Origin of the sequence: Pseudomonas sp. IPO3749, from assembly GCF_013386605.1 — a bacterium.
Taxonomy (GTDB): domain Bacteria; phylum Pseudomonadota; class Gammaproteobacteria; order Pseudomonadales; family Pseudomonadaceae; genus Aquipseudomonas; species Aquipseudomonas azotoformans_A.
On sequence record NZ_JACARN010000060.1, the window covers coordinates 1 to 55,420 of the forward strand.

The window sequence follows — 55,420 nt, forward strand, 5'->3', positions numbered from 1 at the left end:
GGTTTAGCCGCACCGCGCCATGGATGGCGCGTGGCGGCGGCCCCCCAAATCACTGTCGGATTACGGGCACACCGAGCCTAGGCGAGGTGCCGAGTGTTGGGGCAAGAGCCCTTTGGTTACTTTGGGCTGGGCCGGCATTCCGGCTTTTCCAAAGTGACCCGCCGTAAGGGCGGAACCAATAGCCGCCGTTACCTAAACAACGGATATACACACCACCAAGAATTGCCCCCCACCCAATCCAAAATGAAGCTTTCATGACAAAAGTTCGGTAGCCCCCGACCACTCCCGTCTCCTCTGTGTAACGCGCTTGAGCCCACCAGAACGTTGGGCTTTTCAGCCGCAAGCAGGATGCCAGGAGTGGGGCGATGGGAACTATGGAACGTTACTCGAAAGTCGGCATGCAGGAGCTCGACCAGCGCCTGTCAAAGATCGTCGAAGCCGCGCGCAAGAAGCCGGTGTCGGTCTATCGCTACGGCGCACCCTGGGTCTGGATCGTCTCCCAGGAAGACTGGCAAGGCGCTCGCAAGGAAGTCTCCAGCTACATCCCGGCAGGCCATTCCCTGGTGCTGCTGCGCCCACAGATCGACGAAGTGCTCGACCAGCACCGTGACTGGCTCACCGCCGAACCCGCGATGTCGATCGCCCCGCACACCGTGCTGCAGATCCTGCTGCTGCAACTGCTGTACTCGGTGCCCAGCGAACAACAGCTGCATGAACAGCTGAACTACAACCTGCTGTTCCGCTGGTTCGTCGGCCTGGACCTCAACCAAAAGGTCTGGAGCATTCACGTACTGACCCGCGACATCGCCACGCTGCTGAACAACCCGCGTGCAGTGCAACTCATCCAGAAAATCATTGGTGACGTGTTTTGTGGCGCCTTGCTGCACATGCCGGAGTTCTCGTTGAACTTCGCCCTGTTGCACACCTGGCTGGCACGCCACGGCAGCACTTCGATCACCAGCAATTGAGCCGGCCGCACGCCGGGCTTGCGGCGACGGCGCAAAAAATCAGACAGTCAGGGGGCGGTGTGGAGCATCTGTTCAAATTAACGTTGGCGCTGTGTTGCGTGACGCTGGGGAGCCTGGCGCAACCGGTGTTGGCCGAGGAGGAAGAGGGTGCGCGTAAGGTCGACGTCAACGAGTACTTCGTGCGCGGCAATACGGTGCTGGATGCGGCGACGATCGAGGAGGCGGTGTATCCGTTCCTGGGGCCGCAAAAGACCTTGGGCGATATCGAAGGCGCGCGCGATGCGTTGCAGAAGATCTACCAGTCGCGTGGCTATCAGTCGGTGTTTGTCGAGTTGCCGGAGCAGAAGGTCGATGACGGTATCGTCTACCTGCAGGTCAGCGAGACCAAGGTCGGCCGTGTGCGCGTGGTCGGTGCCAAGCACTATTCGCCGGTGGAAATCCGCGAGCAGGTGCCGGCCCTGGAGGAGGGCGCGGTGCCGGACTTTGCCACGGTGCAAACCCAGTTGGCGGGCCTCAATCGCGGCGCTGGGCGCCAGGTCACGCCGCTGGTGCGCGAGGGCCAACGCCCCGGCACCATGGATGTGGATTTGCAGGTGGAAGACCAGAACCCCTGGCACGCCAGTATCGGCCTGAACAACGACTACAGCGCCGACACCGAAAAGCTGCGCTCGGTGGCGACCCTGGGGTACGACAACCTCTGGCAACTGGGTCACAGCATTTCCCTGACCTACTTCACCGCGCCCCAGGACACCGAGAATGCCAAGGTCTGGTCGGGCTCCTACAGCGCGCCATTGGATGAGCGCTGGACCTTGCAGTTCTCCGGTTACCAGTCCGACAGCAACATCGCCACCATCGGCGGCAGCAACGTGTTGGGCAAGGGCCATTCCTATGGCGTGTCGGCCATCTATAACCTGCCGGCGGCGGGCAACTGGGCCAACTCGTTCTCGTTTGGTGTGGACTTCAAGGATTTCGACGAACAGATGAAGTTCGGTTCCAGCAGCGACCAGGTGCCCCTCAAATACGCGCCATTCACCTTCGGCTACAACGGCTTTCGCTACACCGAACAAGCGCAGTTGGGCCTGGGCTTGAACCTGGTGGTGGGTACTCGCGCGTTTTTCGGCTACGGCAGCGATGCCGAAGAGTTCGAGTACAAACGCTACAAGGCCAGCGCCAGTTTTGCCGTGCTCAAGGGCGACCTGAATTACACCTACACCTTCGCCAACGACTGGCAGTCGGCAACCAAGGGCGGCTTCCAGCTGGCGTCGGGGCCGCTGGTGTCCAACGAGCAGTATTCCGCCGGCGGCGCCACATCGGTGCGCGGTTACCTCGCGGCGGAGCGCACCGGGGATGAGGGGTACTTGCTCTCCCAGGAACTGCGCACGCCGTCGCTGGCCAAGTTCCTTGGCAGTTACGTGCAGGAGTGGCGCTTCTACGCGTTCGCCGAAGGGGCACGCATGCGCCTGCACGACCCGCTGCCCGAGCAAGAAGACGAATACAGCCTGGCCAGTGTCGGCCTGGGCACCCGCGCCAGTTTGAGCAAATGGTTGTCCGGCAGCCTGGATTGGGGCTACCCGCTGCTCAATGGACCGAACACCCAGAAACAGGACTCGCGACTGCACTTCAGTGTGCAGGCGACTTTCTGACTTTTTCTTCCGGAGACTTCACCCATGCAACGCCTATTCCTGAGCCTGTTGATCTGCCTGGGCTTCACGCTCCCGGCCACCGCCCATGCCTGGTGGCAGGACGACTGGCACTACCGCAAACAGATTTCGGTGGACACCACCGCCCAAGGCGCCGCGATCAACCAGGCCCTGGGCCGTACCGCGCTGCTGGTGCGCCTGCACACGGGCAACTTCACCTTTGATGGGGTCAAGGATGACGGCGCCGACCTGCGTTTTGTGAGTGCCGACGACAAGACCGTGTTCAACCACCAGATCGAAAGCTTCGACCCGTTGATGGGCATGGCGCTGATCTGGGTCGATGTGCCCAAGGTCGAAGGCGGTCAGCGTCAGGACCTGTGGATGTACTACGGCAACCAGAAGGCCCCGGCCACCGCCAACGGCCAGCTGACGTTCGACCCGAACTACACCGCGCTCTACCATTTTGACGGGGCCAACGGCACACCGGCCCGCGACACCACGGCCTATGCCAACACCGCGTTGAACGCCACCGGTGCCAGCATCGACGGTGTGATCGGCCGTGCCTTGCAGTTCGCCGGTCAACCGCTGATGCTGCCGGCCAGCCCTTCGCTGCAACACGCTGCGGGTGGCGCGTTCACCTTCAGCGCCTGGTTGCGCCTGGACCAGGCCAGTGGCGAACAAGTCGTGCTTGCCCGCCGCGATGGCCCCCATAGCCTGTTGCTGGGCTTGAACCAAGGCATGCCGTTCGTGGAAATCGACGGCCAGCGCGCCGTGTCGAGCCAGCCGCTGAACCCCGGCCAATGGCAGCACCTGGCGTTCACCGCCGAGGGTGACAAGGTCTCGCTGTATGTGAATGGCCGCGAAACCGCCATCCTGGCCGTTGCCTTGCCGGCGTTTAATTCCCAGCTGGCCATTGGTGCCGATTTGCCGGAAGCGGGCAGCACGCACCTGCCGTTTGCCGGGGCCATCGATGAACTGCGTCTGTCCAAGGTAGCGCGTCCGGCGGCACTGTTGCTGGCCGATGCCAGCGCCCAGGGCGCCGAGTCGAAACTGGTGGCCTATGGTGTCGATGAAGAACAGTCCGGCTTCGGTTTCGGCAGCTTGGGCTTCTTGCTCAACGCGGTGCCGGTGGATGCCTGGGTGATCATCCTGGTGCTGGTGGCGATGATGTTCCAATCGTGGGTCATCATGCTGCGCAAGAACCGTCAGGTCAGCCGCGTGAGCAGCGCCAACGAGGTGTTCCGCGAGCATTTTGCGCAGATCGGCACGCGCCTGGAGATGTACGCCGACGACGCCCAGTTGGGTGAACGCCTGGCCCATTCTTCGCTGTGGCGCCTGTACCTGGTGGCGGTCAAGGAGATCCGCACCCGGCGTGCCCAGGGCGCCGACACCTCGTCGGTCTCGGCCGCGACCATCGAAGCCATCCGCTGCTCCATGGACGGCGTGCGCACCCGCGAAAACCAGGCGCTCAGCTCCAAACTCTCGACCCTGTCCAACGCCATTGCCGGCGGCCCGTACATCGGCCTGCTCGGCACCGTGCTGGGGATTATGGTGGTGTTCCTCGGCACGGCCATGGCCGGCGATGTGAACATCAACGCGATTGCCCCCGGTATGGCGGCGGCGTTGCTGGCCACGGCCATGGGCCTGTTTGTCGCGATCCCGGCGTTGTTTGGCTACAACCGCCTGATCACGCGCAACAAGGAAGTCAGCGCGGACATGCGTGTGTTTGTCGACGAGTTCATCACTCGCCTGGCGGAGATGCACGGCGAGAGCCAGCACAGTGAAGCCGCGCACCGTCGTGACCATCACGCCGCTGTTCCGGCCTGAGGAGATCTGCCATGGCTTCCGTAAATACCTCCCACGACGATGACGATGATGCCGCCGTCGACAGCATCAACATCACGCCCCTGGTGGACGTGCTGATGGTGGTGCTGGTGATGTTTATCCTCACCGCCACCGCCCAGGTCTCGGGCATCCAGATTCACTTGCCCAAGGCCAGCGCCTCGGTGTCGTTGTCGGAGGCCAAGACCAAGGCCATCTCCGTGAACGACGGTGGCCAGGTGTTCCTCGACGCCTACCCGGTGACCCTCGGTGAGCTGGAAGAACGCCTGCGCATCGAGAAAGCATTGAACCCGGATTTCCCGGTGATCGTGCGTGGCGATGCGATGGTGCAGTACCAGAAGGTGATCGAAGTGCTTGACCTGCTGCGTCGGCTGGAACTGTCCCAGGTCGGGTTGGTTACCGGCAAACCGAGTCAGGGCTGAGACATGACCGCACAGATCCCGATCGCGCCCTTGCCCGTCAAGAAGAAGCCGCCGCTGCGCCCGTTGAAGTGGGGCGCGGGCCTGTTGCTGGGCGCCGTGGCGGCCTGGTGCTTGTGGCAATGGGCCAATGACATGAGCGGCGTACGCCGCGAAGCGCCGAAGGTGCCGACGATCATCCCGTTGCCGCCGCCACCGCCACCACCGCCGGAAAAGCCCAAGGAGCCTGAGCCCCAGGTCGAAGAAAAAATCCCGGAACCGGTGCCGAGCCCCGAACCCGAGGAGGTCAAGCCCGCCGAGGAAGCGCCGCCTTCGCCTAGCGAAGACCTGGCCAACCCGATGCAGATCGACGGCGACGCGCAGTCCGGCAACGACGGTTTCAACATCGGCGCGGGTAAGGGCGGCGGCATGGCCGGCAGTGGCGGCGGCGGGTTGGGGACGGGCACCTACAAGCAGTACCTGGCCGGCACCTATCAGCGGCTGATGCGCGAAGACCCTGAGCTGCGCAAGAAGGCCTTCTCGATCCAGATAGACCTGTGGTTGGGCGCCGAAGGCCAGGTCACCAAAGCCTTGGTGGCCAAGTCCAGCGGTGATGCCGAGACCGACGCGCAGATGCTCGCCTTGATCCAGGCACCGCGCGCCACACAAAAGCCGCCGGCGTCGTTGACGCTGCCCATGCGCCTGTCGCTCAAGGGCCGGCGCCCGGATTGAACAAACCCTATTTCAACGGTTTTTTACAGGAGTTGCGCACACATGATTTCCCCCGTGAATCGACTGACCCTGGCGGTCGGCATGGTCATCGCGACCCTGGTCGGCCAGGCGGCTGCAGCCCCGGTCGCGCCCTCGGAAAACGTCACCATCAACCTGATCCGCCTGTTGGTGCAGCAAGGCGTGCTGACCCAGGACACCGCCAACGGGCTGATCGCCCAGGCCGAAAAAGAGGCCCAGCAGGCACGCCAGGCCAATACCGCGCCGGTGGTGGCCGCAGGCCCCGCCGCTGCGCCGGGTGACGTGCGTGTGCAGTACGTGCCGCAGGCGGTGAAAGATCAGATTCGTGATCAGGTCAAGGCCGAGGTCATGGCCACTGCCAAGCAGGAAAACTGGGCCCAGCCCAATACCTTCCCGGATTGGGTCTCGCGTATCAGCTTTGATGGCGATATCCGCCTGCGGGACGAGTCGCGCTATTTTTCGGGCAATAACAGCAACGAGATCGTCGACTACGCCAAGCTCAATGAAAGCGGCCCGTACGACACCAACAAGGATACCAATACAAAGCTGCCGCCGCTGCTCAACACCACCAAGGACCGCGAAAACCTGTTCCGCCTGCGCGCGCGCCTGGGCATGAAAGCGGTGCTGTCACCCGACTGGACGGCCGGCATCCGTGTGGGCACCGGCTCCGACAACAACCCGGTGTCCACCACCCAGACCCTGGGCGGCGGCTTTGGCAAGAAAGACATCTGGCTCGACCAGGGCTACCTGAGCTGGAAGGCCACCCCGGATGTGACCCTCACCGCCGGGCGTTTCGCCAACCCGTTCTACTCCACGGACATGATGTATTCGGGCGACCTGAACTTCGACGGTATCGCCGCCAATTTCAACCACGCCCTGAACAGCCAGTGGGGCTTGTTTGGCACCTTGGGTGCGTTCCCGGTGGAGTACACCTCCGACTCGGCCAGCAGCAACGGCTTCGACAAGGAAGACAGCGAGACCAAGTGGCTGTTTGGCGGGCAGATCGGCGCCAACTGGAAGATCAACCGCGAAAACAGCCTCAAGGGCGCAGTGGCCTACTACCACTTTGACGATATCGAAGGTAAGCGCTCCGGCGCCTGCCAGCCGTGGTCCGGCCAGCCGGCGTGTGACAGCGACGGCTCGCGCCTGGCCTTCATGCAGAAGGGCAATAGCGTGTTCCTGCTGCGCGACATCACGCCGAATCCGGCCACTCCGGGCCTGACCCCGCAACCGCAGTTCGTCGGCCTGGCATCCAAGTTCGACGTGCTCGACCTGAACCTGGCCTGGGATGCCGAGCTGCCCAGCGATTTCAAGCTGCGCACCCAAGGCAACTTCATCCACAACCTGGCCTACGACAAGGGCGAGATGCTCAAGCGCAGCGAAGGCGAGATCGTCAATAACATCAACAGCAAGGGCCAGTTTGAAAGTGGCGGCAATGCACTGATGGTCTCGTTCACCCTCGGCAGCGCGCTGGAAATGCGCAAGCGCGGTGATTGGAACGTGTTGGCCGGCTACAAATACATCCAGCCTGACGCATTGCCTGATGGCTTCAACGATTCGTCGTTTCACCTGGGCGGCACCAACGCCAAGGGTTATTTCATTGGCGCCAACTACGGCATCGAAAAGAACATCTACGCCAGTGCGCGTTGGTTGAGCGCGTCCGAAGTGTACGGCGCGCCGTTCGAAGTCGATGTGATGCAACTGGAACTCAACACGCGCTTTTGATGCGCACGGAGATGCCACATGAACACGCGAATCTGCGGGCTGCTCCTGGTGTTTGTTGCCACGGCAGCGTCGGCTGAAGGCATGGAGGAACGCTTGCGCACGCAACTGCGCAGCACCACCCAGCAATTGCAGGCCCTGCAAAGCGAACAGGCCCAGGCCAGCGCTGCGCGCATTGCCGCCGAAAACCAGGCCAAGCAGGCCCAGGTGCAAATAAAACAACTGACGGCCGAGCTGGACAAGGCCCGTGGCGTGGCCGAGCAAATGGCCGGCCAGCAACAAAGCCTGCACAACCAGGCGCAAGCCCAGGTGACGGCGAGCAACGAGCAGATCGGCAAGTTCAAGAAGGCCTATGACGAACTGCTGGTGCTGGCCAAGGGCAAAGAGGCTGAGCGTGCGCGCTTGCAGGCACAACTGAGCGACCGTGACACACAAGTGCAGCAATGTTCAGTCAAGAATCAACAGATGTACGGCGTGGCCCAGCAGTTGCTCGCGGCCTACGAAAAAATCGACGTGGCCGAGGTGATGAGTATCCGCCAGCCCTTCGCCAGCAGCGCGCGGGTCAAGTTCGAGGAACTGGCCCAGGGCTTTGGTGACGATTTGTACAAGAGCCGTTTCGATGCGCCCCAGGCAACCGCCAATCATTGATCGACAGGGAAGAAATCACCATGAGCGAATTGATCACCAGCGTCACCACTCAGAGCCTCACCGAGCTGTTGCAGGAAGCCGGTTACCGGGTCAATCAGACTGAACAAAATGGCATCGTGCAATTGCTCAGTGCCAGCCAAGGCATCGGTTTTGCGGTGCGCTTCGGCAACCCGGCGGCGGAGCAGGGTACGTATGTGGATTTCACCTACAGCTGCGCGCTGCGCATCCAGGGCGAATTGCCCGAAGGCCTGGCCCAAGTGTGGAACGCGTCGCGACGTTTTGCGCGGTTGTCGGTGCAGGGCGAGTTTCTGTTGATGGAGATGGACGTGGTGGTAGCCGGCGTTGGCGCCACGCACCTGCGCAGCCAGTTGGAGCTGTGGGACCGTCTGTTGCAGGAATTCATCGTCTACCTGCGTGAATACAGCCAGCAGGCCGCGCAGTTGCAGGCTGAAGCCGAGGCGCCGGTATTGTGAAGAAACCAACCCTGATGGTCGGCGCGGGTGCGCTGGCCTTGCTGGTGGTGGGCTTGAGCCTGCGGCCGGGCAGCGACCCGGTGGCGGCGCAGCAACCGACGCCGGTGATCAACCCGGTATCGGTCGGCCCGGCGGTGGCGCGCCTGGGCAATCAGCAGATCGACCTGACGGAACTGAAAACCGTCCTGGCCAGCCTGCCTGCCGAGTCCCGCGAGCAATTGCGCGGCAACCGTGGCGCGTTGGAAACCTGGATCCGTTCACGCCTGGCCCAAAAGGCCGTGCTTGAACAGGCCGACGCCCAGGGTTGGCGACAGCGCCCGGACGTGGAACAGCAGACCCGCGCCGCCGCCGAGCAGATCGTGTTTCGCGACTACATGCTCTCGGTCAGCCAGGTGCCGGCCGACTACCCGAGTGCGGCTGAGTTGCAGCAGGCCTACGACAGTGGCAAGGCGCAATGGGTGACACCGCAGTTGTACCGGGTGAGCCAGATTTTCCTGGCGACCAATGACCCGCAAACCGTCGACAACGTGCGCCGCCAGGCCCAGGAACTGAGCCGTCGTGCCCAGGCTGCGCCGGGTGATTTCGCCGCCCTGGCCACGCAGTTTTCCCAGGACACCGACTCCGCCGCACGCGGTGGCGACTCGGGCATGCAGCCTTTGCAACAGCTGGTGCCGGAAGTCCGCAGTGTCGTGTCGCGCCTCAAGGTCGGCGCCGTGTCGGACGTGGTGCAGAGCGCGGCGGGGTTTCATGTACTCAAGCTCACGGGCCAGCAACCGGCGCGTAGCGCAACCCTCGACGAACTGCGCGAGCGCCTGACCCAGGCCCTGCGTGCCCAGCGCCAAGAGCAGATCGCCAAGGCCTACCTCGAAGGCATGCTCAACACCGCAACCCTGAGTATCGACGGCGCCGAGCTGAACAAGGTGCTGGAGTAACCCGCGTCAACCCGCATTGGATGCACAGACAGACAAGACAGGGAGTCTCCCATGGCATTTCTAGAACCGTCCGCCCCCCAGGGGCCGTCCTCTTATCGCGCCCCGACCGAGGGGCGCAGTAGCTGGCTGGCCCTGGCCCAGGAGATCGACCCGGAGGTGGCGCGCTACTTTCTGGTGAGTGCGCGCTGCGGCTGCTTCATGCAGGCGGCGCGCAGCCTGAATATCAAGGCAACGCTGTTACGCAAGCGCCTGGCGCAGCTTGAAGAACATCTGCGGCATTCGCTGTTCAGTTACCAGGGCAGTGGTTTGGTGCTCAGTCGCGATGGCCAGCAGTTGCAGGCCCAATTGATTGCCCTGGCCCATGAACGGCGGTTGCCGGTCACCGAGCAGCCGTTGATTCGGCTGGCAGTGGCCGAACCGATCCTGCATGACATCCTTGGGCGTGACCTGATCGCCTTGTTGCGGCGCAACGCCAGCGTGCGCCTGGAGATCATTTCCATCGACAGCCAGTTGTCGCTGCAAGCGGTGGATGTCGATGTGGTGCTGTGGCTGTCGGACGCCGACGGCCCGGTGCCTGGCCCGAGCTTCGCCACCGAGCCGCCACAGGCCCTGGCACGTTTGCAGTACTTGCCGCATATCGCCAAGCGATATTCGCGGCTGACCACACGGCCGGACAGCGTGGAAGACCTTGACGACTACATGCTGGTGCAGTGGCAACCTGATGCGCAGGTGGGCGCGTTGCAGGCATGGAATCAGGTGGTGCAGCAGCGCCTGGCGGCGGTGGTGCAGGTGCACGCGTATTCGCTGATGTTGGAGATGATCCGCTGTGGCGCATGCATTGGCTTGCTGCCGCATTACATGAGCAGTTTTGACCGGGGCCTGGTGGCGTTGACGGGGTTGCTGGACGAGAGCATGCAGCGGCAGGTGTGGCTGGCGGTGAATGCGCAAGTGGGAGATGTGGAGGCGGTGCGGATGATTGTGGAGTTGATCATTGGCACGTTTGAGGGACGACGCGAGTGGTTTGATTTTCAGGTCTAATGCTCCCACAGAAAAGCAGGCTGGCAAGCCTGATTTCTGTGTTGCGCCCCAGCGCTAACTGCGCCAGTCTTGGAACCTTATCTTCTTGGTCTCAAGCACTCTGCAATGCACACTACTCGTTTGACGCTCATTTGCCATGCCGTCACGCCTCTGCAAAAACAGGGGCGTTTTCCCGATGACGAGGCGTTGGCGATGGATTGGCAGGGCAAGGCGTTGTCGCTGACTGGTCGCTACAAGAAAACCCGGCGCCTGTTATGTGGTCCGGAGGCCAGGGCTCGGCAGACGGCAGGCTTGTTCGGCGCTGACGGGGTGATCGAGGCCGCGTTGCGCGACGCTGATTTCGGGCAGTGGAGGGGCCAGGACATCGGCCAACTGGAGAGTGATCAGCTGAACACCTGGCTCACCGACGCCACGTGCTCGCCCCACGGTGGCGAGTCGGTGGAGCAGATCTGCCTGCGGGTGGCTGAGTGGATGAAAACCCTCGAATCCCAGCCCGGCCATGTCGTGGCCATCACCCATCCCTTTGTGATTCGTGCCGCGATGTGGCACGCCATGCAGTTTCCGCTGTCGATGTTCTACAGGATCGACGTCGAACCGCTGTCCGCCACCGAGCTGCGCTTCAACAATGTCTGGCGCCTGCGCCTGGAAACTCACGCCTAGGCACGTGAACATGGCAAAATCCACGCCCCGCAATGAGAGCAACCCATGAAACGCATCCTGATCATCGGCATTGGCGCCGGCAACCCTGACTACATCACGATGCAGGCCGTGAAGGCGCTCAACCGCACCGACGTGTTTTTCCTGATGGACAAGGGTCAGAGCAAAGACAAGTTGATCGACCTGCGTCGCGAGATCTGCGAGACCTACATCACCGAGCCCGGCTACCGTTTCGTCGAGGCCGATTGCCCCGAGCGTGTGCGCGGCGAGATCGACTACACCACCGCCGTGCAGGACCTCAACCGCGACAAGCAGCAGACCTTCGAACGCATGATCAACGAAGAAATGGCTGAAGGTGAAGTGGGCGCTTTCCTCGCCTGGGGTGATCCAGCGCTGTACGACAGCACCATTCGCATCTTGCAGGCGATTCTTGCCAGCGGTCGCAGTGAGTTCGAGTTCGAAGTGATCCCTGGCATCACCAGCGTGCAGGCCCTGGCGGCCCAGCACAAAGTGCCGCTGAACCGTATCGGCAAGTCCATCGAGATCACTACCGGGCGCCGTTTGGCGGCGGGGCAGGCGAGTGACGCCGACACGTTGGTGGTGATGCTCGACGCCGAAGACTCCTACCGCACAGTGGCGGATCAAGACCTGGACATCTACTGGGGCGCCTACCTGGGCACACCGGACGAGGTCCTGATCAGCGGCAAAGTCAGTGAAGTCGCGGCAGAAATCGAACGGGTGCGCAAGGCCGCTCGCCTGGAAAATGGCTGGATCATGGACACTTATCTGTTACGCAAACCTTGAGGTAACGTCCCATGCTCAAACTGTTTGCCCTGGCACTCACCCTCGTGGCCGGCACCGCCCATGCCGACGACACGCTGCACACCGATTTGCCGTTGTCGTATCTGGAACAAACCCAGGGCGACGCGCGCAACCAGCCGCTGGTGATTTTCCTGCACGGGTTTGGCAGTAACGAGGAGGACTTGTTCGGCATCAAGGACGCGCTGCCCTCTACCTGGACGTACCTGTCGGCCCGTGCACCTATGCCGGTGGACCCGCACGGCTATCGCTGGTTTACCAAGACGCCCGGTGACGGAGATTACGACGGCGAAACCGCCGACCTGCAACGCAGTGCGAAGCTGATCGAAGAGTTTGTCGGCAAAGCCACCGCCAAATATCACACCCAGCCTGACCGAGTGTTCCTGGTGGGGTTTAGCCAGGGCGCAATCATGTCCTATGAGGTGGGCCTGCGCCGGCCGGAGCTGCTGCGTGGCATTGCGGCACTGAGCGGCAGCGTGTTGCCGGTGCTCAAGGCTGAGCTGAAGCCGGATGCGTCATTGGGCAAGCTGGCGATCTTTATCGGCCATGGCACCTTGGACCAGGCGCTGCCCTATGTGTCGGCGACACGGGCGAACGAGGTGTTGACGGGGTTGGGGTTGAAGCCGGAGTTTCATGGGTACCCCGGCATGCCGCATACCATCAGCGAGGCGGAAGTGCAGGACCTGAAAGCCTGGTTGGAAAAGAGCCTGAACTGACCGCCTCAGGGTTATTTGCCGCCGGTAATCTGCTTCACCAACGCCGCATGCCCCTTGGCATCATCCGCCCGCGAAATCGCCTGGATCACCAGCAGGTGATTACCCGAACCACCGAGGAACGTGGAGTTCAGCGTCTTGCCGCCGCCTTGGGTGGCGGTGCTATCCACTTGACGCAGGCCCAAACCCTTGAACGTCAGTTTCTTCTCGCTTTGTTTCTTGAAGTCCGGCAGCGCTGCGCTCTGGTCCTTGACGAACCCGGCCACGGCGCCATCGAGGAATTGTGCGTCGTTATCGCCGATGGTTACCCCATCGTTACGTACGGTTTCGGCGACGATCACCACACTTTTTGTGGTCTGGTTGGCGTACATCGTGCCTTGGGTATCGGCGGTACCATCTTCAGCCTTGCCAGCCGGCAGGGTGTCGGCGGCGTAGGCCTTGGGCAAGTTGAAGGTGAACTTACCATTCAAGGTGGAGATGGTTTGCGTGGTCGGCTTGGAAGCGGCGAATGCGCTGCCAGCGGCCAACGCGAGGGCCAGCAGGACGGCGGTCTTGGTGAAAGTGGCCATGAAACGCTCCAGGGGTGAACGAAATTGCGCCGTATTCTGTCAGAATTTTCGCAAAATCGTTCATCCATAGCCTCACACCTTGTCGGACTCTTCCTCAAGTCGGTCCATCTCAAACAGCCGCGCCAGTTCTGCCCGGGCTTCCTGGGCGGTTTGCATCACTTTGGCGGCGTCGTCGTACACCGCATGTTGCGCGGCCAGCAGTTGCAGGTCGTGGTTCTTGAAGCGGGTGATGCGCGCATCGGCCTGGGCCTGGCTCAAACCCAGGCCGACCAAGGTGCGGCGGCTCATTTCCAGGCTGGAGTAAAAGGTCTCGCGAATCGGTGACGCGTCCAGGTCCACCAGGCGGTGTACGTGCTGGCGGTTACGGGCGCGGGCGATGATTTTCATGTGTGGGTAGAGGTTACGCACCAGCTCGGCGGTCTTGATGTTGATCTCCGGGTCGTCCATGGCAATCACGAAGAATTCCGCTTGGTCGACCTTGGCCGCATGCAGGATCTCAGGGCGTTGCGGGTCACCGTAGAACACCGGCATGCCGCCGAAGCTGCGGGTCAGCTCGATGGTTTCCACCGAGGTGTCCAAGGCGATGAACGAAATGTTCTGCGCACGCAGGATCCGCGCGACGATCTGGCCCATACGGCCCATGCCAGCGATAACCACGCGGGGCGCGTCGCTTTCGATGGTGCGGTATTCCTCGGGGATTTCCACCGGCTTGGCTTTGGGCTTGAACAGCTTCGGGCACACCAGTAACAGCAGCGGTGTTACGGCCATGGAGAGGGTGATGGTCAGGACCAGGATGTCGTACAGATGTGGTTCGAACAGGCCTTGGTCGCGGCCGATCTTGAACACCACGAAGGCGAATTCACCACCCGCCGCCAGCACCACGCCCAGGCGCAGGGCGCTTTCGCGATTGAGGTCGCCCACCAGCCGGCCTACGGCGTAGAGCAAGGGCAGCTTCAAACCGATCAACAGCAGTGTCAGGCCGATCACCACCAGCGGCGAGCTGAGCAATAGGCTGAGGTTGGCGCCCATGCCCACGCTGATGAAGAACAGGCCCAGCAGCAGGCCCTTGAACGGTTCAATCTGGGATTCTAGTTCGTGGCGGTATTCCGAGTCCGCCAGTAGCAGGCCGGCGAGGAAGGCGCCAAGGGCCATGGACACGCCCACCAGCTCCATCAACCAGGCCGTGCCAATCACCACCAACAGTGCGGTGGCGGTGGATACTTCGCGCAGGCCGGTCTTGGCGACGATGCGGAACACCGGTCGCAACAGGTAACGGCCGCCGATGATCACCACGGCAATGCTGCCGAGAATCTGCAACACATGTTGCAGGCCCTGGGCTTCGGTGGTCGGGTGATCGCTGCCGGCCAGCAACGGCACCATGGCGATCAGCGGGATCGCGGCGATGTCCTGAAACAGCAATATCGCAAAGGCCAGGCGGCCATGGGGCTGGTTCAGCTCCTTGCGCTCGGCCAGGCTTTGCAGGCCGAACGCGGTGGACGATAGCGCCAGGCCCAGGCCGAGCACGATTGCGCTGTTCCACGACTGGCCAAACAGCCACAACGCCACCACGCCCATCACCAGTCCCGTCAGCAGCACCTGCGCCAGGCCGACGCCAAACACCGCCTTGCGCATCACCCACAACCGCTTGGGCGACAGTTCCAGTCCGATGATGAACAGCAGCAACACCACGCCCAATTCGGAAAATTGCGCGACGCTTTGCGGGTTGCCGACCAAACCGAGCACCGACGGCCCGATGATCACGCCAGCGAACAGATAGCCCAGCACCGCGCCCAGTTGCAGGCGCTTGGCCAGGGGCACGGTCAGCACGGCGGCGAGCAGGAACACCACGGCTGCTTGTAACAGGTTGCCTTCATGGGGCATTGCGAACTCCAGGATCTTTAAAGCCAATCAACAGGGGTGTATTAGAGCGCTTTTTACATTTCGAAAATTGTGTTTTTGAGCGGGGTGGGTTGAGACTCAGGTAAAACGCTTTTTGACAGGTTGAATTTTTTATTCCTTTGGTGGAATATTTTGGGAGGTCGAATTCTGGTTGGGAGGGCCGTAAACATGGCTAAGAAATTCGCTGAACTGCAAACGCGCATGACGCCGGAGTCCCGTGCCGAAGCCAAGTTGTTGTTTCAGCAGCACCTGCAGGAAATGCCACTGCATGAGTTGCGCAAAGCTCAGCAGCTAAGCCAGGCGAGCCTGGCCAAAGCACTGAACATCAAACAGGCGGCCGTCTCCAAGATGGAGCGGCGCACCGACATGTACATCAGCACATTGCGCGACTATATCCGTGCGATGGGGGGCGAGTTGGAGATTATTGCGACGTTTCCCGATGGCCAGGTCAAGATCGACAACTTTGCTTACTGAAAGCGCTTGTAGCTATCCAGAAGGTCATCCTTGTGAACCAACTTCTCGCCATGCGTGCCTTTGTTCGCGTCGTCGAAACCAGCTCATTCAGCCGTGCATCCGACCAGTTGGCACTGCCGCGCTCCACCGTGAGCAAGCTGATCACCGACCTTGAGAAACACCTGGGCATCAGGCTGATGCACCGCACCACGCGGGCTATGGCGCCCACGTCCGAGGGATTGGAGTATTACCAACATGCCCGGCGCCTGGTCGCAGAGTTGGACGAAGTGGACAGTGCCATTCGCGGGCAAGTCCTCAAACCCCGCGGGCATCTGCGGGTCGATGCCCCGGCGTCGTTTGCCAATTGCCTGCTGATTCCGGCGCTGGTGGATTTTCATCGCGAGTATCCCGATATCACCATCGCCTTGGGTATCAGTGATCGCGCGGTGAACATTGTGGGGGAGGGTGTGGATTGCGTGATCCGTGCCGGGAAGCTGGATGACATGGCGATAATCGGGCGCAAGGTGAGCGACCTGGAATATTTGACCTGCGCGGCCCCTGATTACCTGGAGCGCCGAGGTGTGCCGGTTTCCCCGGAGGATCTGGCGCTCAACCACCTCAAGGCCGGCTATTTTTTTGCCGGATCTGGTAAAGCGGAGCCACTGATTTTCGAACAGGGCGACAGTCGCATCGAAGTGGGCGATTGCGCCTATTCCACGAATGAAGGCAACGGCCTCAAGGAAATGCTGCTCGCCGGCCTGGGCGTCGGGCAGCATTTCAAAGCCATCGTTCAGTACTACGTGGACAACGGTCAATTGGTCAGTGTGCTAGCGCAGTGGTCGCGTCCAGCCACGCCGCTGCACATCCTCTATCCACCCAATCGCCACCAGAGCGCGCGGCTCAAGGTGTTTGTCGAGTGGGTGATTCGCAGGTTCGGTGTCAGGGAATGATCGCGGTCACGCGGATTTCCACGCGCATGGTCGGCAGCCCCAGAGCCTCGACGCCGACTTGCGTCCAGATCGGCGCATGGTGGGGCATGTACTGGCGGTAGTGCTTGACCATCGCCTCGTTGACCTCGGGCGGGAAACCACCGACGTGGTAGGAGTTGACGTGAATCACGTGCTCCCAACTGGCGCCGGCAGTCGCGAGGGTGCGTTCCAGGTTGTGGAACGCCTGGGCGATCTCGTCGGCCAGGTCGGCGGGGATCTGGAGCTCATCGTCCCAGCCCCCTTGGCCTGAGGTTTCCACGCGATTACCGACTTTTACCGCCTGCGAGTAATGCAGGTGCTCGCGCATGTAATCGCCGTAGCCGGGGGTGACAAAAAATTCAGGCGTGCTCATGGTATTTCCTTGGGTTCAGTACAGGACTGGACCCAGGCTAAAGCACTCAATACGCGAACAAAATCCCGAATTTATGCCATGACTATCTATCCATATGGACAATCGTCTGCGGTTCCACGGGGGCTAGATTGACTGGTCTGCGGTACAGCCCCACCGCCAACCCGACGATAATGATCCCGATCGAGATCAGATTCGGCGTAGAAATGCGCTCATCCAGAATCAGCATCGAGCTGGTGATGCCGAACACCGGAATCAGCAACGACAGCGGTGCCACGGTGGACACCGGGTACAGCTTGAGCAACGAGTTCCAGCCCCAGTAGGCAAAGTGCGTGGCCAGGTACACCTGGAACAGGATCGATAAAACCGCCGTCAGATCGAGGCTGGCCTGCAAGCCTTCGAACGCGGCGCTGCCGTGCATCAACCAGGCCGTGAGGAACAGCGGGATCGGCGGGATCAGGCTGGCCCACACCATGAACGAGAAGATCTCCTTGACCCCGGATTTCTTGATGATCACGTTGCCCACGCTCCAGGCCACCGCGCTGAGGACGATCAGCATGACGCCCAGCACCGCATGGTTGCCTTCCTGGGTCGAGATGATCCCCGCCAGGCCGATCAAGGCCAGCACGGCGCCGAGCATTTGCGCGCCACGGATTTTCTCCTTGAACAGCACAAAGCCCCAGCCCATGGTGAAGAACACGCTGAGCTGGATAATCAAAGAGGCGATACCGGGGCTCACGCCCACTTGGATGCCATAGTTGATCACGCCCCACATGCCCAGCCCGAAGATAAAGCCATAGGCCGCCACGTAGCTGAATTTGACGGCGGGGCGCTTGATAAAGAACACCAGGGGCAGGGCGGCAAGAGCGAAGCGGATACCCGTGAGTACAAACGGGTCGATGGCACGCAGGCCGAGCTTGGTGATGGGGAAGTTGACCCCCCATACCAGGGTGACGAGCACGGCAAGAGACAGATGTTTTTTCAGCATGGACCCTCCTTGGGTCAGGCGGCACACCGCAATCGCGAGGTGCCGCCGGGAAGTCAATTCAAGGCGAAGCGTTTTTGCATCAGGCACAGCCCGGCGATTTCCATCAGCAGGTTATCTGCCGAGGCGCGCTGTGCGGTGGACAAGCTTGGCAGGGTTGCCAGCAAGGCGCGTACTTTACGCGGATCGAAGAACGGCACGTTATGCAATGCCGGGCCGCTCAACACATCGTTGATCATTTCATACAGCTTCGATTGCGGGCTTTCGGATGCCGGCGGGGCGCGGAAGTACTGCTTCTTGCGATCCAGCACAGCCTGGGGCACATAAGGGCGCATGGCTTCGCGCAAGGCGTATTTCTCGGTGGCGCCGCGCACTTTCATGTTCACTGGCAGGCGGCACGCGGCCTCAATCACTTGGTGATCGAGCAGCGGCGGGCGGCCTTCCAGGCTGCCGGCCATTTCCATGCGGTCGCCCAGGGAGGTGAGCACCACGTTGGGCAGGCTGGACTTGGCGACCATATACAGCGAACGGTTGACCGGTTCCCAGCCATTGAGCGCCCGTGGGCTCAGGCGGTCGTAGAACTCACGATAGGCATCGGTGTTGCTGAAACGCTCACGGAAGTCATCGCTGTACAGCTGCGCCAGGGGGCCGAACAGCGCCGACTGGGTTTGCAGCCAGGACACGCCGTGGCCCAGTTCGTCCTGCACCCATTTCACATCATTTTTGCCGCCGGGCAGGTAGCGATCTTCGCTGGCATGCAGGCGCCGGGTCAGTTCGGCAATCGCCGTCGGGTCCTGGTTTTCGTGGTTGTAGAACACCATGTCGCGACGATAGTGCGGGTAGCCGCCGAAGACTTCGTCGGCACCTTCGCCAGTGAGTACGGCGCGCATGCCCTGGTTCTGCACGTATTTGCACAGCAGGTACTTGGCCACGCTATGGGCGTTGGCGAAGGGCATTTCGGCGTGCCACAGGGCATTTTCGAAGTTATCCGCCATGTCGGAAGAGTTCACTGACAGCACGTTGAGGTGGGCACGGTTATGTCGGGCGGCCACTTCAGCGAATTGGCGCTCGTCGTAGGCCTGCTCGCCTTCGAAGGACAGGTGGAACGCCTGCAATGGCTGACCCGTCAGCTCGGTGGCAATCCCCAGCATGGCCGAGGAGTCGAGGCCGCCACTGAGGCACACGCCGACCGGTACATCGGCATGCAGGCGCAGGCGTACGGACTCTTCGATGGTGTTGCGCAGGGACTCGATCATCTCGGCTTCACTGCGCTGCTCGGTGGCCTGGGCATCCGGGAAGTCCCAGTCCCAGTACTGTTCGGTTTGCAGGCCGCTTTCATCGGCGATGATCCAGCAACCCGGTTTCACGCTGCGAATGTTGTTGAAGACGGTACGGTCGCGCAGGATAAAACCGCGATTGGCGTAGGCTTCGTGGTCCCAGTGTGCGGGCACACCAGCGGCGAGCAAGGCTTTGATCTCGGAGGCGAAGTACCAGGCGCCCTCATGCTCGGTGTAGTACAGCGGCTTGACGCCCACCCGGTCACGCACGGCAAACAGCTTTTTGCGCAGGCGATCGAAGATCAGGATGGTGAACTCGCCGCGCAGTTGCTTGAGGCCACGTACGCCATGGCGACGGTACAGGTGCATGGCGATTTCGCTGTCGGACGAGGTCTTGAAGCGGCAACCGTAGCTTTCCAGTTCGGCGCGGATGCGTTGATAGTCATAGAACTCGCCGTTGACCATCATCACCAGGTCGCCTTCGTCGGCGACGATAGGCTGGGTGCCGTTACCCAGGCCGACCAGGCCCAGGCGCACATAACCAAAGGCGGCCTGGCCGTTGGGGTCGAACCATTGGCTGGAACTGTCCGGGCCGCGATGGTGGATGGCACGCAGGGCGGCATCGAACATGTTCGGGTTGAACGCACGAGGTTGTTTGGCAAAGACGCCAATGTATCCACACATGACAATTACTCTATTGAATTTGTATTGGTCAGCAGCACGCTGTTTTTAAACGGTGGTGGCCGGTTCGCTCATCACTGCCTGCTCGGGCAGCACCGCTTCGGGGTGTATGCCAATGGAGCTGAGGATCTCGGGCATGGCCGAGTAGTCCGCTTCGCCGGTCTCGGTAAATTGAGTCGGTAGCAGCAGCGATTGATCGCCGAACACTTCGAGCAGTTGCGGCAGGATGATTCGCCACGCCGAAATCTCGCGCATCGGGAAGATCCGGATCGAGTTGGCGATGCCGCGAGTGAACAGGGCGGTTTGCTGCGCGGTGAAGTCACCTACCACCTGTTGTACGAACAGCGGGAAGATGTGCTTGTGCACCAGTTCGTCTTTTTTGTGCAGGGCCACCACGTGGCGGAACACCGGCTGGATGTCTGGCGCGTCGCTGAGGTCGGCCAGGTAGTCGCTGATAAACGTTTCCGAGACCAGCGAAAAGGCCAGGCGGTAGACCTTGAAATCCGCCTCGGACAGGGTGGCCTGGGCCTGGCTCAAGTGGCGGGTCAGTTCCAGTTCCGGCCATTTGATGCGCATGCCGCGCTGAGTGATCGCCAGTTCACACATGTTGATCGAAAACAGCGTGTGATAAGCCTCATCTGCCAGGGTTTCGGAAATCGTCGCGGCGCTGGCGGAGCTCAGGCGTGAGCCGAGCTGCAGCAGGTCGATGCAGGACGGGCAGATGATTTCGGTTTCGATGGCGATCGTTTTCTGGTTGTAGATCACCCAGCCGGCCGACAGGATCAGCAGCTTCAGGGCATGCGGGTAGTTCTGGTAATGCGGATCATGGGCGAAAGGTAACAGGGCCTCGAGAAAGTCCGGCGCCTGCAGGTCTAGCTGGATATCCGGGCGTTGGGAATCGAGCTTGATCTGTGCGCGTTTGTGCCAGCTGCGTTCGATTTTGATCAATCGTTCATCGGTCGCGTCATTGCTGCGATAAAGATCGTCTTGAGTGCTGTGCTGAAACATGGTTTCACCGGGTTGAGAGTGAGTTGTGAAGGCCATCCATGGTTTGCCGAGGTGCGCTCGGCAACGTTCACGACCGGGAATTACACCGCTGGCGCGGTCTGGATCTTGTCCTTCTTGCGATCGAGGAAGTCCGCCAGGCGATCCTGTGTACGGATGTCGGACGACACCACGGCGGCAATCAAGGCTTCCGTCATCAGGCCGTCCTGCTGGCTTTGATCGACAATGCGCGGCAGCACGTGGGTCACTGCGTAGTTGGTCATGGGCAGGTTGCCGGCGATTTTGTGCGCCAACTCGGTGGCCTTGAGCACCGCCTGGCCGACCGGCACCAGGTACTGGGCCACGCCACGTTCATAGCTTTCCTTGGCGTAGAGCGTGCGGCCGGTGAGCATCATGTCGGTCATCAGGGCGATGCCGGCGATGCGTGGGAAGCGCACCGAGGCGCCGACACCCACATACAGGCCGCGCATGGCTTCGGGCAGCGAGAAGAAGGCGCTGTCATCTACCACACGCAGGCTGCAGGCGGTGGCAATTTCCAGGCCGCCGCCGATGGCGGCACCGGTAATGGCGGCCACCACGGGCACCTTGCCGAACTGGATCAGTTCGAAGGTCTTGTGCCATTCGCGGAAGGCCTGGACGTTATCGATCACCGATTGGTCGCGGATTTCCGACAGATCCAGCCCCGTGCAGAAATGCTGGCTGGTGCTGTAGAGCACCGCAGCACCAATGCCTTCAGGCATGTTGGTAAAGGTATCGCGCAGTTCGTGCATGACTTCCAGAGACATGGCGTTTCGCTTCTGCGGGCGGTTGAGACCCACCATCAGAACGGCGCCGTCTACTCGTACGTCCAAGTAGTTTTTGACACTCATTTTCCGAATATCCCTTCGATATGAACCCAACTTGGGGAGCGACGATTCTAGGTGGCAGAGTAGTGGCCCGCTTGCTATGTCAGGTCATACTTTGACAAAATCGGGCCATGCCACCGACCTTCACCTATTCCCCTTACGAACCCGATAGCCCCGAAGCGGTGGTGACGCTGCGCGAGTACCCGTCCGGTACGGTGTTTCCACGGCATACCCATCGTCGTGGGCAGTTCGCGTATGCATCCACGGGCGCGTTGAAAATGTTCACTGACCTGGGTAATTGGGTCGTGCCGCCGCAGCGTGCCATCTGGGTGCCGGGCGGGATTTCCCATGAGATGCACATGCGCGGCGATGTGGTGATGCTTAATACCTACCTGGACGACGATGCGGCCCGGCGCGCAGGGTTGCAGGACTATTGCCAGGTATTTGGCGTCTCGCCACTGTTGCGCCATCTGCTGGAAGCGGCGCTGGCGATTGGGCCATCGGCCTCGCCCAGCGTGCGCGACCGTTGTGTGCTGACCCTGTTGATCGATGAAATCGGCGCCATGCCCGAGTTGCCCCTCAGTGCGCCGTTGCCCTCCGAAGCGCGCTTGGCCCGTTCTTGTCAGCGTTTCCTTGAGGCGCCGACGCAGAAGATCTCCATCTGCGAGATGGCCGATTGGTCGAGCATGAGCCGGCGCACCTTTACCCGTAACTTTCGTGAATGCACCGGCATGACCTTTGTGTCCTGGCGCCAGCAGGTGTGCCTGTTGGAGGCGACGGCGCGGCTCAGTCATGGCTCGTCCATCACCGATGTGGCGTTTGAGTTGGGGTTCAGCAGTTCCAGCGCTTTCACTTCAGTGTTCCGCCGCAACCTGGGCGATTCACCGGCGCGCTACCTGGCCAAGTCCAAGGCGGCCTCTCTGTTTTGAAAGGATGATGAGGCCAATGCGGTGCCTTTTCCCCCAGCGGTACCACGTTGAACCCCGCCCTTTGTTACTATCGCCGTCCCTCGTTACCAGGAGTCATTGCCCCATGCAGCACCAGTGGGATGAAATGCACCGCACCCGCAAGCCCACGTTCTTGATGTGTGGTGAGCCCGAGGGTGATGTGCTTAATCTCTATGTCCACGGTTATTCGGCGTTCTTCAACCGGCAACAGCTGGGCAGCTTCAAGGCGCAGTTGGCGGGCATCGAAGGCTCGACCAACCTGATGCTGTTCTGGCCGGCGGGGCATTTCCTGGAAAACCTGTTCGCGCCGTTCAAGGACGTGATCGGCGCAATGCTCGGCGGCGGCAGCCTGGGTGCAGCCACTGTGGGCGTGGGCAAGGCGATTGCCTACTTTCTCGACCACTATAAAAGCGTCGAGGCGCGGGTAGATGAAGTTGCCAGGAGCCTGCTGCCGGAGCTGGCCGCCTACCTGCAAGGTGAATCCCTTGAAGTGCGGCGCATCAACCTGATCGGCCATTCCCTGGGTGCGCGCATCCTGGTCAAGAGTTTGCTGGCCAGCCCTGATACCGCCCGCGAGCTGCCGTTGGACAACCTGCTGTTGATGGGTGGGGCGATCTGCACGTCCAGCCCGTGGGATGATGTGTCCGCGCCGCTAAAAGGGCGCGTGATCAATTGCCACTCCAGCAAGGACTGGGCCTTGGCCCTGAAACCGGATACCGAGCGTTGCATCGGCCGCTATGCGATTCCGGTAACGCCGGCGCTCAAGGCCAAGGTCACCAATGTGCACCTGGCGACCTTCGATCACGCCGCCTACTGGCCGCAGTTGCAAACGGTGGTGCAGTACACCGACCTGCTGCACGAGCGGCGCGGCATGATCCGCTCCGACCAGCGCAGCGCCGACGTGCGTTTTGCCGAAGAGGACGCGGACCTGTTCCCGGCGTTGGTCCAGGCGCGGCCTGAGGAGTTGAAGTTCCTCGCCGAGTTGATGGCGCAAAAACGTAGTGCATCCATAGACGCCAGCGTGCGCGAGCCGCTCAAGCTGGCCCTTGAGTTGCAGCGCATGGGCGGCGATACCTTTATGAACCTCGCCCGAGGCCATGGCGTGAGTTACCGCCAGATCGCCGAAGATGTGGTGCAGCGGCTGGGTATCAAGTTCGATGAGCCGCTCGATACCGTCGAATTGGCTGACCTTGAAACCCAGGTCGCCGAAAAACTCATCGAACAGTACAAAGACAAACTCAGCCACGCGGACCGGCTGGTGTTCGACGCGGAACTCAAGGCTGCCGCGCAAAAGGAGCAGGGGCTGTTCAGGCGTTTTGACATGCGCCGGTCGGCCACCACTGCGTTGAGCGGTACAGCGCTGGCCGGGTTGACCGGCTTTATCCTGCGACGCGGTGCGGCCACGGCGATTCCGGTGGTGGGGCAGGCGGTAGCAGCGGCGATGCTGGTGGTGAGCGGCGTGCGCGCGTTTTCCGGCCCTGCGTATTCGATCACCACCCTGGCGGTGCTGGTGATCGGCGTGATTCGCCAGCGCATGGAGCGTGAAGCACTGAACCAGGAGATGGACTTGGTGGTGCAAGTGGTCGAGGCGTTCGACCTGCCACGGGACACGGTGATGCGCACGGTTGCGTCCGACTGATAAGCTGCGCCTCTGTCTTGTGTGTTTGCCTGGGATACCGCGTGAAATTCAGCCTGCCAAAAATCGCCACCGCCCCGTTCTGCCCGCCGGAAGTGGCGGGTTCTGTCGCCGTTGATCCCAAGGCTTCGTTCTTCAAGCGCATCCTCATGTTTGCCGGGCCTGGGCTGCTGATCTCTATCGGCTACATGGACCCCGGTAACTGGGCCACGGCCATCGAGGCCGGCTCGCGCTACGGTTACAACCTGTTGTTTGTGGTGCTGCTGGCCAGCTTGGCAGGGATGGCGGTGCAGTGCCTGTGTTCAAGGTTGGGCATCGCCACCGGCAAGGACCTGGCGCAACTCTGCCGTGAGCGCTATAGCCAGCGGTCTGCACGCACCCAGTGGGTGCTGGCGGAAATCTCGATCATCGCCACCGACCTTGCCGAGGTGCTGGGCTGCGCCCTGGCATTCCACCTGCTGCTGGGGGTGTCGCTGACCACCGGCATTGTCATCACCGCCTTCGACACACTGCTGATCCTGGCCCTGCAGAACCGTGGTTTCCGCCGTTTGGAAGCGATCATGCTGGCGCTGGTGGCGACCATCGGCGTGTGTTTCTTTATCGAACTGGTACTGATCAAACCCTACTGGCCGGACGTGTTCAGTGGTTTTACGCCGTCACTGTCGGCCATCAGCGATGCCGCGCCGTTGTACCTGGCCATCGGCATCCTCGGTGCCACGGTAATGCCTCATAACCTCTACCTGCACAGTTCCATCGTGCAAACCCGCCTGATCGGCAAGGACCTGGCCAGCAAACAGGACGCGGTCAAGTTGGCGCGCATCGACACCATCGGCTCCCTGGCCCTGGCGCTGTTGGTCAACGCCGCGATCCTGGTGCTCGCCGCCGCAGCGTTCCACAAGACCGGCCACACTGAGGTGGTCGAGATCCAGGATGCCTACCACCTGCTTGACCCGCTGGTCGGCGGTGCCTTCGCCAGCATCCTGTTCGGCATTGCCTTGCTCGCCTCCGGGCAAAGCTCCACCTTTACCGGCACCATCGCCGGGCAGGTGATCATGGAGGGCTACCTCAACCTGCGTATTCCCTGCTGGCAGCGGCGTTTGATCACACGTGGCCTGGCGCTGATCCCTGCGTTTTTGGGAGTATGGCTGATGGGCGACGATGCTATCGGCAAATTGCTGATCCTCAGCCAGGTGGTGCTCAGCCTGCAGTTGCCGTTCGCGCTGTATCCGCTGATCCGCATGACGGGTGACAAGCAACTGATGGGGCCATTCGTGAATCGGCTGCCGACACGCTTGCTGGCGTGGTTTCTATTTACGGTGATCAGTGGGGCGAATGCGTGGTTGATTGGGCAGTGGGTGTTTGGGTAGGCGCACCGAAGCAATTGGGACGACTCACACCAGGATTGCCAGGGACGTGTATTGGGCAACCTGCGGATCGGCGGTCAATAGCTTCATGGGCTCGCTGATGGCGGTCGCAATGATGAGCCGATCAAACGGATCCTTGTGATGGTGCTCAAGGTCCTTGACCGCGATCGCATGTTCTGGGGTGATGGGCAGTTCGACGAATCCGCTTTCCAGGCAGTACTCACGGATTTCATCCAGATCGACGGTGAGTTTCCCCAGGCCGACCTTGATCGAGATCTCCCAGAATGTTGCAGCGCTGATGTAAATCTCTGCTGCGTTCTCAATCAGCTTCCTGGCTTTGCTGGATAGCTTAGGATCCTCACTCAGCGTCCAAAGCAGAATATGGGTATCCAGCAACATTCTCATAAGCGGTTGCCTTCGAAGGCATCCAGTAGGTCGTCAGGCAAGGGTGCATCGAAGTCTTCAGGAATGACGAGCTTGCCCTTCATTGCACCGATTCTCCGACCCTTGGATTTGCCGACGGGCACAAGCTGAGCCATCGCACGTCCATGCTTGGCAATGGTAATGATCTTGCCGGCGGCAGCTTCATCAACCAGTTTCGACAGATTATTTTTCGCTTCGCCCAGAGGTACGGTCGTCATGTGGTTATCTCCGTATTTTGGCCAAATATAGCCAAAACTACGTGCACTATCAAAGACGGCCAGACCGCTGGCTGAAGCAGCTCGCGCAGCGCGCGATATTTTGGGGTAAGTGAATTCCATGGCAGCTCTCTCAAAAAGATATTGTCAGAGTCTGCCGCAGCCTGCAGAGACCAGAAATACTGGCCCGGAAAATCAGAACGGACCTACCTATTTCTGTAAGGAAATTTCCTTCATAGCGACGTTCTTCTCGACTTGGAAAGGTCACCGATCCCAATACGGCACCGCTCCAAAGCACTCCACAAAATAATCAATCACCGTGCGCACCTTCAGCGACAGGCGCCGGCTCCCCGGCCACAGCGCCGCAATTTGCTGGGGCTCCAATGTCGTCGCTACTTCGTACTCTGTCAGCACCGCCTGCAAAGTGCCCGCCCGCAGACTGTCGCCGATCAACCAGGAGGGAAACACCACCAGCCCCAGCCCTTGTTCGGCGGCGTAGGTGAGCGTGTCGGCGTGGTTGCCGGTGATCGGGCCCTTGACGCTATAAGGAGTCCAGTCGCCCTGGCCCTTGCGGAAGAACCAGCGTTGCTGGCCGGTAATGCCTTTGTAGGCCAGGCACTGGTGGTTGATCAGTTCGTCAGGATGCTGCGGTGTGCCGTGTCGGGCCAGGTAGGCCGGGCTCGCGGCGATGCGAAAGCGTTGGGGCGCGAAGATGCGCGCCTGCATGCTGGAATCGTTGAGCACGCCGATCCTAAAAAGCAGGTCGGTGCCGTCCTGCAACGGGTCGACATAGGTGTCGGTTTGCTGAATATCCAGTTGCAGCTTCGGATAACGCCGGCACAACTCGCCCAGCCAGGGGGAGAGATGGCGCTGGCCGAACACCATCGGCGCATTGATGCGCACTAGGCCGCTAGGCTCGCTTTCCTGTTCCTGCAGCGCCTGGCCGGCGGCTTCCAGTTGTTCCAGCATCAACCGCGCATGTCGCCCGAGCAAGCGCCCGGCCTCGGTGGGGCTGACGGCGCGGGTGTGACGGTAGAGCAATTGCTGGCCTAGGGCCTGTTCCATCAGCTGGATCTGCCGGGAGATGGAAGAGGGGGCCAGGCCCTCACGGCGTGCCACTTCGGAGAAACTGCCCAAGTCCAGCACGGCGACGAACAGGCGCAGCGCCTTGAAGCTCAGTTCATTCAAGCCTTGCATCGTGCCTCCAGGCTGTGCGTTTTGCGCAAAAGTGTTGTTGGTATGCTCCCATTTATCGCACAGAACGGCCACCGGATAATGCGCGCCATCCAATCCTTTGTTGATGTGCAGGTGATGTATGCAAGCAAGTTCCATCGAGGGCGTGGCGCCAGCCAAACCGAAAAAAAACGGCCTGCGGCTACTGCTTTTGCCGCTGGTGATCCTGGCTGGCATGGGCCTGTCAGTTGAAGCCGGCCTGCTCGGGCCATTGGGTGTGCAGGTCGGGCATTTGTGGGCCACCTTGAGCATCTTTGGCGTGGGCTCGGCGATCCTGTTTCTACTGCTGTTGTTCAGTGGTCCGCGAAAAGGCCCGGCGTTGTCCGAGCTCCCGCGCTGGCAGTTGATCGGCGGTTTTCTGGGGCCGATCTACGTGGTGGTACTGACCCTGGCCACGCCGCATATCGGCATCGCGATGACCATGATCGCGATTCTTTCGGGGCAAGTCGGCAAGAGCGTGCTGATCGACCATTTCGGCTGGTTCGGCGCGGCGCGCAAGCGGGTCAATGGCGAACGCTGGATTGCCTTGGCGTTGATTGTGGTGGCACTTGTTCTGATTGCGCGGGGTTAAAGCGATGAACCTGATTTTGTTGCTGGTAGTGGTAGTGGCCGCAGGTGCGGTGTTGAGCGTGCAAGCCGCCATCAATGGTCGCTTGGGCCAGGCGGTGGGCGTGCTGCGCGGCAGCCTGGTGACCTTTGGCGTGGGGGCGATTGTCACCGCATTGTTGATCTTGTTCTTTGAGCCGGCCCAGGCGGTGAGCCTGCTGGACGTGCCGAAGTGGCAACTGACCGGTGCCTTGTTCGGTGTGGTGTACATGATGGTGATGGTCGGCGCGGTGCCTGTCGTCGGTACGGCGGTGGCGACGGTGGCGGTGATCGTCGGGCAATTGGGCATGGGTATGTTGATCGACAACTTTGGTTGGCTGGGCAATCCGGCGATTGAGTTGTCGGGTGCGCGGATCGTGGCGATGGTCTGCCTGGCCCTGGCGCTGCTGTTCATGTACCGCAGCAATACCCGCGCCGATTGACGGTTTGAACCATCGCCGGCGGGTCGCAGTCCCTCATTAAGGTGCCGGCGCCCGCCGCACCGGGACGACCATGAAAAAGGAGTCTGACCATGCCAGATAAAACCTGTGCCTGCCCACACTGCAAGTGTGTGCTGGGAGCTGACGCGGTAATGAAGGACGGCAAGGGTTATTGCTGTCAGGGCTGTGCGGAGCATCATGCCCATGGTGAGCCGTGTGCGGCGGCGACTGGGTGCGAATGCGCCAAGTCCGCCAAAGGCTGACGTGCTTGGGGGAGCCGGCCAGCCGGCTCCTATTGACGTTCGAGTTCGAGCCGCAGGCTATGGTCGGCCAGGTGTCGACGATGCTTGACCACACCACGGGTGCGCCGTCCCTCCAGCGCAAACACCACCGTTTGCGCATCACGTAGATCGTCCGGCAGCGGTTGAAACACTTTCAGTACCGTCCCATCGGCTTGGTGTTGCAAGCTCACTTGGCATTCGACATGCCGGGTAATCGGCCCGAACAGGGTGTCCTGGGTGTAATCGATCCGTGCCTTGCCGTTGACCGACAGTATTGCATCCATGGTCTCTCTCCTTGATCAAGCCTGTAACGCACGCTTCCGAGCTGCGCCGGTATAAGCCAATGATCTCCGTGGTCCGTAAAAATTCACTCGGATTGTCGAACGGTGGTCATTACCATGGCGGCTAACCCTTGATTGATGTGTACATCATGGCCCTGGCTGCGCCTCCCGACCTCAGTGATCACGCCGTCCCCGTGCAGCCCTTGGCGCGTACATATCCGCGTGGGCTGTACGTAGAACCGCATAGCCATGACTGGGGCCAATTGCTCTACGCCATGAGTGGCGTGATGTGGGTCGAGACGCCGCGCGAAGCCCTGGTGGTGCCGCCGCAGCGTGCCGTCTGGCTGCCGCCCGGGGTGGAACACGGAATTCGCGTGGTGTCGGATTTGCAGATGCGCAATATCTACTTGCGTCCGGCACTGGCGGCCACATTGGACAGCCAGGTGCAGGTGATCGAGGTCGGTGGGTTGCTGCGTGAACTGATCGTCACACTGGTGGACCAGGGCGATAACGGCGATGCGGCGTATTACGACGCCGTGGTCAGCCTGGCTTTGCTGGAGTTGCAGCGGGCGCGCCGCTCGCAGATCCGCATCGCCATGCCGGTGGACGCCGACCGACGGCTGATCAGCGCGTGCCAGGCGGTCATGGCTGCGCCGTCTCTGGAGGTCCCGTTCGAACAGCATGCCGAAGCTGCCGGCGCCAGTGTGCGTACCTTGTCGCGGCTGTTCCAGAATAACCTGGGCATGGGCTTTGCCGAATGGCGGCGCCAGGTGCAATTGGCCACGGCGGTGGCGGAGCTGATCCAAGGCCAGCCGGTCAGTGCCATCGCACGTTCCCTCGGCTATTCCCCCAGCAGTTTCAGCGACATGTTCCGCCGCGAACTTGGCGTGGCGCCTTCGCAGTACGTCGGCTGACGGGTTTGGCCGAAATCCTGAAGCACTTGGCCGATGCTTCAGGATTCAGCGCTCTAGACTGAGCGCATCCACCCACACGGCGCTGCCCCCATGAACTACCTGATTTCCCTCGCCATCGGCCTGTTTGTCGGCGTGATCTACGGCGCCTTGGATTTCCGTTCGCCCGCACCGCCGGCCATCGCCCTGGTGGGCCTGATGGGCATGCTGCTGGGTGAAAAGCTCTGGCCCATGGGCCGACAGCTGGTGGGCGCCTGGTTCTCCTGATCTCTCTCTTAACTTCGATGGGTATTGGCCATGAAAGCACTGCAATTTTCCGCCACCGGCGACCTCGCCGCCCTGCGCTTCGTTGACGTCGCCACCCCGGTGCCGGCCGCCGGTGAAGTGCTGGTTCAGGTCAAGGCTGCGGGACTCAACCCCAGCGACGTCAAAAACGTGCTCGGCCGCTTTCCCTACACCACCTTGCCGCGCATTCCCGGTCGCGATTTTGCCGGTGTGGTGGTGGAAGGGCCGCAGGCACTGCTGGGCCAGGAAGTCTGGGGCACCGGCCGCGACCTGGGCTTTTTCGCCGATGGCTCCCACGCCCAGTACCTCACCGTGTCGGCCAAGGGCGTGGCGCATAAGCCCAGCCATTTGAGTTTTGCCCAGGCCGCCAGCCTCGGTGTGCCCTATACCACCGCTTGGGATGCCCTGGAACGCAGTGGCGTGACCCAAGGCACGCGCCTGTTGGTGATTGGTGCCAATGGCGCGGTGGGCAGCGCGACCCTGGCCCTGGCAAAAATCCGTGGCGCCCAGGTGCTGGCCGCTGTACGTCGACCAGAGCAGGTCGAGGTATTGCAGGAACAAGGTTTTGAGGCGATTGCCTTGGGCAAACCGGAAGAGCTCGGTGCGCAGGTTAATGCGGTGTTCAAGGGCGGTGCTGATGTGATCTTCGACACCACCGGCTTCTGGCTGCCGGCGGCCGTTGCAGGTCTGGCACCGTTCGGCCGCATCGCGATCATCGCCGCGCCGGTGGACGGCCATGTACAACTGCCGGCCCTGGCGCTGTATCGCAAAGGTGGCTCGGTGGTGGGGATCAATTCGTTGCTCTACAACTGCGAGCAGTGCGCGGTGATGCTGGAGCAGTTCGGACGATTCTTTGATGAGGGCCTGTTGCCGTTGCCCACCGGCCTGCGTGAAGTGGCGCTGGCCGATGGGGTGCAGTGTTATGAGGAGGTGAATCAAGGCAGCGCAGACAAAATCATCTTCCTGCCTTGATCCCGGCGGTCAGGCCTCGGGAACGCCTTTTTCCCACGCCGACCAGTTCTTGAGGATCGCCTGTACCAGCGGGTTGCCCGTGCGGTACAGGTTCTCCAGCGCCGGTACAAAACCGCCCTGATCCGCGTACTTCAGCAGGTTGTCCACTTCGCTGTAGCCAGGGTACGGGCGGTCGAAGTCCGAGCCTGCACGAACCACCGCCAGGCGCTGGATATCCACCAGGCCTTCGCGGCTGGCGCGCAGCAGGGCTTCGTAGGTGGAGTTGTCTTCCTGTTGGGTCGTGCAGTATTCGCCTTTGTTGTCGGTCAACAGCTTGGTCCAGACCTCGGCGCGTTCGCTCAGGCGCGTGCCGGAAAACCAGGTGTTGCCCGCCAGGGTGTCGCAGCGGGTGACTTGCGGCGGCTGGTTGGCCGGGGCGGCGGGGTAGTGTTTGCGCCAGGCGGCGGATTCCTTGCTTTCCGTCAGCTCCACTTTCTGCGACAAGGCAAACGCCTTGGCCTGTAACTTGGGGTTCAGCTCAAACACTTCGGTCTTGTAGTCCAACGGTGGTTTCTCGTTGGGGCCTTTGGTGTTGATACCGATGTAGCCCGTCGGCCAATCCTTGGGCGCGTCCCGCGAATCCAACTCCCACTGGGTGCCGAATTCCACCAGGTAATGCGCCCAGGCGGCGGTGCCAATGGTGCCGTGCTTGGGGCTGATGCCGGCGATCCCGGCGATCAGGAAATAGCTCTGGCGCAGGTCGAATTTGGGCGACAATGCCAAGGCCAGCGTGGACGCGGCGGCGTTGGTCTGGCCCATGCCGGTGACCAGCAGGCACACGTCCTGGGTGTTGCAGCGGATCACCGGGTATTCGGCCGACAGCCCTGGTACGCGGACTTCCTGCTTGAGTTCCAGGCGATCGATCCAGGTTTGCGCCTCAGGGGCGAACATGGTGATCAGCATCACCTTGGGTTTGATCGGTGTGGTATTAGCCAGCACCACGTGGGGCAGCAGCGCCAGGCCGACCGCCATTGAGAAACGTGTAAACGCGTTCATCTAAAGCTCCTCTATCAGAATTGGTAGCCCACGCCGGCGTAGTAACCCCAGCCATCGGAACGGGCGCGGAAGTTGCCTTCGCCAAAATTCAATTCACTGCCGTCTTCCCAGTTGCCGCCGTTATGGAAGTAACGGCCGACCAGGGTGAAACGCAGGTGGGTGAACGAGTACAGCAGCACATTGGTCGCGACCAGGGAGTTGGCGGTGCGCGCCGGGTTGTCCTTGTGCAGGTCGGAGCCGAAATCGTAGTTGGTGAAGCCAATGTAGGTCAGCGAGGCGCCGTTATCGAACTTGCCGATGGGCACGATGTACTTCATCTGCGCGCGGTAGCCGTCCCATGAGTATTCATTGCTGGCGCCGTAGTTTTCCCACTGGTAGCGCCCGTAGAAGTTGGCCGACAGGTTCACCCGCGAATGGGTGTCGATGTCGGTGCCGAGGCCGCTGTACAAGGTGTTGGCGCGGTTTTCCTTGCGGCTGCCATGGTCGTAGATCCAGTCGAACGCCACGTACCATTCCTTGAACGGCCCGATGGCCAGGCTGCGGCCCGCCAGGTAGTCGATGGAGATACGCGGCTCATGCTCCATAAATACCGGCGAGCCATGGTCCCACACGCCTTTGTCATTACTGTTACCGATGGTGAGGATCTTCGGCACGTCGATGTAGCCGTACAGCTCAAAAGGCCCCTTGCGGCCGAAGTACTCGTATTCCAGGTAGACATCATCCTGTGGCTTGGGGCCGAAGCTGATGTCTTTGCTGCCGATCAATGTCAGGTCCTGGTTGAACCAGTCCGACAGGTACACGCCTTTTTTCGCCGGGCTGGCTTCCGGGCTGAGGGTTTCGCCCTGTGCTGAGTCATCCACGGGTTTTTCCTGCGCCAAAATGGGGGCGCTGAGTACTCCCGTAACGGCGGCCAGTAGCAAGGAAACACCAAAGGAGGCAGGACGCCTTGAGGTGGGGTGCATTGAAAATCCCTATTCGTACGCGGTTTGAACCCGATTCTTCGGGTAAGGGTGAACTTGGCTGGCAAGTTCGTACCGCAAACGTTTGCACAGGCTGTACCAAGTTTGCTCAATCGGTTGATCAAATTGAAAAAAACGGGATTTAGTCGACCTTTTGGTCAGAATTGACTGGGTGTCATTTTTTCAATGTGCTGGAACAGGTGCATCGCGGTTTCACGTCGATAGTCGCTTGGCGTCTGGTGCATTTCGATACGGAAGTGTCGATTGAAATTCGACAGATTGGCGTAGCCCACTTCAAAGCAGATGTCCGCCACCGACATATCGCTTTGCAATAGCAGTCGGCAGGCGCGTTGCACACGGAACTTGCGCATCAGGTCGATAAAGCCGTGGCCGGTGTTGCGCTTGAAGAAGCGTGAGAAGCCCGGCTCGCTCATCTCCAGTTGTTGCGCAATCACCGACAGACGCACATCGCCGGTCAGCTCGCGCATCAGATAGTCGAACGCCTTGTTGATGCGTTCGGCGCTGCGTGCATCCAACGTCGGCGCATAGCATGGGCTGGCGAGGGCCTTGACCTGTTGCGTCGGGGCGTTCTTCAGGGTGTCGAGCAATTGCAGGAACAGGATCAGGCGTTGCAGGCCGTGGGCGCTGCCGATGGCTTCCATCAAGCATGCAGCCTGCAACGCGGTGTCGCCGGTGAATTCCAGCCCGCGCCGGGCATGCTCGAACAGCGGTTGCAAGTCACCGAGTTCCGGCAGAGTCTTGCGCAGGGCGAGGAGGGCGGCGCCGTCGAATTGCAACACCACGTCGCGACCGCTCAGGTATTCGCCGGGGGCGAGTTCACCGATCCAGTCGTGGGGCAGGTCGGGGCCGATCAGGGCCACATGGCCGGCACTGAACGCACCGATGTAGTCGCCCGCCACCAGTTTGCCGCTGCCTTGGCGGATCAGGTGGATTTCAAATTCGGGATGGTGGTTCCAGCGCGCCAGGTCGTAGGGGTAGTCATGTTCGAACCAGCGGAAGCAATGGTCAGGCTCGGGCAGGATCACTTCGAGTTCGGCGGGGCGGTGCTCGAACAGCTTGGCGCGGCTGATGGGCATGGTGGGATTCTTATGATGCTTGGAATTGCTCCAAAATACGCGCCTCAGTCATGGGCGCGCTACTCCTGGTTTCGCCAGGTACTGATACTTTTTTAACTTTCACGCCCCGGTTAAAAAAGTACCAGTCGCCCATCCTCCAGGCGTTTGTGGGGGCTTGGCCAAGCTGCTGTAATCGGCCCTCAACAACAAAAACAACAGGTGGAAACCGCTATGTCCAAGCTCCCGCAAGCGTTGTTCCTGCTTTCCGGCCTGGCGCTGGCCATGCCCAGCCACGCCGCCGACACCGTGACCATCGCCACGGTCAACAACAGCGACATGATCCGCATGCAGCGCCTGTCCAAGGTGTTCGAAGCGCAGCATCCGGACATCAAGCTCAACTGGGTGGTGCTGGAAGAAAACGTGCTGCGCCAGCGCCTCACCACCGACATCGCTACTCAGGGCGGGCAGTTCGACGTGCTGACCATCGGCACGTACGAAACCCCACTCTGGGGCGCCAAGCACTGGCTGGAACCCTTGACCCAGCTTCCGGCCGATTATGACGCCGACGATATCTTCCCTTCGGTGCGCCAGGGCCTGTCGGTCAACAACACCCTGTACGCCTTGCCGTTTTACGGCGAAAGCACCGTCACCTACTACCGTACGGACCTGTTCAAACAGGCCGGGTTGAGCATGCCCGCGCATCCTACCTGGACCCAACTCGGCGAGTTCGCCGCCAAGCTCACCGTCAAGAACAAGGACCAATACGGCCTGTGCCTGCGCGGCAAGGCCGGCTGGGGCGAGAACATCGCCTTGCTGAGCACCATGGCCAATGCCTTTGGCGCGCGGTGGTTCGACGAGCAGTGGAAACCCGAGCTGACCAGTCCCGAGTGGACGGCGGCCGCCAACTTCTACGTCAACACCCTCAAGCAATACGGCCCGCCGGGCGTGTCCAGCAATGGTTTCAACGAAACCCTGGCGCTGTTCAACAGCGGCAAGTGCGCGATCTGGGTGGATGCCAGCGTCGCCGGCTCTTTCACCACCGACAAGAGCCAGAGCAAGGTCGCCGACAGCGTCGGTTTCGCTGCCGCGCCTACCGAAGTCACCGATAAAGGCTCGTCATGGCTGTATGCCTGGTCGCTGGCAATTCCGGCCACGTCCAAGCACAAGGACGCCGCCAAAGCCTTCATCAGTTGGGCGACCTCCAAGGACTACATCCAGTTGGTTGCTGATAAAGAAGGCATCACCAACGTACCGCCGGGTACCCGCCAATCCACCTATAGCGAGGCGTACTTGAAGGCCGCCCCGTTTGCCCAGGTAACCCTGGAGATGATGAAGCACGCCGATCCCGCGCACCCGTCGGCCAAGCCGGTGCCGTACGTAGGCATCCAATACGTGACCATTCCCGAGTTCCAGGCCATCGGCACCTCGGTCGGCAAGCTGTTCTCTGCGGCGCTGACCGGTGGCATGTCGGTTGACCAGGCCTTGCTGGAAGCCCAGTCCACCACCGAGCGCGAAATGAAACGCGCCGGCTACCCGAAATAACTTCTACAGGACCTTTTCATGAAACGACTTGAAGGCAAAAGCGCGCTGATCACCGGTTCGGCGCGCGGTATCGGCCGCGCCTTTGCCCAGGCCTATATCGCCGAAGGCGCCACCGTGGCCATCGCCGACATCAACCTGCAACGGGCCCAGGCCACCGCTGCTGAGCTGGGCCCACAGGCCTATGCCGTCGCCATGGATGTCACCGACCAGGCGTCCATCGACGGCGCAATTGCCGCCGTGGTCGCCCAGGTCGGCAAGCTGGATATCCTTATCAACAACGCCGCGCTGTTTGACCTAGCGCCCATTGGCGACATCACCCGCGACAGCTATGAACGGCTGTTCTCGATTAACGTCGCCGGCACGCTGTTCACCTTGCAGGCCGCCGCGCGGCAGATGATCAGCCAGGGCCATGGCGGCAAGATCATCAACATGGCCAGCCAGGCCGGGCGTCGCGGCGAGCCGTTGGTGGCGATCTACTGCGCGACCAAGGCGGCGGTGATCAGCCTGACGCAATCAGCGGGCTTGAACCTGATCAAGCAGGGGATCAACGTCAACGCCATCGCACCAGGTGTGGTGGATGGCGAGCATTGGGATGGCGTGGATGCGTTGTTCGCCAAGCATGAGGGGTTGGCGCCGGGCGAGAAGAAAAAGCGGGTAGGGGACGAGGTGCCGTTTGGGCGGATGGGCACGGCGGAGGATCTGACCGGGATGGCGATTTTCCTGGCCTCGAAGGACGCAGACTACGTGGTGGCCCAAACCTACAACGTCGACGGCGGTAACTGGATGAACTAGAGCCGTACATCAATCCAAAATGTGGGAGCGGGCTTGCTCGCGAATGCGGTGTATCAGTCCCAGGTACGGCGGCTGACACACCGCATTCGCGAGCAAGCCCGCTCCCACAGGTGATTTTCGGTGTTCTTTAAAACGCGTTACTCGGCAAAACTGCGGTCGAAGAAGTAGATTTCTCCAGGTTTGAGAACCGTCATCGTCGCCTGGGGCCTGCCGCCTTCACCATTTTTCTTGCGCCCGGTCTCGCGCAGAAACCCCGCCTCAGTCAGCTTCAGCAAGCGCTGGCGAATACTGGTCTTCAACACCGGCCGCCCCAGCACCAGGGAAAAGATCATGGTCGCTTCCGGCGCGCTGAACTCATCACCCAGGAACATCAGCGGCAAGCTGCTGTACAGCGACTTGGAGAACAAGCGCTCCTGCACGGCGGCCACGATGCTGTTGTGATCGAACGGCAGCTTGATGCTGCCATCCGCGACCCCCGCCAGTGAAAACCAGGCCTGATGCTCACCCAGCGCTACCTCATCCGCCACGATCGCCAGGTAGTAAGTGGACGACGACCAACAGCGCGGATCACGAAACGCATCCCCCACCGTGCCCACTTGCTCGCTCCACGCCAGCGCCAGGCCCACCTTGTCACTCGCCCGCAAGCGCTCCACCGCATCCTTGAGGCTCAGATCTTGCACGCCGCCATTCACCACCACGCCCGGCAGCGCCCAGTGCCCGGCGAAGGGCTCGGCGTCGCGTTTGTTCAGCAGCAATTTCAGCTCCCCTGAGGCGCGGCAATAAAACACTACGCACAGGTCGACGGTGTGGAGGTAGGGGCTCAAGGGCATGTTGACGTCCTTCTAGACAGCGATGACGCACAGTCTAACCAATCGAGCAGATATGTCATGTACTTGCACCAGGATAGATAACCAAATGTTTCTTGCAATGAAAGTGCATGACGTGTACTTTTGTTTCCAGGCCACAGGAGAACCATCATGACCCTCTCGATATCCGCCATCGCTTCATTCGACGTCGACGCCCAGAAGAGCTTCACGCCGCTGTGCCCCAGTGAGTTGCCTGTGGCCGGTGGCGACCAGATCGGGGCCGAGCTCAACTACATGGCGAGCCTGGCCGGCCATCGCGTCGGCAGCAAGGACGCCCACACCCCGCACGCGCCCTGGGTGGTGTCGCAGCACAGCGAGATGCTGCAACCCACCGGCCTGGCCCACGCCGATGTGACCTGGGTCAGCCATTGCGTACCGGGCACCGAGGGCTTCACCTTGCTCGACGAATTGCCCACGCCTTATGACTACGACTACTTCATCTGGAAAGGCGTGGAACCCGACCTGCACCCCTACGGCGCCTGCTACCACGACCTGCACGACAAACTCTCTACCGGCGTGATCGAGTACCTGAAAGCCCAGGGCGTGACCCGCGTGATCGTAGGCGGCCTGGCTTTGGACTACTGCGTCAAGACCACCGCCTTGCAATTGCTCAAGGCCGGCCTGGAAGTGGTTTTGCACTTGCCGGCGTGCCGGGCCATTACACAGGAGGGCGGCGTACAGGCGGTCAATGAGTTGCTCAAGGCCGGTGCTGTCATCAGCAGCACCCGCGAAGAACTGGCCGCGATGGCCGCGCGTTAAGGAGACACACCATGGAAAGTGCCTACGACTACGAAACGCCCGTTATCCAGGGTTTGCTCGACACCGACTACTACACCTTCACCATGATGCAGGCCGTGTTGCACCAGTACCCCAATGTCGATGTGGAGTACAACTTCATTGTGCGGTCCAAGGAAAAGCTCGGTCACCTGATTCCCGAAATCCGTGCCGAGTTGGAGCAACTCGCCAGCCTGCGTATGCGCGAAGGGGAGCTGCGCTTTCTGTTCAACCCCCGCTTTCGCGAATACCTCACCCCGGACTACGAGCGCTTCCTCGGCCTGTTCCGCTTCAACCTGCGCTATATCCACGTCAGCGAAGTCGACGGCCAACTGAATATCCGCGTGGTCGGCCCGATGCTGCACTGCATCATGTTTGAACAGCCGGTCCTGGCCCTGGTCAGTGAGCTGCGCAACCGCAACAAATACCCCGACGTGACCCTGGAAGATGTCACCCGCAAGCTTTACCAGAAATTCGACTGGCTGCAGAAAAACCTCAGCCGCGAAGAACTCACCGACCTACGTGTGTCTGACTTTTCCACCCGGCGCCGCCTGTCGTTCAAGGCCCAGCGCGAAGTGGTCGACATCATGCGCCGCGACTTTCCCGGCCAGTTCGTCGGCACCAGCAATGCGCACCTGGCCTACGAATTCGATCTGCCGCTGATCGGCACCATGGCCCACCAATGGCTGATGGTGCACCAGCAACTGGGCCGCCTGCGTGAAAGCCAGAACGCCGCCCTGGAAAACTGGGTGCGCGAATACCGTGGTCGCCTGGGCATCGCCCTGACCGACTGCATCAGCACCGACTTCTTCCTCAAGGACTTCGACCTTTACTTCGCCAAGCTGTATGACGGCCTGCGCCAGGACTCCGGCGACCCCATCATCTGGGCCGATAAAGTCTTGGCCCGCTACCAACAACTGGGCATCGACCCGATGACCAAGGACCTGATGTTCTCCGACGGCCTGAATTTCGAAAAATGCCTGCCGATCCTGCGGCACGTGCGCGGCAAGGCCAAATTCGGCTTCGGCATGGGCACCAGCCTGGCCTGCGATGTGGAGGGCGTCGAACCGCTGAGCATCGTGATGAAACTGGTGCGGGTGCACGGCGAGCCGGTGGTGAAGTTCTCGGATGACCCAATCAAGAACGTCTGCGAAGACGCCTCGTTTTTGCAGTATGCAGCACAAGTGTTCAATGTCGGCAGCGTGGAGGTGTGACATGCAAGCACGTATCGCACAGGAACTGAATATCAATCGGCAACTGGTCAAAGGCGGTGAAGCCAAAGAGATCCAGCGGCGCATCGACTTCATCAAGACCACCTTGCGTGGCTCCGGCAGCAAGGCGTTGGTACTGGGCATCAGCGGGGGTGTTGACTCCCTCACCGCCGGCCGTTTGTGCCAGTTGGCTGTGGAGCAGCTGCGCGGTGAAGGCTACGCTGCGCGCTTCATCGCCATGCGCCTGCCCTACAAAACCCAGGCTGACGAACGCGACGCCCAGGCCTCCCTGGACTTTATCACCCCGGACCAGATCGACACCCTCAACATCGCCGCCAGCGTCGACGGCCTCATGGCCAGCCTGACCGCCACCGAAGCCAGCGCCGCCCATGTCGATTTCATCAAGGGCAACGTCAAGGCGCGCACGCGGATGATCGCCCAGTACGCCGTGGCCAACCTGCACAATGGTCTAGTCGTTGGCACCGACCACGGCGCTGAAGCGCTGATGGGGTTTTTCACTAAGTTCGGTGACGGCGCCTGCGATCTGGCACCACTGTCTGGCCTGACCAAAACCCAAGTGCGCCTGCTCGCCACGGCCCTTGGCGGCCCGGACAACCTGGTACACAAACACCCGACTGCCGACCTGGAAGAGCTTGTGCCGGGCAAGCTGGATGAACAGGCCTACGGCTGCACTTACGCAGAGATCGACGCGTACCTGATGGGCGAGCCGGTGAGTGAGCGGGTGAGAACCCTGGTCGAGGGCGCATACAGCAAGACAGCGCACAAGCGTGCGCTGCCTATCATTCCGGTTTGAGCCGACGATCAGATTTTGATGTTTTCGCGGATGTTCCAGCCGAACCGAATCGGCCCGCCATCTTTGCCGCCATCGGCTTTCTGTGGCTGGTAGCTGATTTCCACCCTGGCGAAGTTAAGGCTGATTTCCTCGGTCAGCACGTCTTGGGTTGAGGCGGCACGCGTGTCGTAGGAGGCGACCATGACTTCCTTCAAGGCGATCACCAGGTACTCCACGCTGCTGTCGCCTCCGGCCTTGCGCACCACGATCCGCGCCTCGGGGTAGTGCTTGCCGGTTGCGCAGGCCATCATCAGGTTGGGCGAAGATTTATCCAGGGACTTCTCAATCAAGAGATTGGCCATATCGACCTTCCCGGCTCCGCCGCCCGTGCCACTGTGCATCGAGCCAGATTGAGTCATCCTCCAGCCCCAGCGGGAAATATCGATTTCATCGCGATGGGCCTGGTCCCTTGACTCACCCTTGATGTCTCCCAGTTTCAAAAACATATCGGTTGCCATGTTCGCTCCTTGTCTTCTCATCCGCCGAGAGTGGCGCGGGGCGTACTTTTCCCATTTCGATGATTGACCTCAAGACGTCAAGGTGAGAACGGGAAGTGCCTGGCTGCAAAAAGGAAAATTTCCGACATTCTTGCCAGATATTGATTCTTTACGCTCTGTGCTCTTGTGCGTTCAGGAGTAAAGGAATGGCTATCAGTGTCTTGAAGGACGGTTTCCCCAGTGCCCACCTCGCAACGCGTGAACGGGTGGAAAGCAGTATTGATTTGCGCCGGTTGTTTGCGGCTATCGACGCCGATCCTGCGATTGCGGGGGCAGGGGTGGTGTATCTCGATTCACAGCTGTGGCCCGTGACGTTGCGTGAGTTTCAGCCGATTTGCAGCGTATTGCCCAAGAGGGTGGTTTTGCGGGAGATGCCTGGCTCGTTGGCGAGGTTGGATTTTGTGCGCAGGTTGGAGTACGAGCCAAGAGAGTCGGAGGTAGTGTTTGAATCGATCGGAATGGGAGTGGCCTGTGGGACTGCATTATTGAGTTGGTTGGTGATCGCTGGCGGGTCCGCGCTTTCGCCGTTCACCGCGGGCCTGAGTGGTGCACTGGCCGTGATTGGGAGAGCTGCATTTGTTGCCAGTTTTGGGCAGTGTGCAAACGGTTTATACCGTGTCTACAAAGAAGCCAGGGAGCCTGCCCATATTGATTGGCTCGATAGCGAACCTTGGTATCAACACACAACGGCCATTCTGGATGCTGTGTCGTTGATAGGAGCAAGTACTTCGTTCCTGACCACGGTCAAGCTAGCAAGCGCAACCAAAGCCTCGACCGGGAGGTCGTGGCGTGATGTCCTCAGAAGGATGAATCGCCAGGAACGTGCAAAATTGACGAAGGAATTGCTCAGCATCAACCACCCGCATTTGAGCGCCAAGCTTATTAAGCTGAAACAGCTTTCTGGTGACTTTCCCAAGCGATATACCCAGGCCCAGCTTCGACATGCGACGCTCGCTCAGCTCAAGGATACCGTCGCGGTCGGAGGTGCGGTGGCAGGCAGTGCAACGTCTGGAAATCTGAGAACAATCGCAGTAGGTCTGTACGAGGAATTTGACGAATGATTCTTCTGATGACCCTTGAGCAGCTTCGGCATTTCCTGCTGCGCTATTTTCCGGTATTCGCTGCGGCAAACTTGTTTCAAATATTCGCGCTGGCGATTGGTGTTCCGATGATGTTTGACAGTTACTTCGATGCGTTACCTGCTGACTTGAATCTGAAATACTCCTTCTTATCTACTCTCGGATCAGCCTGTCTCCTTGGTCATTGCAACTTCATGATCGTGCGTGGCTACCCAAGCTGGCTATGGATCCCGGTCGTTCTGATGGTGTTTAGCCTGTTGGGTGTTTTACCGACCATCGAACACCGCCCTCACAAGGTGTTCTATGTCCTGGGCCTATTGTTCCCGCTGCTGGCTCTGCTGCTGATCAATAGTAAACGCTATCGAGAGGCCCGCGCTGAATGGGTAAAACTCCGTCAAAAGCGCCAGCGAATCGCGAAGATAATCCGTACCCAGCGTCAACGCGTTCGGCGCCGGGAAGGATTATGAAGTTCTACCGCTCGATAGACCGACTCCACCGTGCATTCCACTCCGGCCGCGCCTGGTTGACCTGGTCCCAATCAATCGAAATTGCCGTCTGCAAGTAACCCTGCATCGCTTCTACCCGTGCGCGGGTCTTGTCGGTGGTTGGCGTGGTCGGGTTGGACGGGATCTGGTCACCTTCTTCCAACGCCGGGGCCTGGGCTTCGGCGGTCAGCAAAAACGCGGCGAGTTTCTGCGCCAGTTCCGGCTGGTCGTTGCGCGCGATCACGCATTCGGCCACGTTCAGCACCACTGCGCCTTCCTTGGGTTGCGCATATTCCATGGGCACGCCGAGCAGTTTCTGGGTGGCGACCTGGGTCGGGGTGAGGGGGAAGATCGCGGCTTCATCGGTCTGCACCATTTCGGAGATCTTCGCGGAGCTGGCGATGTATTCCAGTACGTTGGGGCCGACGGTTTTTGGCCAGGCCTTGAAGCCGGGGTCGACGTTGGTTTCGTCACCGCCCTGGAGGCGGTTGAACATCAGGAAGCCATGCAGGCCGAAGGTGGAGGAGGCCAGGGACTGGAACACCACTTTGTCCTTGAAGCGCGGGTCGGCCAGGTCCATCCACGAGGTGGGTGCGGCCCAGCCTTTTTCCTTGAACATCTTGGCGTTGTAGCCCAGGCCGGTAACGCCGAGGGTCACGGCCACGGCGTGTTCCTTGATCTTCGCCTTGGCGGGGATCTGCTCCAGGGTCGGGCTTGGCGCCAGCTTGTCGCACAACCCCATGGAAATTGCGCGGTACATGATGCCGTCGTCGAGGAACATCACGTGCATCTGCGGGTTGTCTTTGTTGGCCTGGACCTTGGCAAGGATGTCCGACGAGGTGCCGGGCACGATCACCACCTTGACGTTATTGGCCTTTTCAAACGCGGGCAGCACCTTGTCGGCGTAGACCCGTTCCATGGTGCCGCCGTTCATGCCCAGGTACAGCGTGGGCGCGGCGTGCGCCGTTGAGGCGAGCAGGGCGAGGGACAAGCAGGACAGCGCAATACGTGGGTTCATGGATGTTTTTCCTCTCAGGCTTGGAAACGACGGATGGAAAACGCTTCGATGGGTTGGCGGCTGGCCCCGGTGCAGACGATCTCTGCCAGGGCTTCACCGACGGCGGGACCAAGCTGGAACCCGGCACCGGCAAAGCCGAAACCGTGGAGCAAGCCGGGTTGGGTGCTGCTGGGACCGATCACCGGTTCATGATCGGGAAGATAACCTTCGGTGCCACTCCAGGTGCGGATGGCCTGGGCACCCTTGAGAAACGGGTACAGCTCACCGGCATTGCGCAGGATCTCCAACACTGCGGCCTGCCCCGGTCGCGCTTGTTGCGGGCCGAGGGCAAAGCCGCGACCACCGCCGAGGATGCAATTGCCCCGAGCGACCTGTCGCGCATAGATCCCGCCGCCTTCGACGCCCGTGCTCACGTCCATCACCACCGGCAAGGGCTCAGTGACCAGCATCGCCGGGTGTGCCGAGGTCATCGGCACCGCTTCGCCAAACTGTTCGGCCACCGCCCCGGCCCACGCCCCGGCGCAATTGAGCAGCCACGGCGCTTGCAGATGCAGACCGTTGGCGCAGTGCACCTGGAAGTCCTGGCCGTCATGCTCGATACACGTGACCAGCGACTGTTCATACAGGTGAGCGCCGCGTTGTTTCGCCGCGCGGGCAAAGGCGGGCGACACCAGGCGGGGGTTGGCGTGGCCGTCTTCCGGGCACAGCGAGGCACCGACGGCGATGTCACCAACCCAGGGGAATCGCGCGCGCAGCTCGACGTAATCCAGCAACTGCAAACCCAAGTCAAATCCTTGTGTCTGCTCGGCATACGCTTGTAAGGCGCCGAAATCTGCGTGACTGCGCGCCAGTTTCAAATGGCCGGAACGCACGTATTCGCCGTCGATACCGATTAATCCCGGCAAGTCTGCCCACAGTTGGTGGGCACGCTGCGACAGTGGCAACTGGTGCAAGGGCCGACCCTGGCGCCGCACGCCGCCGTAGTTGACGCCGCTGGAATGGGAGCCGCAAAAGTCCCGTTCCACCAGCGCCACCCGCTGACCTTTCTGTGCCAGCATCAGCGCGGCCGACGCGCCGACAATCCCGCCGCCCAATACGATGACATCAATCACGGCTGCACCTCCACGCCAAACGGCAGCGGCTTGATCGGTGCCTGGCCCCGCAAGCGGCCGACGTGTTCGATGGCCCGGCCACTGCGCTCCGCGACAATTTCCGCTGCCGCCAACCCGCACATCCGGCCTTGGCAGCGGCCCATGCCGACGCGACAGTGGGCTTTGACGCGATTGATCTCCCAGTGGCCTTCATCCACCACCGCGCGCACGTCGCCGACGCTGACTTCTTCGCAGCGACAGAGGATCAATTCATCGGGGGCTCTGGCCGCCCAGTTCCCCGGAAAAGGGAACGCAGTTTCCAAACCATGACGAAAGCGTTGGATGGCCTCCAATTGTTGCTCCAGCACAGCAGGGCGGCGCTGATCGATGGCCACGCCCAAATCCCCGAGCACGGCCAGCGCTGCACGTTCACCGGCCATTTGTGCGGCGTCCGCACCCATGATCCCGGCCCCATCGCCCGCCAGGTACACGCCGTTGACGCTGCTGCGTCCGGCGCTGTCCCGTTGTGGCAGCCACGCGCGGTTAAGGGCGTTCCAGGTGAACTCACAGCCAAGCAAGTCCGCCAGTTGCGTCTCGCTGCGCAGGGCATGGGCGAAGGCCACGGCGTCGCATTCCAAGGTCTGATGAGCCCATTGAATACCGCTGACCCGTTGCGCGCCGTCGATCTGTTCAAGCGTGGCGCCCTGGTGCACGGGAATCCCATGGGCCGTCAACCAGGCGCGGTAATACACGCCTTTGGCCAAGGTCGCCGGTTGCCCGAGCAGCGCTGGCAATGCACGGCATTGGGCACTGAACGGCGCGCTGTCGAGCACTGCCACCACCTTGGCGCCGGCCTTGGCGTACTGGTAAGCCACCAGATACAGCAACGGCCCGCTGCCACAGAACGCCACACGCTCGCCGATGGCGCAGCCCTGGTACTTCAGCGCGATTTGCGCCGCGCCCAGGCTGTACACGCCCGGTAGGGTCCAACCCGGCACGGGCAGGATGCGGTCAGTGGCGCCCGTGGCAACGATGAGTTGCGCGTACTCGAGGCTTTCTGCGCGGCCGTTGTTGAGCATATCCAGGCGCCCGTCCTCGGCATTCCACACCAGGGTTTGCGGGCGGTAGTCGATCAGCGGTGCCAGCTCATCGATTGTGCGGTGCACGGCCTCGGCCTTGCGTGCTTCAAATCCGTAAAGCTGCTTGGCGGTGCGTTGAAATCCCTGTGGCTGACGCCGATAAATCTGCCCGCCACCGCGCAGGCTTTCATCCACCAGGCAAGGTCTGATGCCATGGTCGAGTAATGTGCGCGCCGCGCTGATCCCGGCCGGGCCTGCGCCCACAATCACCACAGGCTTCATGACTGGCGCCCCGGTTCGCGGCGGATGGCCTGGCCTTCTTCCAATAGCGTCGAACAGGCGCGTACGCGGCGCCCGTCTTCAAGTCGCACCCAGCAATCCTGGCACGCGCCCATCAGGCAGAAACCGGCCCGTGGTTCGGCGCTGAAATCACTGCCACGCAGGTGTTCGGCGCAGGTCAGCACGGCGGTCAACAAGGTGTCACCGAGCAAACCGCTGGCCGGTTGCCCGTCAAGCGTGAAGGCGAGGGCAGGGCGTTGGGTTTCGGCCAGGCGTTTGAACAGAGCCATCAGTGTTTCCCCACCAGCACGCGGTCCAGGCCATAGACCCGGTCCAGCAAAATCATGGTGGCGGCCGTGAGTGCAATCACCAATGCCGACACCGCCGCCATCATCGGGTCGATGGACTCGGTGGCATACACGTACATGCGCACCGGCAGGGTCTGGGTCGCCGGCGAGCTGACGAAGATCGACAACGTCACCTCATCGAAACTGTTGATGAACGCCAGCAACCAGCCACCCGCTACACCGGGCAGGATCATCGGCAGGGTGATCTGGCGAAACAACGTAAAGCGACTGGCGCCCAAGGACTCGGCGGCCTGCTCGGCGCTGCGATCAATGCCGATGGCGGCGGCCAACACCAGGCGCAGCACATACGGCGTGATGATCACCACGTGCGCGAGCATCAGCCAGGTGAAGCTGCCGTTCACGCCCATCAGTGCGAACAGGCGCAGCATCGCCACGCCAAGCACCAGGTGCGGAATGATGATCGGCGACAAGAACAACGCACTGAAAAAATTACGCCCAGGAAACTGATAGCGACTGATCGCCAAGGCGGCTGGCACCGCAATCAACGTGGCCAGGCTCGCAGCGGTAAACGCCAAAATCAGGCTGTTGTAGAACGCCTGGATAAAATCCGCGCGCTCGAACACCGCACGGAACCAACGCAGCGAGAAGCCCGAGGTGGGCAGGCTCAAGGTGTTTTCCGGGGTGAAGGCCACCAGGCACACCACCACCAGCGGCGCCATCATGAACAGCACCACCAGGGTGTGGAAACCCAGGGCCAAAGGACCGTTTCTGGACATGCGCTTAAACCCCCAGGGACTTTTTGTAGCGGCCTTCGACCATGCGGTTCCAGCTCAGCATGATCAGTAGATTGACCAACAGCAGCACCACCGCGATGGTCGCGCCCATGGGCCAGTTGAGTTCCGAGAGGTACTGGTCGTACACCACGGTGGCGACCATTTTCAGGCGGCGTCCGCCGAGCAGGCCGGGGATCGCAAAGGAGCTGGCCGCCAGGCCGAACACGATCAGCGTGCCGGACAGCACGCCGGGCATCACTTGGGGCAATACGATCTTGCGCATCACCGTGGTCTGGCTGGCGCCGAGGGACAACGCCGCTTGTTCTGCCGACGGGTCGAGTTTCTGCAGGGAGGTCCACACCGGAATGATCATGAACGGCAGCATCACGTGCACCAGGGCGATGATCACCGCGAACGGCGTGTACAACAGCTTCACCGGGCGCCCACCGAGGAATTGAATGACTTGGTTCACCAGCCCATCCGCGCCGAGCAGCAGGCTCCAGCCAAAAGCACGCACCACCACCGAGATCAGCAGCGGCGTGAGGATCAGGATCAGGAAGGTCGAGCGCCACGGGGTGCCCATGCGGCTAAGGATGTAAGCCTCGGGCACGCCGATCACCACGCAGAGCAGGGTGACCAAGGCGCTGATCCAGAAAGTGCGCCAGAAGATTTCGTAAAAGTATGAATCGCTGAACAGCGACAGGTAATGCGCCAGGGTCCACTCATCGCCCTTTACGCCCACCTGGTAATCGAACACGTTGAACGACAACACCAGCGTCAGGCCCAACGGCAGGATCAGCAGCCCGACAAACAGCACCAGGGCGGGCAACGACAACAGATAGCCGCGGCTCATGCGCGCACCTCATCCGCCGCCAATACGCGCAGCAAGTTGGCTTGCCAGTCCAGGCCCACCGCTGCTCCGCAACCGAGGGGCGCGCTGCCGTCGTTGCTGCGCACTACGGTGATTTCGCCAAGCTGGGTGTGGATGCGATACAGCCATTGGCTGCCAAAAAAGTAGCTGTCGAGCACCTTGCCTTGCAGTCGGCCGGTGCCGGCGTCCACCAGTTGGATCTTTTCCGGGCGCAGGCTCAGGGTCAGTTCGCCGTTACCGCTTTCGTGGCGGACCTGTGGAGTGCCCAACTGATCGTAGTCACCCGGCAACAGGTTGGCCTTGCCGACGAAGTCCGAGATGAAGCGCGTGCGCGGGTGTTCGTAGAGCTTGTACGGCGCGTCGATCTGGGTCACGCGCCCGGCCTGCATCACCACCACGCGGTCGCTGATGGACAGCGCCTCGGCCTGGTCGTGGGTGACCATCAAGGTGGTGATGCCCACGGCGCACTGGATGCGGCGGATTTCGAACTGCATTTCTTCGCGCAGGTTGGCGTCGAGGTTGGACAGTGGTTCATCCAGCAGCAACACCGGCGGCTCGATCACCAGGGCACGGGCCAGGGCTACACGTTGGCGCTGGCCGCCGGACAGCTCGCGTGGGTAACGGTCAGCGTGGGGCGCCAGGCGCACCAGTTCCAATACGGTCTTGACCTTGCTGGCGATCTGCGCCGCCGGCACTTTGCGCATCTTCAGGCCGAAGGCAACGTTGTCGCGCACGGTCATGTGCGGGAACAACGCGTAGCTCTGGAACACCACGCCCAGGCCACGGCTGGCGGGTTTGGCGTGGGTGATGTCGCGGCCGTCGAGCAGGATCTGCCCACCGCTGACGTCAACAAAGCCGGCGATCATTTGCAGGGTGGTGGTCTTGCCGCAGCCCGAGGGGCCGAGCAGGGAAACGAACTCGCCTTTTTCCACCGCAAGGTCGGTGGCGACCACCGCATCGACGGCGCCGTAGCGTTTGCTCAAGGCGTTGAGTTGGAGAAATGCCATGTCTGCGTTCCACCTTTTTTGAGTCGCGTCGAAACGCGCTTTTTTGTTTTGGGCAGATGCGAATGAAGTGTTGCCGGTGCGTTGGCGCTCGATCTTGAGTCGGCTGCCGTTAGTTGTTCATTTCGCCCCTGTGGACGCAGATTAGGACGAAGACTAGGATGGGCGGAAGATGGAATTTCACTGAACGGACTACTATTTTCATATTTATTCACTCACCGGAATTTACTGAGAGATAGGTTGTTATGGATTCCACTGAACGAAATGAAAGCGCCAAAGAAGTAGGCTCCGGTGGGGTGTCTCGGCTGTTCGCGCTGCTGCGTACCCTCGGCGACGTGCCGGAGGGTGGCGAACGCGTCACTCAGCTCGCGCAACAGGTGGGCCTGTCCCAGCCGACCACCCACCGCTTGCTGCGCAGCCTGATGGACGAAGGCATGGTCGAGCAGGACGCGCGCAGCAAGCGCTATCGCCTGAGCCTGGAGTTCTTTGCCCTGGCGGCGAATGCGGGCAAGACCGGCAACCTGCGTGACCTGGTGCGGCCAAGCATGCTGCGCCTGAGTGCTTCCTTGGGCGATTCGCTGTTCCTGCTCGCGCGCTCAGGCTTCGACGCGATCTGCCTGGACCGCAGCGAAGGCCCGTACCCGATCCGCACCTTCACCGGGGACATCGGTGGCCGCGTGGCATTGGGCGTGGGGCAGGGTAGCCTGGCGATCCTGGCGTTTTTGCCGGAGGAAGAGCGCGAGACGGTGATCCGCTACAACCTGCCACGGCTCAAGGACTTCCACCTGTATGACGAAGTGCTGCTGCGCTCGGAAGTGGAGAACGTGCGCAACCTGGGCTATGCGGCACGCAATACCGGTGTGCTGGAAGGTATGGCGGGGTTGGCGGTGCCGATCCTCAATCGCGATGGGTATGCAGTGGCGGCGTTGAGTGTGGCGACCATCAGCGATCGGCTGGGGCCGAGCCGGTTGCCGATGGTGGTGGAGTTGCTCAAGCGCGAAGCGGCGGCGATTGGTCCAAGGATCAATCCGTTTGATCCGACGTTGCGCCGGCCTTCGCAGACTTTTGGTGGGTAGTTCGGATGGCGGCCATGCGGGGTTCAACTGCGCCGAAGTGACTGCGGGTGAATGGCCTTCGTTAATACGCGCAGGAACCGTTTTTCTGCTCATGGCCACAGATGGAACGTTGATCCGCCGCACAGCCGATTCGGGTGGGCAGTTATCGATTCCAGTCTCTGAGGCCTTTGCCATGTCCTATGTAAACCTTCGTCAGGAAACTCCTTTTAGAAGTGATTTCAGTCCTCGTTTCGAGCAGCCCCAAGCGTCCTCCGGGAGCGCTGGCTGGCGCGTACCCAACTCGGAGGTTGCGCGGGATTTCGCGAAAAATTTCGATTACTTCCAGAGTGCTGACAGTGGGTTTGTGACGCAGCAAACCCTCCAGCAGGTCGCCAATCGCCCGCTGACCGGTAATCCGTTCAATGATCGGATGACGTTTTTGGCAAGGGAGATTCTCCAACGGCCCGAATTAAACACGATGCTGGATTCAATCGGCCACGCAGGTTCTACAGATGGGTTGATCAGCATGGGCGATGTGGAGCGCACCATTGATCAAAGTGAGCAGCAAGAAGCACCTCCCATGCGTGAGTTTCCAGGCCGGTACAGCGGCGGCATGCAGCGCCAGCGCCTGGAAAGCCATTACTCACCTCAGGCCGATTGGCAACAGCCATCCCTGTCTGCATCGGGCCAGCGTCCTTACGCGAACGACAGCAAGGAGCAGCTTCTCAACAAGATACAGGCCCGTTTCAGTTCATTTGAAGACCCGAGTTCCCCTGGGTTGATCACCGACAAATCCCTGAATGCGGTGGCCAGTGGATGCAAACTGGATGGCCAGCCGGCCACCCAAGCCGAAAAAGACCTGGCCAATGAGCTGCTTGAGCGGGGTGAAGTGTTCAAGGAACTCGACCAGAGCAGCATGGGCGTGTTCGACGGTGCCTTCTCCAGGGAAAACCTGGCCTATTCCTCGGACAAGTACAAAAACATGAGTAACCACGACTTGATTCAAGGCGTGAAAGATAACTTCAGGCAATTTACCGCTGGCGCGGACGATCAATACATCAACGTCAATGAGTTGAAGGAAGCGGCTGGTCAGACGCCATCAAATCGTACGTTCAGCCCTGAAGCACGACACGTTGCCGCTGAGCTTCTCAACCGTCCTGGCCTTCTGCGGGAACTGGATATCGGTACCAACAACCAAGGCGGGCCAGGCTACGAGGACAAGCGCTTCGACATGGATAACATCAACTTTATCCTCGACAACGGGCGCGTATCGGCCTGATCAGGGCTTCAACGCTCCCCCATCCGGCCCACTACGTGATGTCTGCGTTCGGGCCGGTGTTACCGTGGGACAAACACATCTGCGACCTCGGACCATAGACTGACGCGCCGCCCTCGGCGCTCGAAAAACTCCATCTCACGCTTGATCCCACCGCTCAATTCCCACCCCGGTAAATCCAGCACGATCAATTCCTCCAGCAGCTCCATGAACACCGCATCCACCGGTGCCCACAGCTTGCCGATCGCGGCACTGTCCTTACCCACAAACGCCTGATTGATCGGATGGGACATCGACACCTGGCTGAATACCAAATGGCCTGCTTCGATAATCTTGGCCGCCACCCTGTTGCATTGAATAAACCGCGCCTCGACTATCGCCGCATCAGTATGGCTGTAAGGGCAGGCGAGAAAGATCTTACGCATAAATACCTCTTTTCTTTGTTTAATGGTGGGTTAGTTGTGGTTTTTATGTTGAGTTTGTGACCGAATGAACTTAGCTTTGACGGCATCTCACCATGAAACATGGAAACCCCCATGCGCCCCAATGAGCGACGCCAGCACATCCTCGAACTGCTGCGCCAACGTGAACGCATCTCCGTAGACGAACTGGCGCGGACCCTCAACGCCTCCCAGGAAACCATTCGCCGTGACCTGGCCGACCTGGCCGAAAGCGGCCAGGTCACCAAATTTCACGGTGGCGCTTCGTTGCCCCCACGGGGTGAACACGAGAACGCGTTCCAGACCCGCATGAACGAGTTCTCCCAGGAGAAACGCGCCGTCGCGCGTTACGCTGCCGGGCTGTATTCGCCAGGGGACAGCGTGCTGATCGACACCGGCACCACCACCTTGTTTTTCGCCCGCGAACTGGCGCGCCTGAACCGCATCACCGTGATCACCAACTCCCTGCAGATCGCCGACAGCATCGGCGCCAGCGGCAATCGGGTGTTCATGATCGGCGGCGAGTACCGCCCCGAATCGAACCAGAACAGCGGCCCGTTGGCACTGGAGCAGATCGCCCGATTCAACGCCGAACACGCGGTGGTCACCATCGGTGCCCTGAGCGTGGACGGCGCGTTTGACTTCTCCATCGAAGAGGCCGAGATCGCCCGCGCGATGATTGCCCGCGCGCGCTACCTTACGGTGATCGCCGACTCGTCCAAGCTCGGGCGCAGCGCGTTGTTCCAGGTGTTCCCCCTGGAGCGTATCGATCGCTTGATCATCGATCGCAAGCCGGTGGGGGAGTTGGGCAGTGCCCTGGCCCGGGCGAATGTCGAGGTACATGAAGCGCCGATCAGCCCGAAAACGGAGTGGTGACTACAAGTAATGCTGGATCGGTGGCATTTGCTCCAGCTGCTTGCGGCGGGTGATCCACACGCAGGCAAACACCAGCGCACCCACGGCGACCAGTCCCAGTACGTACATCTGCGCCACGCGAAATTCCGCCGGAATGATGAACACGCACAGCTCTACAAACAGCCACAGGCAAGCGCCCGCGACCACCAGCCATTCCCATTTGCCGAGGGTGAAGTCATCGGAGTGGTGCACTTGCTTGTGGCGTGTGCCGATGTACAGCAGCACGGTGGCGCTGTAGAGCAGGGCCGGCAGCAGGGTGGCGGCGCCGAGGATCTGCGTGAGGGCGTCCGGGTCGCTATAGAAGCTCAGCACGATAATCATCGGGATCAGCGCTGCGACGATGGTTGCCCACAGCGGGCCGCCGGTGGGGCGCGGCACGTAGCTCAAGGCTTCGGAGAACGGCAGGCGCCCGTCACGTGCCATGGCGTGTACCAGGCGGCTGTTGCTGGTCATGATCACCAGGCCGCAGGCGAAGATCGCCACGCAGACCACCACCAGGATGATCTTGCTCAGGGTTTCACCGAGGGTGATGCGGATCACATCGGCCACCGGCGCCGAGCTCTTGCTCAATTCTGCCACCTGATCACCCAGGCCCATACCGATCACCATCAGGAACAGTGTGCCCATCACTCCGCTGGCCAGCACCGCATGCACCATGGCACGTGGCACCACCTGCTTGGGGTTGAGGGTTTCTTCAGCCAAGTTGGCGGCGGCTTCCCAGCCCACCAGCGTGAAGGCGCCGAGCAGCCCCGACAGCATGAACGGGCCCAGCCAGCCGTAGTAATGTTCGGTAGGTGCAATGCCGGTGGACAGCAGGTTGGAAGCATTGCCCTTGCCGAAAAAAGTCACGGCCACGCCGATGCCGACGATCAGGCCGATCATCGCGATGACTTCCGCGCCCACCGCCATATTGTTGATCTTGGTCAGGATCGGTGTCGACCAGATAATCAGCAGCATCTGGATGAACAGCACCACCACCGTGGTGATGGCTCCGGCGGCGGGGGAGTACTCAAGCCCCAGCAACGGAAACAGCGCCACCTGGGCCAGCCCATAATCCACGGCCAGCAGCACCACGGCGATAAATGCAAAACTCATCCAGCCAAACCACCAGCCGAGCACAGGGTTGACCAGTCGACTGGCCCACTGGTAACTGAAGCCGGACAACGGGATCTTGCTCGCCAACAGGCCGAACACCAGGGCAACCAGCAGTGTGCCGAGGGTTGCGATGGGCCAGGTCCACATGCCGATGGGGCCGCTGGAGACCAGCACCGAACCGTAGGTGGAAAACAACCCGGTGGTGATCGAGATAAACGAAAACGCCACGGCAAAGGATTCGAACTTGCCCAGGGAACGTTCGAACTGTTCCTTGTAGCCAGTACCGCTCTCGGCGCCTTTATCGGGTAAAACGGTGTGCGGACTCGATAGGGTGTCAGACATGGGAATGTCTCCTTCAAAAAAGCCAAGGACAAGGCTCGGCGCACGGGTTGTGGGAACAACCAGCGAAACCTGAGGCTCAACGGGGTGGTGCACCTCCCTGGCGGGAGGCTGTTTATCGCCAGGTGCGGCAGCGGCTCACTGCGTCGCTGAAGGTGTCCCTCCATGCACGCGCAGTGGCCGCGCTGACCCTGGGGTGAAACTCGGTGCAGGTATTGCGCGGCGCTACCAGGGTGCTGCCCAGCCCTCGCGCGGCCAGCGCCGCACAGCCAAACGCGGTGAGTTCGTCGAAGCGCTGGGTGACGATGCAGCGTTGTAAGGCGTCGGCGAGGAACTGCGCGAAATACGGGCTGCGCGCCAGGCCGCCGTCGATGGACAAGCGGTCGGTGACACTGAGGAACTGGTCCATGGCGCTGATCACCTCGACGCTGCGCAAGGCCACGCCTTCCAGTACCGCCTGGCACATGTCCTGGCGCGTGGTGCCGCCGTGCATACCGACCCACAAAGCCGCCGCGCTGCGGTCCCAATGCGGGCAGGCTAGGCCGGACAAAGCCGGCACGAACGCCAACTGGCGGGCAATGGCGGGAGGCTGGTCAAAGCTGGCGAGTTCCGAAAAATCACTGAACAGCCCCAGGCGCCCGGCCCATTCCACGGCGGCGCTGGCGTCATAGACACCACCGTCCATGGCGTACACCGGTTTGCCGTCGATCTGCCAGGCGATGGTGGCGAGCAGGCCTTTGTCAGGGGCACGGATGATCTGGTCGCCGGTCAAGGTCAGGGCAAAGGCGCCGGTGCCGAAGGTGATCTTCGCGTCGCCCTTGTCACGGCAACCGTGTCCGTACAACGAGGCTTGTTGATCCACCACCGACGCGGTGATGGGCGTGGCGCCGACCTCTCCAAAGTGGCCGACGGTGTCGAGAATCGGCGGCAGGGTTTCGATAGGCACCCCAAACAGTTCACACAGCTCAGGGTCCCATTGTCCGGTGGCCAGGTTCATCAATGAGGTGCGCGAAGCGGTGGTGACATCGGTGGCAAACACCCCGGTGAGGCGGTCGAGAAACCACGCGTCGCTGGTGCCTAGGCGCAGGCGTCCGGCCTTGTGGGCCTGTTGGGCGGCAGGCAGGTTGTTCACCATCCAGCTCAACTTGCTGGCGGAAAAGTACGGGTCCAGGGGGAGTCCCGCGCGAGCGAGGGTCAGGCCTTCACCGCCTTCGGCACGCAGTTTTTCAATGGCCGGGCCGGTGCGGTTGTCTTGCCAGACGATCACCGGCGACAGCGGCTTGCCGGTGAGTGCGTCCCAGGCCAGGCAGCTTTCGCCCTGGTTGGCCAGGCCGATGGCGTCGACGCGTCCGGTGGACTCCAGGCAACGTTGCAGGTTGGCCAGCAGTTCCAGCGGGTCGTGTTCGACCCAACCCGGCTGCGGATGATGTTGCTGGTGGCGCAAGGCGAGCTGGATATCGGCCGAGCCGTCATCGCTGACCAC

At 61.1% G+C, this 55,420-nt stretch carries 60 protein-coding genes (1 of these 60 cut by a window edge); 34 read left to right on the top strand and 26 right to left on the bottom strand.

Features of this window, described 5'->3' with window-relative positions:
• Positions 1-374 precede the first annotated feature (374 nt).
• The 13 genes from HX812_RS22500 to HX812_RS22560 all read left to right on the top strand — a co-directional run bounded on the left by HX812_RS22500 (position 375) and on the right by HX812_RS22560 (position 12,603).
• Positions 375-968, top strand: a complete 594-nt coding sequence (locus HX812_RS22500) for a transposase (RefSeq protein WP_028619777.1) — start codon at positions 375-377, stop codon at positions 966-968.
• A gap of 59 nt (positions 969-1,027) precedes the next feature.
• A complete protein-coding gene (locus tag HX812_RS22505) occupies positions 1,028-2,611 on the top strand; it encodes a ShlB/FhaC/HecB family hemolysin secretion/activation protein (RefSeq protein ID WP_038850813.1) in 1,584 nt (527 codons plus the stop codon).
• A 24-nt stretch (positions 2,612-2,635) separates the two neighbouring features.
• On the top strand, positions 2,636-4,435 hold the full coding sequence (locus HX812_RS22510; protein WP_038850811.1) for a DUF2341 domain-containing protein: 1,800 nt from the start codon (positions 2,636-2,638) through the stop codon (positions 4,433-4,435).
• An 11-nt stretch (positions 4,436-4,446) separates the two neighbouring features.
• Entirely contained in the window at positions 4,447-4,872 is a 426-nt protein-coding gene (locus HX812_RS22515) for a biopolymer transporter ExbD (protein ID WP_016980095.1), read from the top strand.
• 3 nt (positions 4,873-4,875) lie between these two features.
• Positions 4,876-5,580, top strand: coding sequence for an energy transducer TonB (locus HX812_RS22520; protein WP_038850808.1), 705 nt, complete (start codon positions 4,876-4,878; stop codon positions 5,578-5,580).
• Positions 5,581-5,622: 42 nt separating this feature from the next.
• On the top strand, positions 5,623-7,323 hold the full coding sequence (locus tag HX812_RS22525) for a putative porin (RefSeq protein ID WP_038850807.1): 1,701 nt from the start codon (positions 5,623-5,625) through the stop codon (positions 7,321-7,323).
• 18 nt (positions 7,324-7,341) lie between these two features.
• Entirely contained in the window at positions 7,342-7,968 is a 627-nt protein-coding gene (locus tag HX812_RS22530) for a hypothetical protein (RefSeq protein ID WP_038850805.1), read from the top strand.
• Positions 7,969-7,988: 20 nt separating this feature from the next.
• Positions 7,989-8,441, top strand: coding sequence for a YbjN domain-containing protein (locus HX812_RS22535; RefSeq protein WP_080642458.1), 453 nt, complete (start codon positions 7,989-7,991; stop codon positions 8,439-8,441).
• The gene (locus HX812_RS22540; RefSeq protein ID WP_038850802.1) at positions 8,438-9,373 is read left to right on the top strand and encodes a peptidylprolyl isomerase; all 936 of its coding nucleotides are present in this window, start codon (positions 8,438-8,440) and stop codon (positions 9,371-9,373) included. Before HX812_RS22535 ends, HX812_RS22540 begins: the two co-directional genes overlap by 4 nt.
• A 51-nt stretch (positions 9,374-9,424) precedes the next feature.
• Positions 9,425-10,411, top strand: a complete 987-nt coding sequence (locus tag HX812_RS22545; protein WP_038850801.1) for a LysR family transcriptional regulator — start codon at positions 9,425-9,427, stop codon at positions 10,409-10,411.
• A 105-nt stretch (positions 10,412-10,516) separates the two neighbouring features.
• Positions 10,517-11,071, top strand: coding sequence for a histidine phosphatase family protein (locus HX812_RS22550; RefSeq protein WP_038850799.1), 555 nt, complete (start codon positions 10,517-10,519; stop codon positions 11,069-11,071).
• A 45-nt stretch (positions 11,072-11,116) separates the two neighbouring features.
• A complete protein-coding gene (gene cobF / locus HX812_RS22555) occupies positions 11,117-11,872 on the top strand; it encodes a precorrin-6A synthase (deacetylating) (protein ID WP_038850798.1) in 756 nt (251 codons plus the stop codon).
• Positions 11,873-11,883: 11 nt separating this feature from the next.
• On the top strand, positions 11,884-12,603 hold the full coding sequence (locus HX812_RS22560; RefSeq protein ID WP_038850796.1) for an alpha/beta hydrolase: 720 nt from the start codon (positions 11,884-11,886) through the stop codon (positions 12,601-12,603).
• A gap of 11 nt (positions 12,604-12,614) precedes the next feature.
• Here the strand turns inward: HX812_RS22560 and HX812_RS22565 are convergent, their stop codons facing one another.
• Together HX812_RS22565 and HX812_RS22570 are read right to left on the bottom strand one after the other, a co-directional pair.
• Positions 12,615-13,169 carry a hypothetical protein gene (locus tag HX812_RS22565; protein WP_038850794.1) on the bottom strand — a complete coding sequence of 185 codons (555 nt, stop codon included), beginning with the start codon at positions 13,167-13,169 and terminating at the stop codon, positions 12,615-12,617.
• Positions 13,170-13,241: 72 nt separating this feature from the next.
• Positions 13,242-15,050 carry a monovalent cation:proton antiporter-2 (CPA2) family protein gene (locus HX812_RS22570; RefSeq protein WP_038850792.1) on the bottom strand — a complete coding sequence of 603 codons (1,809 nt, stop codon included), beginning with the start codon at positions 15,048-15,050 and terminating at the stop codon, positions 13,242-13,244.
• Positions 15,051-15,236: 186 nt separating this feature from the next.
• Here HX812_RS22570 and HX812_RS22575 point away from each other — a divergent pair, with 186 nt between their 5' ends.
• Both HX812_RS22575 and HX812_RS22580 read left to right on the top strand, forming a co-directional pair.
• Entirely contained in the window at positions 15,237-15,542 is a 306-nt protein-coding gene (locus tag HX812_RS22575) for an XRE family transcriptional regulator (RefSeq protein ID WP_038850789.1), read from the top strand.
• 32 nt (positions 15,543-15,574) lie between these two features.
• Complete coding sequence (locus HX812_RS22580; RefSeq protein WP_235165523.1) at positions 15,575-16,471, top strand: LysR family transcriptional regulator; 897 nt, start codon at positions 15,575-15,577, stop codon at positions 16,469-16,471.
• On the opposite strand, the gene HX812_RS22585 is transcribed toward HX812_RS22580, so the two are convergent.
• The 5 genes from HX812_RS22585 to HX812_RS22605 all read right to left on the bottom strand — a co-directional run bounded on the left by HX812_RS22585 (position 16,461) and on the right by HX812_RS22605 (position 21,676).
• Positions 16,461-16,862 (bottom strand): RidA family protein, encoded by a 402-nt coding sequence (locus tag HX812_RS22585; protein ID WP_038850786.1) that lies wholly within the window; start codon positions 16,860-16,862, stop codon positions 16,461-16,463. The two genes, HX812_RS22580 and HX812_RS22585, sit on opposite strands and share 11 nt — an antisense overlap.
• Positions 16,863-16,944: 82 nt before the next feature.
• Positions 16,945-17,847: an EamA family transporter gene (locus HX812_RS22590; protein ID WP_038850783.1), complete on the bottom strand. Its 903-nt coding sequence runs from the start codon at positions 17,845-17,847 to the stop codon at positions 16,945-16,947.
• 53 nt (positions 17,848-17,900) lie between these two features.
• Entirely contained in the window at positions 17,901-19,805 is a 1,905-nt protein-coding gene (gene asnB, locus HX812_RS22595) for an asparagine synthase (glutamine-hydrolyzing) (protein ID WP_038850782.1), read from the bottom strand.
• Between the two features lie 45 nt (positions 19,806-19,850).
• On the bottom strand, positions 19,851-20,810 hold the full coding sequence (locus tag HX812_RS22600) for a diiron oxygenase (RefSeq protein WP_038850781.1): 960 nt from the start codon (positions 20,808-20,810) through the stop codon (positions 19,851-19,853).
• 80 nt (positions 20,811-20,890) lie between these two features.
• Complete coding sequence (locus HX812_RS22605) at positions 20,891-21,676, bottom strand: crotonase/enoyl-CoA hydratase family protein (RefSeq protein ID WP_016977256.1); 786 nt, start codon at positions 21,674-21,676, stop codon at positions 20,891-20,893.
• Between the two features lie 107 nt (positions 21,677-21,783).
• Here HX812_RS22605 and HX812_RS22610 point away from each other — a divergent pair, with 107 nt between their 5' ends.
• The 3 genes from HX812_RS22610 (at position 21,784) to HX812_RS22620 (ending at position 25,602) form a co-directional block, all read left to right on the top strand.
• Positions 21,784-22,581, top strand: a complete 798-nt coding sequence (locus HX812_RS22610) for a helix-turn-helix domain-containing protein (protein WP_038850778.1) — start codon at positions 21,784-21,786, stop codon at positions 22,579-22,581.
• A 103-nt stretch (positions 22,582-22,684) separates the two neighbouring features.
• Positions 22,685-24,238 (top strand): DUF726 domain-containing protein, encoded by a 1,554-nt coding sequence (locus tag HX812_RS22615; protein WP_038850776.1) that lies wholly within the window; start codon positions 22,685-22,687, stop codon positions 24,236-24,238.
• A gap of 41 nt (positions 24,239-24,279) precedes the next feature.
• A complete protein-coding gene (locus HX812_RS22620) occupies positions 24,280-25,602 on the top strand; it encodes an Nramp family divalent metal transporter (RefSeq protein ID WP_038850774.1) in 1,323 nt (440 codons plus the stop codon).
• A 24-nt stretch (positions 25,603-25,626) separates the two neighbouring features.
• On the opposite strand, the gene HX812_RS22625 is transcribed toward HX812_RS22620, so the two are convergent.
• The 3 genes from HX812_RS22625 to HX812_RS22635 all read right to left on the bottom strand — a co-directional run bounded on the left by HX812_RS22625 (position 25,627) and on the right by HX812_RS22635 (position 27,434).
• Positions 25,627-26,004, bottom strand: a complete 378-nt coding sequence (locus HX812_RS22625) for a type II toxin-antitoxin system VapC family toxin (RefSeq protein WP_038850772.1) — start codon at positions 26,002-26,004, stop codon at positions 25,627-25,629.
• Positions 26,001-26,360: a type II toxin-antitoxin system Phd/YefM family antitoxin gene (locus HX812_RS22630; protein WP_235165522.1), complete on the bottom strand. Its 360-nt coding sequence runs from the start codon at positions 26,358-26,360 to the stop codon at positions 26,001-26,003. The genes HX812_RS22625 and HX812_RS22630 overlap by 4 nt, the downstream gene beginning before the upstream one ends.
• A gap of 141 nt (positions 26,361-26,501) precedes the next feature.
• On the bottom strand, positions 26,502-27,434 hold the full coding sequence (locus tag HX812_RS22635; protein WP_038850770.1) for a LysR family transcriptional regulator: 933 nt from the start codon (positions 27,432-27,434) through the stop codon (positions 26,502-26,504).
• Positions 27,435-27,552: 118 nt separating this feature from the next.
• Here HX812_RS22635 and HX812_RS22640 point away from each other — a divergent pair, with 118 nt between their 5' ends.
• The 3 genes from HX812_RS22640 to HX812_RS22650 all read left to right on the top strand — a co-directional run bounded on the left by HX812_RS22640 (position 27,553) and on the right by HX812_RS22650 (position 28,758).
• On the top strand, positions 27,553-28,041 hold the full coding sequence (locus HX812_RS22640) for a DMT family transporter (RefSeq protein WP_033901583.1): 489 nt from the start codon (positions 27,553-27,555) through the stop codon (positions 28,039-28,041).
• Between the two features lie 4 nt (positions 28,042-28,045).
• Entirely contained in the window at positions 28,046-28,498 is a 453-nt protein-coding gene (locus HX812_RS22645) for a DMT family transporter (RefSeq protein WP_038850769.1), read from the top strand.
• A gap of 89 nt (positions 28,499-28,587) precedes the next feature.
• Positions 28,588-28,758 (top strand): metallothionein, encoded by a 171-nt coding sequence (locus tag HX812_RS22650; protein WP_016977247.1) that lies wholly within the window; start codon positions 28,588-28,590, stop codon positions 28,756-28,758.
• 29 nt (positions 28,759-28,787) lie between these two features.
• Here the strand turns inward: HX812_RS22650 and HX812_RS22655 are convergent, their stop codons facing one another.
• Positions 28,788-29,060: a hypothetical protein gene (locus HX812_RS22655; protein WP_038850766.1), complete on the bottom strand. Its 273-nt coding sequence runs from the start codon at positions 29,058-29,060 to the stop codon at positions 28,788-28,790.
• Positions 29,061-29,206: 146 nt separating this feature from the next.
• On the opposite strand from HX812_RS22655, the gene HX812_RS22660 reads away from it, so the two are divergent.
• The 3 genes from HX812_RS22660 to HX812_RS22670 all read left to right on the top strand — a co-directional run bounded on the left by HX812_RS22660 (position 29,207) and on the right by HX812_RS22670 (position 31,225).
• The gene (locus HX812_RS22660) at positions 29,207-29,971 is read left to right on the top strand and encodes a helix-turn-helix transcriptional regulator (protein ID WP_038850817.1); all 765 of its coding nucleotides are present in this window, start codon (positions 29,207-29,209) and stop codon (positions 29,969-29,971) included.
• A gap of 90 nt (positions 29,972-30,061) precedes the next feature.
• A complete protein-coding gene (locus HX812_RS22665) occupies positions 30,062-30,235 on the top strand; it encodes a DUF1427 family protein (RefSeq protein WP_080642457.1) in 174 nt (57 codons plus the stop codon).
• A 30-nt stretch (positions 30,236-30,265) separates the two neighbouring features.
• Complete coding sequence (locus HX812_RS22670; RefSeq protein WP_038850764.1) at positions 30,266-31,225, top strand: zinc-binding alcohol dehydrogenase family protein; 960 nt, start codon at positions 30,266-30,268, stop codon at positions 31,223-31,225.
• A gap of 9 nt (positions 31,226-31,234) precedes the next feature.
• On the opposite strand, the gene HX812_RS22675 is transcribed toward HX812_RS22670, so the two are convergent.
• From HX812_RS22675 to HX812_RS22685, 3 genes are all read right to left on the bottom strand, one after another.
• Positions 31,235-32,260, bottom strand: a complete 1,026-nt coding sequence (locus HX812_RS22675; protein WP_038850762.1) for a purine nucleoside permease — start codon at positions 32,258-32,260, stop codon at positions 31,235-31,237.
• A gap of 14 nt (positions 32,261-32,274) precedes the next feature.
• A complete protein-coding gene (locus HX812_RS22680) occupies positions 32,275-33,222 on the bottom strand; it encodes a nucleoside-specific channel-forming protein Tsx (RefSeq protein WP_038850760.1) in 948 nt (315 codons plus the stop codon).
• Positions 33,223-33,377: 155 nt separating this feature from the next.
• A complete protein-coding gene (locus HX812_RS22685; RefSeq protein ID WP_038850758.1) occupies positions 33,378-34,316 on the bottom strand; it encodes an AraC family transcriptional regulator in 939 nt (312 codons plus the stop codon).
• A gap of 261 nt (positions 34,317-34,577) precedes the next feature.
• Here HX812_RS22685 and HX812_RS22690 point away from each other — a divergent pair, with 261 nt between their 5' ends.
• Both HX812_RS22690 and HX812_RS22695 read left to right on the top strand, forming a co-directional pair.
• The gene (locus HX812_RS22690; RefSeq protein WP_371318387.1) at positions 34,578-35,837 is read left to right on the top strand and encodes a sugar ABC transporter substrate-binding protein; all 1,260 of its coding nucleotides are present in this window, start codon (positions 34,578-34,580) and stop codon (positions 35,835-35,837) included.
• An 18-nt stretch (positions 35,838-35,855) separates the two neighbouring features.
• Positions 35,856-36,629, top strand: coding sequence for an L-iditol 2-dehydrogenase (locus HX812_RS22695; RefSeq protein ID WP_038850754.1), 774 nt, complete (start codon positions 35,856-35,858; stop codon positions 36,627-36,629).
• A gap of 137 nt (positions 36,630-36,766) precedes the next feature.
• Here the strand turns inward: HX812_RS22695 and HX812_RS22700 are convergent, their stop codons facing one another.
• Positions 36,767-37,459 (bottom strand): NUDIX hydrolase, encoded by a 693-nt coding sequence (locus HX812_RS22700; protein WP_038846684.1) that lies wholly within the window; start codon positions 37,457-37,459, stop codon positions 36,767-36,769.
• 147 nt (positions 37,460-37,606) lie between these two features.
• Here HX812_RS22700 and HX812_RS22705 point away from each other — a divergent pair, with 147 nt between their 5' ends.
• The 3 genes from HX812_RS22705 to nadE are packed head-to-tail and all read left to right on the top strand — an operon-like array spanning position 37,607 to position 40,294.
• Positions 37,607-38,254, top strand: a complete 648-nt coding sequence (locus HX812_RS22705) for a nicotinamidase (RefSeq protein ID WP_038846683.1) — start codon at positions 37,607-37,609, stop codon at positions 38,252-38,254.
• 11 nt (positions 38,255-38,265) lie between these two features.
• Entirely contained in the window at positions 38,266-39,483 is a 1,218-nt protein-coding gene (pncB, locus tag HX812_RS22710; protein WP_038846681.1) for a nicotinate phosphoribosyltransferase, read from the top strand.
• A gap of 1 nt (position 39,484) precedes the next feature.
• Complete coding sequence (nadE, locus tag HX812_RS22715) at positions 39,485-40,294, top strand: ammonia-dependent NAD(+) synthetase (RefSeq protein ID WP_038846679.1); 810 nt, start codon at positions 39,485-39,487, stop codon at positions 40,292-40,294.
• Positions 40,295-40,302: 8 nt separating this feature from the next.
• Here the strand turns inward: nadE and HX812_RS22720 are convergent, their stop codons facing one another.
• Complete coding sequence (locus tag HX812_RS22720; RefSeq protein WP_038846677.1) at positions 40,303-40,791, bottom strand: type VI secretion system tube protein Hcp; 489 nt, start codon at positions 40,789-40,791, stop codon at positions 40,303-40,305.
• Positions 40,792-40,976: 185 nt separating this feature from the next.
• Here HX812_RS22720 and HX812_RS22725 point away from each other — a divergent pair, with 185 nt between their 5' ends.
• Together HX812_RS22725 and HX812_RS22730 are read left to right on the top strand one after the other, a co-directional pair.
• Complete coding sequence (locus tag HX812_RS22725) at positions 40,977-41,891, top strand: hypothetical protein (RefSeq protein WP_038846674.1); 915 nt, start codon at positions 40,977-40,979, stop codon at positions 41,889-41,891.
• Positions 41,888-42,376 carry a hypothetical protein gene (locus tag HX812_RS22730; protein WP_050572437.1) on the top strand — a complete coding sequence of 163 codons (489 nt, stop codon included), beginning with the start codon at positions 41,888-41,890 and terminating at the stop codon, positions 42,374-42,376. Before HX812_RS22725 ends, HX812_RS22730 begins: the two co-directional genes overlap by 4 nt.
• A 4-nt stretch (positions 42,377-42,380) precedes the next feature.
• Here the strand turns inward: HX812_RS22730 and HX812_RS22735 are convergent, their stop codons facing one another.
• From HX812_RS22735 to HX812_RS22765, 7 genes are read right to left on the bottom strand one after another with little or no spacing between them, the layout of a single operon-like run.
• A complete protein-coding gene (locus HX812_RS22735) occupies positions 42,381-43,412 on the bottom strand; it encodes an ABC transporter substrate-binding protein (RefSeq protein ID WP_038846672.1) in 1,032 nt (343 codons plus the stop codon).
• A 14-nt stretch (positions 43,413-43,426) separates the two neighbouring features.
• The gene (locus HX812_RS22740; protein ID WP_038846671.1) at positions 43,427-44,524 is read right to left on the bottom strand and encodes an FAD-binding oxidoreductase; all 1,098 of its coding nucleotides are present in this window, start codon (positions 44,522-44,524) and stop codon (positions 43,427-43,429) included.
• Positions 44,521-45,864: an NAD(P)/FAD-dependent oxidoreductase gene (locus HX812_RS22745; protein WP_038846669.1), complete on the bottom strand. Its 1,344-nt coding sequence runs from the start codon at positions 45,862-45,864 to the stop codon at positions 44,521-44,523. Before HX812_RS22745 ends, HX812_RS22740 begins: the two co-directional genes overlap by 4 nt.
• Positions 45,861-46,151, bottom strand: coding sequence for a (2Fe-2S)-binding protein (locus tag HX812_RS22750; protein WP_038846668.1), 291 nt, complete (start codon positions 46,149-46,151; stop codon positions 45,861-45,863). The genes HX812_RS22745 and HX812_RS22750 overlap by 4 nt, the downstream gene beginning before the upstream one ends.
• On the bottom strand, positions 46,151-46,945 hold the full coding sequence (locus tag HX812_RS22755) for an ABC transporter permease (RefSeq protein ID WP_028619822.1): 795 nt from the start codon (positions 46,943-46,945) through the stop codon (positions 46,151-46,153). Before HX812_RS22755 ends, HX812_RS22750 begins: the two co-directional genes overlap by 1 nt.
• A gap of 4 nt (positions 46,946-46,949) precedes the next feature.
• Positions 46,950-47,795, bottom strand: coding sequence for an ABC transporter permease (locus tag HX812_RS22760; protein ID WP_038846665.1), 846 nt, complete (start codon positions 47,793-47,795; stop codon positions 46,950-46,952).
• Positions 47,792-48,820 carry an ABC transporter ATP-binding protein gene (locus HX812_RS22765; protein WP_038846662.1) on the bottom strand — a complete coding sequence of 343 codons (1,029 nt, stop codon included), beginning with the start codon at positions 48,818-48,820 and terminating at the stop codon, positions 47,792-47,794. Before HX812_RS22765 ends, HX812_RS22760 begins: the two co-directional genes overlap by 4 nt.
• A 242-nt stretch (positions 48,821-49,062) precedes the next feature.
• Between HX812_RS22765 and HX812_RS22770 the strand changes: the two genes are divergently transcribed.
• Together HX812_RS22770 and HX812_RS22775 are read left to right on the top strand one after the other, a co-directional pair.
• Entirely contained in the window at positions 49,063-49,893 is an 831-nt protein-coding gene (locus tag HX812_RS22770; RefSeq protein WP_038846661.1) for an IclR family transcriptional regulator, read from the top strand.
• Positions 49,894-49,984: 91 nt separating this feature from the next.
• A complete protein-coding gene (locus HX812_RS22775; RefSeq protein WP_177128173.1) occupies positions 49,985-51,151 on the top strand; it encodes a hypothetical protein in 1,167 nt (388 codons plus the stop codon).
• A 59-nt stretch (positions 51,152-51,210) separates the two neighbouring features.
• Here the strand turns inward: HX812_RS22775 and HX812_RS22780 are convergent, their stop codons facing one another.
• Positions 51,211-51,573 (bottom strand): DUF1937 family protein, encoded by a 363-nt coding sequence (locus tag HX812_RS22780; protein ID WP_038846659.1) that lies wholly within the window; start codon positions 51,571-51,573, stop codon positions 51,211-51,213.
• A gap of 111 nt (positions 51,574-51,684) precedes the next feature.
• Between HX812_RS22780 and HX812_RS22785 the strand changes: the two genes are divergently transcribed.
• Complete coding sequence (locus tag HX812_RS22785) at positions 51,685-52,464, top strand: DeoR/GlpR family DNA-binding transcription regulator (protein ID WP_038846658.1); 780 nt, start codon at positions 51,685-51,687, stop codon at positions 52,462-52,464.
• Here the strand turns inward: HX812_RS22785 and HX812_RS22790 are convergent, their stop codons facing one another.
• A complete protein-coding gene (locus tag HX812_RS22790; RefSeq protein ID WP_038846657.1) occupies positions 52,465-53,940 on the bottom strand; it encodes an amino acid permease in 1,476 nt (491 codons plus the stop codon).
• Positions 53,941-54,052: 112 nt separating this feature from the next.
• Positions 54,053-55,420 carry the 3' portion of a glycerol kinase gene (locus tag HX812_RS22795; protein WP_038846655.1) on the bottom strand. It continues 48 nt past the right edge of the window, so 1,368 of the gene's 1,416 nt are visible here — the last part of the coding sequence; its start codon lies beyond the right edge, outside the window; the stop codon is at positions 54,053-54,055.

Coding starts and splice junctions, on each gene's coding strand:
- HX812_RS22765 (WP_038846662.1), bottom strand. CDS start 48,820: ATGGCATTTCTCCAACTCAACGCCTTGAGCAAACGCTACGGCGCCGTC.
- HX812_RS22665 (WP_080642457.1), top strand. CDS start 30,062: ATGAACTACCTGATTTCCCTCGCCATCGGCCTGTTTGTCGGCGTGATC.
- HX812_RS22755 (WP_028619822.1), bottom strand. CDS start 46,945: ATGTCCAGAAACGGTCCTTTGGCCCTGGGTTTCCACACCCTGGTGGTG.
- HX812_RS22675 (WP_038850762.1), bottom strand. CDS start 32,260: ATGAACGCGTTTACACGTTTCTCAATGGCGGTCGGCCTGGCGCTGCTG.
- HX812_RS22770 (WP_038846661.1), top strand. CDS start 49,063: ATGGATTCCACTGAACGAAATGAAAGCGCCAAAGAAGTAGGCTCCGGT.
- HX812_RS22575 (WP_038850789.1), top strand. CDS start 15,237: ATGGCTAAGAAATTCGCTGAACTGCAAACGCGCATGACGCCGGAGTCC.
- HX812_RS22750 (WP_038846668.1), bottom strand. CDS start 46,151: ATGGCTCTGTTCAAACGCCTGGCCGAAACCCAACGCCCTGCCCTCGCC.
- pncB (WP_038846681.1), top strand. CDS start 38,266: ATGGAAAGTGCCTACGACTACGAAACGCCCGTTATCCAGGGTTTGCTC.
- HX812_RS22720 (WP_038846677.1), bottom strand. CDS start 40,791: ATGGCAACCGATATGTTTTTGAAACTGGGAGACATCAAGGGTGAGTCA.
- HX812_RS22615 (WP_038850776.1), top strand. CDS start 22,685: ATGCAGCACCAGTGGGATGAAATGCACCGCACCCGCAAGCCCACGTTC.
- HX812_RS22695 (WP_038850754.1), top strand. CDS start 35,856: ATGAAACGACTTGAAGGCAAAAGCGCGCTGATCACCGGTTCGGCGCGC.
- HX812_RS22725 (WP_038846674.1), top strand. CDS start 40,977: ATGGCTATCAGTGTCTTGAAGGACGGTTTCCCCAGTGCCCACCTCGCA.
- HX812_RS22605 (WP_016977256.1), bottom strand. CDS start 21,676: ATGAGTGTCAAAAACTACTTGGACGTACGAGTAGACGGCGCCGTTCTG.
- HX812_RS22520 (WP_038850808.1), top strand. CDS start 4,876: ATGACCGCACAGATCCCGATCGCGCCCTTGCCCGTCAAGAAGAAGCCG.
- HX812_RS22610 (WP_038850778.1), top strand. CDS start 21,784: ATGCCACCGACCTTCACCTATTCCCCTTACGAACCCGATAGCCCCGAA.
- HX812_RS22585 (WP_038850786.1), bottom strand. CDS start 16,862: ATGAGCACGCCTGAATTTTTTGTCACCCCCGGCTACGGCGATTACATG.
- HX812_RS22500 (WP_028619777.1), top strand. CDS start 375: ATGGAACGTTACTCGAAAGTCGGCATGCAGGAGCTCGACCAGCGCCTG.
- HX812_RS22735 (WP_038846672.1), bottom strand. CDS start 43,412: ATGAACCCACGTATTGCGCTGTCCTGCTTGTCCCTCGCCCTGCTCGCC.
- HX812_RS22745 (WP_038846669.1), bottom strand. CDS start 45,864: ATGAAGCCTGTGGTGATTGTGGGCGCAGGCCCGGCCGGGATCAGCGCG.
- HX812_RS22510 (WP_038850811.1), top strand. CDS start 2,636: ATGCAACGCCTATTCCTGAGCCTGTTGATCTGCCTGGGCTTCACGCTC.
- HX812_RS22660 (WP_038850817.1), top strand. CDS start 29,207: ATGGCCCTGGCTGCGCCTCCCGACCTCAGTGATCACGCCGTCCCCGTG.
- HX812_RS22525 (WP_038850807.1), top strand. CDS start 5,623: ATGATTTCCCCCGTGAATCGACTGACCCTGGCGGTCGGCATGGTCATC.
- HX812_RS22685 (WP_038850758.1), bottom strand. CDS start 34,316: ATGCCCATCAGCCGCGCCAAGCTGTTCGAGCACCGCCCCGCCGAACTC.
- HX812_RS22730 (WP_050572437.1), top strand. CDS start 41,888: ATGATTCTTCTGATGACCCTTGAGCAGCTTCGGCATTTCCTGCTGCGC.
- HX812_RS22790 (WP_038846657.1), bottom strand. CDS start 53,940: ATGTCTGACACCCTATCGAGTCCGCACACCGTTTTACCCGATAAAGGC.
- HX812_RS22705 (WP_038846683.1), top strand. CDS start 37,607: ATGACCCTCTCGATATCCGCCATCGCTTCATTCGACGTCGACGCCCAG.
- HX812_RS22690 (WP_371318387.1), top strand. CDS start 34,578: ATGCCCAGCCACGCCGCCGACACCGTGACCATCGCCACGGTCAACAAC.
- HX812_RS22565 (WP_038850794.1), bottom strand. CDS start 13,169: ATGGCCACTTTCACCAAGACCGCCGTCCTGCTGGCCCTCGCGTTGGCC.
- HX812_RS22680 (WP_038850760.1), bottom strand. CDS start 33,222: ATGCACCCCACCTCAAGGCGTCCTGCCTCCTTTGGTGTTTCCTTGCTA.
- HX812_RS22785 (WP_038846658.1), top strand. CDS start 51,685: ATGCGCCCCAATGAGCGACGCCAGCACATCCTCGAACTGCTGCGCCAA.
- HX812_RS22600 (WP_038850781.1), bottom strand. CDS start 20,810: ATGTTTCAGCACAGCACTCAAGACGATCTTTATCGCAGCAATGACGCG.
- HX812_RS22645 (WP_038850769.1), top strand. CDS start 28,046: ATGAACCTGATTTTGTTGCTGGTAGTGGTAGTGGCCGCAGGTGCGGTG.
- HX812_RS22550 (WP_038850799.1), top strand. CDS start 10,517: ATGCACACTACTCGTTTGACGCTCATTTGCCATGCCGTCACGCCTCTG.
- HX812_RS22775 (WP_177128173.1), top strand. CDS start 49,985: ATGGCCACAGATGGAACGTTGATCCGCCGCACAGCCGATTCGGGTGGG.
- asnB (WP_038850782.1), bottom strand. CDS start 19,805: ATGTGTGGATACATTGGCGTCTTTGCCAAACAACCTCGTGCGTTCAAC.
- HX812_RS22640 (WP_033901583.1), top strand. CDS start 27,553: ATGCAAGCAAGTTCCATCGAGGGCGTGGCGCCAGCCAAACCGAAAAAA.
- HX812_RS22700 (WP_038846684.1), bottom strand. CDS start 37,459: ATGCCCTTGAGCCCCTACCTCCACACCGTCGACCTGTGCGTAGTGTTT.
- HX812_RS22655 (WP_038850766.1), bottom strand. CDS start 29,060: ATGGATGCAATACTGTCGGTCAACGGCAAGGCACGGATCGATTACACC.
- HX812_RS22760 (WP_038846665.1), bottom strand. CDS start 47,795: ATGAGCCGCGGCTATCTGTTGTCGTTGCCCGCCCTGGTGCTGTTTGTC.
- cobF (WP_038850798.1), top strand. CDS start 11,117: ATGAAACGCATCCTGATCATCGGCATTGGCGCCGGCAACCCTGACTAC.
- HX812_RS22625 (WP_038850772.1), bottom strand. CDS start 26,004: ATGAGAATGTTGCTGGATACCCATATTCTGCTTTGGACGCTGAGTGAG.
- HX812_RS22650 (WP_016977247.1), top strand. CDS start 28,588: ATGCCAGATAAAACCTGTGCCTGCCCACACTGCAAGTGTGTGCTGGGA.
- HX812_RS22635 (WP_038850770.1), bottom strand. CDS start 27,434: ATGCAAGGCTTGAATGAACTGAGCTTCAAGGCGCTGCGCCTGTTCGTC.
- HX812_RS22670 (WP_038850764.1), top strand. CDS start 30,266: ATGAAAGCACTGCAATTTTCCGCCACCGGCGACCTCGCCGCCCTGCGC.
- HX812_RS22590 (WP_038850783.1), bottom strand. CDS start 17,847: ATGCTGAAAAAACATCTGTCTCTTGCCGTGCTCGTCACCCTGGTATGG.
- HX812_RS22530 (WP_038850805.1), top strand. CDS start 7,342: ATGAACACGCGAATCTGCGGGCTGCTCCTGGTGTTTGTTGCCACGGCA.
- nadE (WP_038846679.1), top strand. CDS start 39,485: ATGCAAGCACGTATCGCACAGGAACTGAATATCAATCGGCAACTGGTC.
- HX812_RS22570 (WP_038850792.1), bottom strand. CDS start 15,050: ATGCCCCATGAAGGCAACCTGTTACAAGCAGCCGTGGTGTTCCTGCTC.
- HX812_RS22515 (WP_016980095.1), top strand. CDS start 4,447: ATGGCTTCCGTAAATACCTCCCACGACGATGACGATGATGCCGCCGTC.
- HX812_RS22630 (WP_235165522.1), bottom strand. CDS start 26,360: ATGGAATTCACTTACCCCAAAATATCGCGCGCTGCGCGAGCTGCTTCA.
- HX812_RS22560 (WP_038850796.1), top strand. CDS start 11,884: ATGCTCAAACTGTTTGCCCTGGCACTCACCCTCGTGGCCGGCACCGCC.
- HX812_RS22545 (WP_038850801.1), top strand. CDS start 9,425: ATGGCATTTCTAGAACCGTCCGCCCCCCAGGGGCCGTCCTCTTATCGC.
- HX812_RS22535 (WP_080642458.1), top strand. CDS start 7,989: ATGAGCGAATTGATCACCAGCGTCACCACTCAGAGCCTCACCGAGCTG.
- HX812_RS22780 (WP_038846659.1), bottom strand. CDS start 51,573: ATGCGTAAGATCTTTCTCGCCTGCCCTTACAGCCATACTGATGCGGCG.